Genomic DNA, 57671 nt, shown 5'->3' on the forward strand with positions numbered 1-57671 from the left:
GAGACGTTGAAAGACTTAGTGGATAATCTTCATTGTGATCTTATATTAACGACAGGTGGAACCGGTCCGACGAAGCGAGATGTAACGCCAGATGCAACGATTGCGGTAGCAGATAAGGAAATGCCGGGGTTTGGTGAGCAGATGCGGCAAGTGAGCCTCTACTTTGTGCCGACAGCTATTTTGTCACGGCAGGTTGGTGTTATTCGCAAAGAGAGCTTGATTGTGAATCTTCCTGGGCGTCCGCGTGCAATCGAAGAGACGCTTGCGGGTGTTAAAGATCAGGATGGGAATATCGTTGTGAATGGGATATTTTCGGCAATTCCTTATTGTTTAGATCTCATTGGCGCCGGGTACATTGAAGTAAATGAAGCGGTGACGACCGCTTTTAGGCCGAAGAAAAAATAATTACCCAATAAAAAAGAGTGACGTGAATGTCACTCTTTTTTTGAATACTGAGATTCGTTGTGAGTTTTAGGACTTTGAAATTACTTTAATTGTTCCATAACTTCTGCAGCGAAGTCAGACTCAACAATCTCAACACCTTCACCAAGTTCTAAACGAACAAAGCTATCCACTTTTGCTGATTCAGATTTGAGAAGTTTTTCAACTGTCATATCAGGATCTTTTACGAAGCTTTGACCAACAAGTGTTACTTCTTCAAGATATTTACGGATACGGCCTTCGATCATTTTTTCTTGAATATCTGCAGGGCGGCCTGATTCAGCTGCTTGTGCCGTGAAGATTTCACGTTCTTTTTCAAGAAGATCGGCCGGAACACCTGATGCATCAACGCATACGGGTTTTGCCGCTGCAATATGCATTGCTAAGTCACGTGGAAGTTCTGCATTTCCGCCTTCAACGTCAACGAGCGCCGCGATACGAATACCATGAGCATATGCGCCAACAGTACCTTTTGCATGAATGCTTGCTGCACGACGAACCGAGATGTTCTCACCGATTTTTGCAATAAGATTTTTACGTGCTTCATCAAGAGAGACGCCATCGATTTGTGCATCTGCTAAATCGTCAACTGAATTGATTTTTTTCTCAAATGCAATATCAGCAACTTTGTTAGAGAAAGCAATAAAATCTTCGTTTTTAGTCACGAAGTCTGTTTCACAGTTCACTTCAACGATAACACCAAATTTATCATCGTTACGAACCAAAAGAACACCTTCTGCTGCTGCACGATCTGCTTTTTTGTCAGCTTTCGCTTGACCATTTTTACGCATCAACTCAATCGCCGCTTCGATATCGCCGTTTGTTTCTGTCAATGCTTTTTTACATTCCATCATTCCTGAACCTGTGCGTTCACGGAGTTCTTTTACCATAGCTGCTGTAATTGTCGCCATTATAAATTACCTTAATAAATGAAAAGTTAATCGGGAAAGGATGAATCAAGAAGAGCGCTCAGTAAATGTGAGCGCTCGACTTTTTTATTCAGCGTCCGCTGCTGCTTCAACTTCTACTTCAACAGTTTCAACAACTTCTACAAATTGGTCTTTTTCTTGAAGATCTTGAGAGATCAATTGTGCATTTGAACCACGGCCTTCAATAACCGCGTCTGCTGCTGCTGTTGCATAGAGTTGGATAGCGCGAATTGCGTCATCGTTACCAGGAATAACATAATCAATGTTATCAGGTGAGCTGTTAGTATCAACAACACCGATTACAGGGATACCCATTTTTTTCGCTTCTGCAACTGCATTGCTCTCATAGCCAACATCGATAATGAAGATTGCATCAGGAATATTTGGCATCTCTTTAATACCACCAAGGCTTTTTTCGAGCTTCACTAATTCACGCTCTAATAAAATTCCTTCTTTTTTGGTAAGACGCTCAAGCGAACCGTCTGCTTTCATATCTTCGATTTCACGAAGGCGACGAATTGAGTTACGAACTGTTTTAAAGTTTGTAAGCATACCACCTAACCAGCGATGGTTAACATATGGCATACCAGCACGTTTTGCTTGTTCAGTGATGATGTCAGATGCTGCGCGTTTTGTTCCAACGAAAAGAACACGGCCATTTTGCGATGCAACTTTAGAGATAAAGTTCATTGCATCGTTAAACATTGGAAGTGTTTCTTCTAAGTTGATGATATGAATTTTGGAACGTGAACCAAAGATATAGGGTTTCATTTTTGGGTTCCAGAAACGAGTTTGGTGACCAAAATGAACGCCTGCTTCTAGCATATCGCGCATATTTACTTTTGACATAAATTTTTCCTTTATATATTTAGGGTTAAGCCTCCAGATTGTCCGAGAACGTAACTTCTTTTTATCGAAAAAGAAGCACCCCCGTTTCGGTTTTATCATCTGTGAGTAGTTTAAAGTTAAAAAGTGGTAGAAAATCTACCTATTTCTGAATTATCTTTAATGCTTTTGGCCGATTTTAAAGTCGATTAAATGTAAAAAAGATAAGCCCAACATTATAGCGAAAACAAAGTATTTTTGCTAGTTTATTAAAATAATAAAGACAGAGTAAGAACGCGCGATATGGTATAATTTTTACGATATGAATTTATAGATTTAGGACAGAACAATGACTTATAAGAATGATCGTTTTATTCGTGCCCTTTTGAAAGAAAAAGTCGATCGCACGCCTGTATGGATGATGCGTCAAGCAGGCCGATATCTACCAGAGTATCGCCGTGTACGAGCACAAGCTGGCGATTTTATGTCACTTTGTCGCAATGCTGATTTAGCATGTGAAGTTACGTTGCAGCCGATTGAGCGCTTTGGCTTTGATGCTGCGATTCTTTTTTCAGATATCTTAACAATTCCTGATGCAATGGGTTTAGATTTAAGTTTTGTGACAGGAAAAGGGCCTGTTTTTGGTAAGCCGATTGAAAATGCTGCACAAATTGCTGCACTTCCTAAAATTGATGTGGAAGATGAGCTTGGTTATGTGATGAGTGCGGTATCGACTATTCGTAAAGCTTTGAAAAATGAAGTGCCATTAATCGGATTTACCGGCAGTCCTTGGACGTTGGCAACCTACATGATTGAAGGTGGAAGTAGTAAGGATTTTGGTAAAGTACGTGGATTTATGTATGAGCATCCAACAGCTATGCATGATCTGCTTAATAAACTTGCAGAGGTTGTCACTGATTATCTCAATGCCCAGATTAAAAATGGAGCAGCGGCGGTTCAGATCTTTGATACTTGGGGCGGCATTTTATCGAAAGAGCATTACCAAGAGTTCTCACTTCGCTATATGGAGAAGATCCTTGCAGGTTTGATTACTGAGCATGATGGTCAAAAAATTCCTTCGATCGTCTTTACCAAAAATGGTGGAATGTGGCTGAAAGAACAAGCTGCCATTGGCGCAAATGGTTTAGGCTTAGATTGGATGACTGATATTGCAGAAGCAAAAGCGTTAGTCGGTAAGCAAGTAGTATTGCAAGGCAATATGGATCCAGGGGTGCTCTACTCAACGCCGGCAGTTGTCCGTGAACATGTGCAAAAAGTGCTGGCAGGATTTGGTCATGTCGCTGCTGATGAAGGTCATATCTTTAATCTAGGTCATGGGATTCATCCAGGTATTGATCCTGAAAATGTCAAAGCAATGGTGGAAGCTGTTCATGAGTTTAGCCCTGCGTATCATGTATAGGGGATAGATTATGAACCAGCAACGCCCTGAGATTTTATCTTGTGGAGCGGTGGTTGTTCGTTGGGAGCGCGGGACATTTCGTTATCTTTTACTGAAAGCTTTTAACTTTTGGGATTTTCCAAAAGGACAGATTGAGAAAGGAGAAACACCGCTTGCTACCACATTAAGAGAAGTTCAAGAAGAGACGACGATACGGGATTTAACATTTCCTTGGGGGCAGAGTTACTTTGAAACTGAACCTTACTTTCGAGGAAGGAAGGTAGCAAGGTACTATCTCGCTGAAACTAAGCGCCGTAGTATTTGTTTACCGATTAATCCTGAACTTGGTCGACCTGAGCATTCAGAGTGGGCTTGGGTGACGCGTAGTGAAGCGCTGAAACTTGTTACACCAAGAGTACAAGAAGTGATTCTTTGGTCCGATACATTTCTAGCTTTTGATCGGCGAGTGAATCGTTAAGCGATAGGATTTTTTAATTTTCGGTATTCTAAAAGGATCGTATCGTGCATTCACGATGTCTTCTTTATCTTCTCACACATCGTTTTTCTGTGGAATGGAGTCATATGCAGCGGTTACAATCAGTTTTATTTGTTTCGGCAGATTCTGCTTTCAATCAGCGGGTAGAGGAATCGTTTCCTCACATGAATTATAAGATTTGTCAAAATTATCATGAAGCTGAATATTTCATTGTAGAGGGTCATCTACCTGACCTTCTTATAATTGACTTAGTATTGCCCGATATTACCGGACCGGAAGCGTTGGGGAATTTACAACAAACTTTGTTACCAAAAGAGGTGCCGGGGATCATTGCTACGTCCAATGATCGCCTTGTGCTTTATTCCGAAAATCGTCCACCTGCTTTGATAGGGATTATAAGTAAAACCGGTGATGAGTCTTTTATCTATGAGCGTGTTAAAAAGCTATGGGAAGATTATCAAACATGGTTATTTGACGGTGAGGATATTTTTTAGGAAAAAAAGGTTTATTATTGGCATTAATAGAGGTCTATCAGTTAAATGCGGTTGATTATGAAAAAGATATTATGGGGACTACTCTTTCTTTTTTTGCCGATAATAGTATCGGCTCATCCTCACGCTTGGATTTATACAGGTTCAACATTTCTAATCTCGAATGATGGGAAGTTGATGGGTATTAAGCAGCGTTGGCATTACGATAATCTTTTAACGGATGTCGTATTACAAGATTTAAATTATCCTAAATCACAACAGAATTTTCATCTAGATCAGTGGGCCAAAGAGACTCTAAGAAAATTAGCCCCCTATGATTATTTTTTAAAATTAAGTGTGAATGGTCAAAGAGTCCCTTTAAGTGAAGTGGCACAATATCGAGGCGAGTTAATCGATGAGACTTTAGTGCTCAGTTTCACAATGTTACTTAGCTCACCGATTGATATTAAGAATCAAAATATTACCTTAGCAGCTTACGATCCTTCTTTTTATATCGAGATATTACAGTCTGCAGATTTTCCACCACAAATAGAGGGGCTTGTTGATAATTGTCGTCTCTATATTGAATATCCAGAGCCAACGGCAGATGATTTCCTTCAAGCAGCGATGATCGATTATGGGGTGCAAGTAGACCCTCAATTTGGGGAATTATTTGCGGAGATCGTTCATCTTGAATGTTCTTATTAATGTTGGTGAGTCGTTAATAGCTGTTATCAATTCTAAAGTACCTTTTGGTTAAGGGATTTTATGAGATATAAATTCATAGCAGGGGATTCACAGGTTGCTGTATACCTTGTAACAGGAGCATGATCCCCATTGTAAAAATCAAGACACCGCCTAATAGCATGAAGGTATTGGTAATGATTTGATAACGGTAATATTTTTTTTGTGCTTTTGTTAAGCGTTTTAAGGCAAAGTTACGGGAAGAAACGGTTAAAATTGCGATAAAACTGACGGTAATACCCGTGCCGATAGACATGACTAATACAGCAATAATCCCAACCCAACGTAGTCCCATGGAATATGCACCGAGTAAGATTAAAATAGCACCGGTACAGGGGCGCAGACCTACGGCCAATATCACGGTAAGAAGTAGTTTTAAAGTGATGGGTTGCTCGAAATAGGAAGCCTGGAGGGGATTGGTTGTGCAACATTGATGTGGGTTATCTTTAGAATCTTCCTCCACGAGTTGGGCATTATTGAAGATTTTATGATGAATATGTATGCGATAATATTGGTAGAGTTTCTGACTACTTTTAATGATCAGCCACAAGCCAATGATTATGACAAATATAAAACTTATACGATTAAGATAGAGCGCTGCTTCTTGAGTTTTTCTCAAGGATAAATGGATCAGTTGCATCGAAATTTCAATAAGTAGAATAGCTACTAATCCTTGGATTAACGCCGTGATCAGGGATAGCACTATTCCTCGTCGCAATTGCGTTGGGCTACTCCCTAGATAAGTGATGATCACAGCCTTTCCATGCCCAGGGCCAGCAGCATGAAAAAGGCCATATAAAAAGCTAATGCCAATCAATGCCCCGCTCGACTCCCAGCCGTGTTTTGAAATAATTTGTAATGTTTGGGTGAGCTTTTGTTGCAATAATGTCTGTGTTTTTATAATGCTTATGAGTAGTTGTCCCCATGGGATTAAATGATATATTCCCATCCCGATTAGTAAAATGAAGATGAAAATGAGACTGAATTTTAAAAAAGCAATCAGCCTATTGTGAAGATGGCTAGGTGTTGTGTTATTACGTTGCATATCGAGATAACTTTTAGAGTTATGAGGTTGCCTTAATTTTGTCAAGATAAGTCAATAATTCTATTTTATAAAAATTATCCTTTTTCTTCTAGATGAGAAGAGAGTTATTGGGGGGCGATTGAAATCCCCAATAGTAGCGCTGCTGGATCTTCCCCGCTAAGGAGCTTCTCAGTCGCACCATCATAAGCGATTCTCCCTTGATCGATCACTAAGGTTCGAGGCGCAATTTGATGCGCATCTTCAATATTGTGGGAGACCATCAGCAGGGTGATATCGCGCGCACGGCAACGCTCTTCGAGTAAGAGAAGCATCTCATGACGCAAGGCCGGATCGAGGGCAGAGAAGGGTTCATCAAGCAGCAGAATCGGTTGCTCGCGTATAAAGCAGCGTGCAAGGGCGACTCTCTGTCGCTGTCCGCCGGAGAGTTGTCCTGGCAAGCGATCGAGAAACTCTGTGAGCCCCACCTGTTCCGCAATTGCTGCAACAGTTTTCAGCTCCTCCGCTTTTAGGCGCAGTGTCGGTGCAATGCTTAAGCCGATATTTTGCTGAACGCTCAGATGGTTAAAGAGATTGTTCTCCTGAAAGAGCATCGATACAGGTCGTTTTGCCGGCGGAGTGGTGGTAAAGTCTTGACCATTGAGAAGAATCTCTCCTGTTTCTGGATATTGAAAGCCACTAATAAGGTTGAGAAGGGTACTCTTCCCGGCACCACTTGGGCCCATAATGGCGACTCTCTCCCCACGCTCGATGGTGCAATCAAATTGCATTAATCGGGGAGGAGCCTCTCCGCCGGTTTTGTTCTTTGGGCTCTCTTGATGAGCCCTTTTACCCGCTTTTTCCTCCGCTTTCGAGCGCTCTAAGTGGTAGCGAATATTCTTCAGTTCGATCATTCTATTTGTCATTTTTCTTCTCCGATAGCGCGTCCTGAAATCTTCTCTAAAAAGGTGAAGAGCATCAAGCAGAGAAGCAGTAGTAGCATCGCCGTTACAGCGCCATCATTGGTGCGATAAGCGCCTAATTGTTGATAGAGATAGTAGGGAAGGGTGCGAAAATCTTCATTTCCAAAGAGTGCCACGACACCAAAATCACCAATAGAGATCACCGAGGCGAATGCCAATGCTTGGGCGATCGGCTTTTTGAGTGCGCGAAGTTCGATAATTCTTAATCGGCGCCATCCGCTAATTGCTAATGAATGACAGAGCGGATTGTAACGCTCTGCTAGATCGCGCATCGGGTTTTCAAGTACCTTTAGAGCATAGGGAATCGCTAAGAGGGCATTGGTCAGAATCACTAATGCATAGGGGGATTGGGGAATACCGATCGTCTCATTAAAGAGGATAAAAAATCCTGTCGCCAATACAATCCCCGGCATCGCTAAAATTAAGAGGCCACTCAATTCCATCGCTTGTCCCCATTTAACTGCTCGGCGGAGACGCAATTCTCGGCTACTCCAGAGCAGCATCATGGTGAGTGTCACCGCTAATAGGCCCGCACATATGGCGATAAAGAGTGAGGTGAAGGTGGCTTGCCAGAGGGCCGATTGTTGCAATACCTCCCACACACGGCGATTGAGCCCATCAATAATGATCGCAATCAATGGTGGTAGAAGTAGGAGCAGAGCGATCATAATCACTACAAAATCTCGCACTTGGCGAAAGCGATTATCTGCTGGATCAAACCAAGATCGGCGCGTTGTCGTTCCCACGGCAAAGGCGCTATTGAGGCGTTGACTCACTAACATCAAGCCGATACAGAAAAAGAGCTGAATCAGCGCTAAAATAGCGGCTCTTCCGGGCTCAAAGTCGTAACTTAATGCTTGGTAGATCGCAAGCTCTATCGTCGTTGCGCGCGGTCCGCCCCCTAATGCAAGGACGGTGGCAAAGCTTGAAAAGCAGAGCATAAAGATGAGCGCTGCAGTTGGAAGAAGTTGCCGGCGAAGATAGGGCCACTCCATAATGCGAAATTGTTGCCACTCATTGAGCCCCAATTGCGCGGCGATCTGCCGCTGTTCTACCGAGATACCCTCTAACGCTTGTAGCAACATGCGCGTTGTTAAGGGGAGATTGAAGAAGACATGTGCAAGTAGAATCCCCTGTAAACCATAAGGGGAGAAGTGATACTCCAGCCCGAAAAAGTGGAGAAGTGTTGCAAGCCAGCCACTTTTGCCATAGATCGAGAGAATACCAAAAACCGCCACCAAAACCGGAAGGACTAAGGTCATTGCTGAGAGGCGAAGCAGCAATGTGCGCCCGACAAATCGGCGACGATAGAGCGCTCGAGCTAGCAAAATCGCCGGACCGACCGAGAGCAGTGTCGACAGTAGCGCCTGATAGAAGGTAAAGCCGATAATATGCCACAGATAGCGATCCCCAAAAATCTTCGCAAGAGAGATTGAAGGGGAGAAGCACCAGAGCGCCCCAAAGGCAAGAAGCGCCACAGTCACGAGGATCGTTGAGGCGATCAAGCCGGGGATCAATTGCCGATTAATCATAGAGAGGAATCATAAAAGTTATCACGAATAGTCATCACGGATAGTCATTACAATTTCTATCGACTTACGGCAAATTGCCACAGTTTGATCCAATTTTGGCGCTCTTTCGCCACCTCTTCTGCACCAAAGAGTAGCGCTTTTGCCGGCAATGGTAATGCTTTATAGACCGGAGGAAGCGGGATATCGATCACAGGATACATCCAGTTGGTGGTCGGTAAAGTCTCCTGAAATTCTGGCGTTAACATAAATTGGAGAAATTGATCGGCAAGTTCGGGATGGGGGCTTGCTTTCAATTTTGCCGCCACCTCAATCTGTAGATAGTGTCCTTCATCAAAGAGTGCGGCTGCGTAGTTATCATCATTATCATAGAGCATCTGATAGCCCGGCGATGCGGTATAGCTTAAGACAAAATCGCTCTCACCTTTCAGGAAGAGCCCGTATGATTCGCTCCAACCTTTGGTTACCGTGACGGTCTTTTTCGCCATCTTTTGCCATGCAGATTCAGTCTCCTGACCGTAGATCTTCTCCATCCAGAGAAGAAGGCCTAATCCCGGCGTACTTGTGCGCGGATCTTGGTAGATGATGCTCCACTTGTTTTCAGGATCTAGGAGCTCATCCATATTTGTTGGGGGATTATCGATCTTTCGTTTATCGTAGATAAAGGCAAAGTAGCCATAATCGTAGGGGATAAAGGTTTTGTTCTCCCATTCGATCGGTAATTTCAACATTGATTGATCAATATTCGCCGGCGTAAAGAGATCAGTCTCTTCTGCGGCGGCAATCAGGTTATTATCGAGTCCGAGGATCAGATCCGCCTTACTCTTTTTCCCCTCCATGCGCAGACGATTGAGAAGCGAAACGCCATCGCCGAGAGAGACTAGTTTTAATTCACAATCGCACGTTTTTTCAAAGCGCTCTTTAATCAGCGGCCCCGGACCCCATTCGGCGACGAAGGAATCGTAGGTATAGACGGTCAATGTCGGTTTTTCAGCAAAAGCCAGCGTCGTTAAGCTCGACAATAATAGCGATGCCACCAACAAAGTTCGGTGAAGTGGTTTACGAAAAGAGTGGGAAAGGCGCTTAAGGGGGGAAGAAAGGGTTCGATTTATCATAACGGCTCCTGTGTAAGTGTGTCACAGGATTTGAGGAAGAGCCCGCAGGCATCTCGATTCTCAAATCCCTCCGCCGGTATTGTCCGGATCAGGTTCGACGGGTGAAATCTCAGCTCTCCTTGAGCGATCAAACTCGACCGGCTCTCAAGTAACAGCACCCCGTTGAGATAGAGCTATTGTAGAAGCTTTGATAACTTCTGTAAACAGAGCAAGATTTTAAGTAAAAAGCCCATGTCGGGACCTTTTCGAGGTCCGGTATCAATAATGCCCATATTACCGGCGCGTAACTTCTGGAAGAATGCGATAGTAAGATCCGGCACCGCATCAGCCCACTTTATTTCAGTATGATTAATCGTTAAGGTAGCGATACTTGCCGGCATGCACCTTTTGGATGTACGCAGTAGTAATCTCCGGCAACTCAACAGCCTCTTTTGTCTCAATGAATCATTTTGATGATTCTTAAGAGAGTTTGTTGAGCGGCGGGAGCCAACCATTTTGTTCTTTTAACCGGTGCATGCCCGCAGTTTGGCGCTTTCAGCGCCGAGGAGAAAGAGATCTATGCAAAATAGATCAGTCGGTAATTGAGGATTGCCCATTGCCGGCATGAGATCTGTGAAAGCGTGCAGAGGTGATTTCCGGCAACTCATTAACCTTTGTTGTTTCAACAAATAAGAAGGTTTATATAGAAGGGCGGGAACTTACCAACTCAATTTTTTTACTGGTGCATGCCCGCAGTTTGGCATCGATAATGCCTATTTACCGGCGCGTAACTTTTGGAAGAGTGCGATAGTAAGATCCGGCAATTCATCAGCTTTTTTGTTTCGATTAACCATTTGAAGCATTTTTACGATTATATGCACATTGTAGGTTATCGATTCCGATCTTAAACTTCCCTATAAAGAAATAATTTACTCTCTTTGGTTTTCATTTCTCGGCTTAGCGCTAGGGGGGCGAGCGCTTTTTCGAGATCGAAGGTGGCTTTGACCGGCATCTCTAGGGAGAGAGAGGTTAAGTTTGAGAGAATGGGATTTCCCGCTAAAATCTCTAAAAGTGGAGTATAGAGATCATGGAAAAAAGGGGGGTCGAGGAAGAGATGTTGCCGGGGATATTGGGGTAACTGCTCGAGAAGCGCTTGATGAAGGGGGCTTCCCGGCGTTAAGGCTTCTAAGGCACTTCCTTTGATTAGCTGATAGCGCTCTTCAGGCACTTTAAGTGTGCGGAGATTCTGCGTTAAAGTACGAAAGACATTGGCATCCTTTTCGATAAATATCGCTCGCTTAGTACCACGAGAGAGTGCCTCAATCCCTAAAGCACCGGTGCCGGCAAAGGCATCAATCACAATTGCACCGGGTGTAGCCATCTGTAACCAGTTAAAGAGCGTTTCGCGAACGCGTGAAGCGGTCGGGCGTAATCCATCGGTATCGATCACTTCAATCTTACGGGAGCGATATTCGCCCCCAATAATCTGTACCGAATGTCTCATTATTTCATCACCTCTGCCTCAGTCACCTTGGCAACTTCCCTCTCTTCCGCGCTTTGCATCTTAGCTGTTTCCACCATATTTTCTGTTTCTGCCGTTACGGCTTTCTCTCTCTTTGTCTCTTTGGGTTTGATCGGCGCCGTTAAAGCTTTGATCTCCGCTTCTGTCGGGATCTTTGAGACATTGAGCGAAGGGACAATATGGCCACGAATCCAGCTCTCTGTCTCTTTGGCAAGTTCTGAAGTCGTCCGTGATTCTGCTTCGATCGGTGCGCCAATCACAATGGTGATAATCCCCGGCTCTTTGAGAAAACGGCCTTTCGGTGCGGCAATCCCGGAGTTAATCGCCATCGGGAGAATCGGTGCTTCAAGCTGCTTTGCCACAATAAAGCCCCCCTTCTTAAAGGGAACCACCTCACCAAAGGGAACGCGTGTTCCTTCTGGGAAGATAATGACCGATCGCCCTTCTGCAAAGCGCTCTTTTGCTTGTTTAGAGATCTGTTTCAGGGCATTTTTACCATCTTTACGATTGATCGCAATCGGCTTTGCTTTTGCCAAACCCCAGCCGAAGAAGGGAATATAGAGCAGCTCCTTTTTTAGTACAAAGGAGTGAGGCGGTAGAATAATGGTGTAGATTAAAGTCTCTAATGCCGATTGATGATTGGAGACAATAAAGTGCGGTGCTTTCTCTAGATATTTGAGATTCTCCGCGCCGATGATTCGGTAATCGATGCCGGCACCGATGCGCATCCAGCCCACTAAAATTTTCGACCAAGCGATCGTCACGTTTCGATACCAAGAGCCGGTCAAAAGAACGGTACTTATCAGCATCACTGGCGTAATCACGAGATAGATAAAGAGAAAGCCGATAAAGGTTATCAGTGAGCGAATCCAAGTTGTCATAAAAGCTTTGTCCTAGATACTTTATATAAAAAGGAAAATGAATTAGAAAAAACTTATTTTAAGGTGTTAAGAGTAAGGTAATTATAAGTCATAGTGCGATAAATAGATGATCTTTTTTGAGATAAACAGATGCATACCTTCAAATACTAATCTTAAACAATTCTTCTTTTTAGCTTATCTATTTCTTCTTTATGTTACAGACTCTTTTTATTGTAATTTCTTTATATTGCGTATATTGTTAATGATATAGCCACATTAAGAGAGTATTGCAATGACAGCATGGGAATTAGCTGCAAAATATCAAGAACAGCAGACAGATCCTGTTAAAGTTTTAGAGACAGTGATAGAGCTGGAAAGATCAGCAAAAGCGGTCTTTATTTCAAGAGATTACGAACGAGCATATAGGGAAGCAGAAGCTTCAAAAGCACGTTGGAAAGCTAAGCAGCCACTTTCGATATTGGATGGAGTTCCCCTTTCATGGAAGGATCTTTTTGATGTGGCAGGATCTGTAACGACAGCAGGTTCGTATCTTTATGCACAGCATCAAGCCGCAGAGAAAGATGCGCAAGTTGTAGCGATTTTAACCCGGATGGGACTTGTCAATTTTGGTAAGACCAATATGACAGAATTTGCTTATTCTGGTTTGGGATTAAACCCTCATTTTGGAACGCCTCCAAATATTGTAGATAACGAGCGTATACCGGGAGGATCTTCTTCGGGGGCAGCACTGAGTGTGGCTATGGGGATTACTCCAATCTCTATGGGGACAGATACCGCAGGCTCGATACGTATTCCAGCAGCTTTTAATGGTATTGTTGGTTTTAGGGCGAGTCAAAATCGTTATCCTATGTTGGGGGTACATCCATTAGCAGCTTCAATGGATGCTATTGGCCCATTAGGCAACTCTGTAAAAGACTTTTATCTTTTGGATCAACTAATTCAAGGTATTCCATTCCCAACTATACCGCCGGCTCTAAACCAAGCAACTATTCGATTAGTTTATGATCCTGAAATTTTAGAAGACCCCACTCTTTCACCTGAGATGACCATAAACTTTAGTGAGATGATCGAGCGATTAACTCACTTAGGATTTGTGATTGAAAGACGCTCTATTTCTACATTTAAAACTGTCCTTCAGCAGGTTGATGAAGGGCGATGGATTGGTGCAGCTGAGGCATATACGCTTTACCAGTCGTTATTAGAAAGCCCCGATATCACATCTATTGATCCATTGGTCTCTCAACGATTATTACAATCAAAAAAGACATTAGCATCTACTCAAATTGCTCTTTATCAGCTTGCAAAGAGATTAAGAAGAGAGATTATCGATGAATTATCCGGTGCCTATTTCTTATCCCCTACGGTATCGATTACAGCCCCTACTTTTAAGCAGGTGGAAAAAAGTGATCATGATTACTTTGATTGGAATAGAAGAATACTTCGTCTAACAATGCCGGGAAGCTTTTTGGATATGCCGGGAATTACGCTGCCTATGGGGGGTGATCAGCATAATATGCCTTGTGGACTTCTTATCTCTACTTACAGTGGTAATGATGAGGCTTTATTAAAATTAGGAATGTTGTTACAAGAGCTGATATAGCTTATGAAAAATCTATGATAAACAGATAACGAGCGCAATTATAAGAAACATAATAAATAAGAAAATATAGGAGAATTAGAATGAGCAAAGAAATTTTTGTTTCAATCGGAGTAGATGTCGATGCGGTTGCCGGATGGCTAGGTTCATATGGTGGTGAGGATTCTCCCGATGATATTTCTCGAGGATTGTTTGCTGGAGAGGTGGGAAGCCTTCGCTTGTTGAAGTTGTTTGAGAGAGAAAATATTAAGACAACTTGGTTTATTCCAGGCCATTCAGCAGAAACATTCCCAGATCAGATGAAAGCTGTTGTCGATGCGGGACATGAAATAGGCTTGCACGGATATAGCCATGAGAATCCGATAGCAATGACGCCAGAGCAAGAAGAAGCGGTATTAGATCATTCGCTTGAAATAATTACAGAATTAGCAGGAAAGAGACCTACTGGTTATGTTGCTCCTTGGTGGGAATTTAGTAATGTTACCAATGAGTTACTACTTAAAAAGGGAATTAAATATGACCATAGTTTAATGCATAATGATTTTTCGCCTTACTATGTCAGAGTAGGTGATAGTTGGACAAAAATAGATTACAGTCAACCTGCTGAAAGTTGGATGAAGCCATTGGTTCGAGGAGAAGAGACAGATCTTATTGAGATCCCTGCCAACTGGTATTTAGATGATCTTCCACCTATGATGTTTATTAAAAAATCTCCGAATAGTCATGGTTTTGTTAATCCCAGGGATATTGAAGAGTTATGGCGAGACCAATTTGATTGGGCCTATCGTGAAATGGACTATGCGGTATTCCCGATTACTATTCATCCTGATGTTTCAGGAAGACCACAAGTTCTCTTAATGCTCGAGCGATTAATTGCTTATTTTAAACAGCATAAGGGGGTAAAGTTTGTCACGATGCATGAAATTGCCATTGATTTTGAACGGCGTTTTCCTAGAAAGAGTTAATGGTCGGATAGGAAGAGTTAAATTATAACAATGTTTGTATTAAGGCCTATTTTTTTGATAGGCCTTTATTATTTATTACAATTTTAGGTTACTGTTATGTGTGGATTATGTGGATTAGTAGCAGAGCAATTAGATTGGAGTGATGCTGTTGCGAGCAATAAGCCAAAACGGCAAGCGCGTTATATTAAAATTAGCTATTTAAATACAATCTTAAAGCCTTGCAATATTCAGATTGCTGACTTTCAAGGTGTGAATTATATGATTAGTAATAGAACGGGAAGTACGGTAATTGCAAATGGAATGCACGCTCTATGGGTGGAGGTAGAGAAGATCAATTCTAAAATGATTGATGTCTTAGATCCTTATTATCTTAAGCAGTTAGAGGAGTGTATTAAATGATTCCCATTCATATCGTGACAGGTTTTTTAGGTAGTGGTAAGACCTCATTTTTACGAGAATTACTTCTTGCCGAAAAGGGGCATGAAACATTAGTCATTGTTAATGAGTTAGGGGAGATAGGTATTGATGATGCATTATTAGATCCTGTTGGCGAAAATACTTATCTTCTCAATAATGGATGTATTTGTTGCACAGTCCTAGTTAATATTAAAGAGACTTTATTAACGATCATTCGCCAACGAAATCACAAGGAGATCCCTTATTTTAGTAAAGTTGTTATAGAGACAACGGGTTTAGCAAATCCAGCAACTTTATTAAATACTTTGGTACAGGATATTCATTTGAAAGGGCAATTTGCGATTTCTGGAATCACAACATTAGTGGATTTGGAGAATATCCAACTACAAAGTGATTTACACTTTGAATGGCACGCTCAAGTAGCCGCAGCTAATAGGCTGGTGTTAAGTAAAGTTGATTCAGCAAGGGCAATTGCCGTAAATAAGGCTAAAACTATACTAAGCAAGGTGAATCGTGATGCCCCGATTATTGTGTCTTACTGTGGCACTATTACGCTTAATGATCTATTTGAGATAAGCGCACTTAAAACTATTAACCCCCAACTATTTTTCTTTAACTCTCCAGAGATGCAGCAGCATCAAAAAGTTAAGACATTTGTATTAGAGTTTGATGGGGTGATAAATTGGATTGCGTTTGGCTTATGGTTAAATTTATTACTTAAAAAATATGGTGAGCAGATATTAAGGGTTAAAGGAGTTTTAAAGATTGAGGAAGAAGAGCTGCCTTTATTAATTCAAGGTGTCCAATATTGTATCTATCCTCCAGAGCATCTAACGAGTTGGCCTTGGGAAGATGAAAAGAGCAGAATCGTATTTATTGTGCGGGGGATTGACTCTGAACTAATTAAACGCTCATTTGCTCTTTTTATGCGGGTTTGTTAGCGCCCCTTCTTTAAGGAGAAGCGCCTCCACAAAGGTCGCTAAATTATCAAATGTCAAAAGCGATGGATCATTAAGTTTCTGTTCGGTTTTTGCGCCATTACCGGTTCGTACTAAAATCGGAGTCACGTGATATTCACTTGTTTTGGTTGCTCGTTTTGCCGCTTCCACATCGGAGCTTTTATCGCCCACAAAATAGATCACACTCTCTTTGGTGAGCTGCAGTGTTTTAATAATCGAGAGCAACATGCCCGGATTAGGCTTTCGATCGGGATGATGGGGATCATCGGCGGTGCAAAAAGCGATCATATCGATCTCTCCTTCATGCTCGGCGAGAAGGGAACTCATCTTCTCATGCATCTCATCGAGTGCTTGATGATCATAGAGCCCAAGCGCAATGCCTCGTTGATTTGTAGCAATACTGACTTTAATATCCGCTAGAGAGAGTTTTGCAATGGCCTCAATGCTTCCATCAATCGGCATCCATTCCTCCGCAGATTTAATATACTCTGCGGAGTCATGATTAATTACACCATCTCGATCTAAAATCACAAGATCTGGCCATGGAAGTACCGGCAATTGCAAATGGCTCACGACAAATAATCCTTATAATTGTAATTTTGAGATATCAGCAACCGTTTCAAAATCGTTACGGATAAGGGTCAAAAGTGCTAAACGATTTTGGCGAACAGGTAGATTGTCAGTCATTACCATCGTATTTTCGAAGAATGTTGCAAGTGGTGCTGCTAAATTACTGAGTGCGGTTAACACTGCATTGTAATCTTTACGAGCGACTAAATTCTCTAATTGATCGTTAAGCTTCATTGTTGCCATATAGAGTGTTGTTTCAGAATCATTTTCTAAAAGATCTGATGTAACAGTTGTAGATCCCATCTCTGATTTATTGTTATCTAAAATGTTATGAATACGTTTATTCGTTTCGATCAATGTACCTGCTTCGGGAAGTTTCTTAAACTCCGCGACAGCTAATAGGCGATGATAGATATCTAAAGGATTGGTGAGTTGAAGCTCAGAAATGGAGGCGAAGACATCACTCGAAACACCTAAATCAGCAGAGTATGCACGAAGGCGCTCAAAGATATAGGTGAAAATGGTCGCAATAGATTTATTCGCATCAATGGTCGTGGGCATTGTGCTCGCGCTGATCTCGATGAGTTTGAGGAGATCGAGATTGAGCTGGCCTTCAATCAAAATACGCAATACTGCAAGGGCATTTCGGCGAAGGCCGTACGGGTCGCGTGAACCTGTTGGAATCTCACCAATCGAGAAGATACCAACGATTGTATCTAAACGTTCTGCCAAACCAAGGGCTTGAGCTTCTTTGGTTGTTGGTAACTTATCACCAGCAAACCGGGGCCAATAGACTTGTTCAAGGCTATCTGCAACGACTGAGTTTTCCCCTTGGTTGAGCGCATAGTAACGTGCCATTGTTCCTTGGAGTTCAGGAAATTCTTGTACCATGTCACTGATGAGATCCGCTTTATTCAAACGCGCTGCACGGGCAACAAGTAAGCGATCCGCGCCAATTTCTTCAGCGATTGCTTCGGCAAGAGTGCATACTCGACTGATTTTATCAGCCTGTGATCCGAGTTTTGTTTGAAAAACTACGTTTTCTAGATGAGAAAGATAGCTCTCAAGGGGTTTATCACGATCTTCATTCCAGAAAAATTCCGCATCAGCAAAGCGAGGACGAATAACACGCTCATTGCCATCAACCACCGCTTGCGGATCTTTACTATCGATATTGCTCACAAAACAGAACTTGTCCACTAGTTTGCCATTGCTATCAACAATCGGGAAGTACCGCTGATGGTCTTCCATTGCAATGATTAAGGCTTCTTGTGGAACATCTAAAAAGTGTGATTCAAAACTACCAATCATGGCTTTAGGCCACTCAACAAGTGCAGTGACTTCATCGAGTAGACCTTCGTTGATAATGGGGTTACCAATTGGCGCTGTTGTTGCACGAATATCTTCTTCAATCAATGTCTTACGCTTTTCAAAATTAGGAACGATATGTCCTTCTTTCTCCATGATCGTTTCATAATCTTTCGCATTTTCAATGACAATCGGCGAGTTTGTATGGAAACGGTGCCCACGGCTTTGATTGCCTGCTTTAATCCCAAAAATTTCGGTATCAAGGATTGTATTACCATAAACAACCACAACCCAACGAACAGGGCGAACAAACTCAAAATCGTGATTTGCCCAACGCATACGTTTAGGAATTGGTAAGCCTTTTAAAGCTTTTTCAATCATCCCAGGAAGTAGATGTTCAAGTGTTTCCCCTTTTACCTCTTCGGTGAAAACATACCAAGCCCCTTTCTCTGTTTTAAGGAGTTTCAGATCTTCAACATTCACGCCGCATGAGCGAGCAAAGCCTAAAAGTGCCGGTGTGGGCACACCATCTTTCATTGCAGCTTGTTCAGCAGGACCACGGCGTTCATTAATATAGTTTTCTTGCTCGGATTGTAGCTCTGAAATCACAAGCGCTAAACGACGAGGGGTAGCATACGCTTTAATATCTGAAAAAGTGAGTTTCTTTGCTTTTAGCTCGGCTTCAATGCCATTTTTAAAAGCATTCGATAAATTATTCAGTGCGCGTGGCGGAAGCTCTTCCGTCCCAATTTCAATTAGTAGCGTCTCTTTAATCATTGTGATTCCATCTAAAAAGTGTATGAAATAATTAAATATCGTGATTTAACTGTCTATTCTACCGCATTTTGCAATGATCTCATAAAATTGATTACCGCTAAGAGTCGTATTTATTTTGAGGCTGAATTTCATTTAAAACGCGTTGCGCAGAAATACTTTTGATAGGAGCCCCTAATTTGGGCGTATAGATAATTGTATTTTTATCCTTTTTTAAAGGGAGCCAACGAGGGCTAGGGTTACGCCTATTCTTACGTAACAAGGAGATTAGTTGTGCATTAGAAAATGTTGCAAGATGCATAATAGAGGTATCAACAGTAATAATCAGGGTACATTTTTGTAATAGTGAAGGTAGCTCAAAGAAGCTTTTTTGTGCGGAAAATACTACCGTTGATAAAAGCTGATATCTTTGAATAAAGTCAGTGACCAATTCTCGATCTTCAGGAAGCGCATTCAATATAAATAGAGCATTATGATAAGTAGGATGTTTTTGTAATGCCGCGATGAGCTCGCCTGCGTTTTCTAAAGACCAACATCGTTCCTCGCCTTTAGCGAAAATATTAATAAAAACAATGGGTTCACCAGTGGGCCAATTATTTTTTTCAAGAAAATGAATGCTTTCTAACTGCCATTCTTGAGGGATATTGATAAAAGGATAGCGATCCTCTTTCGAAAAATGAAGATCCGCAATTTGTTCAAACCAATAAGCAAATTTTTCACTAATATGAGCCGATCGATTTTTAAGATCTTTGATGCGTATATCAAGTAGTTTTAATTCTTTTTTCACTTTAAAACTAAATAAATTAGTAGGAATATCGATTCCAACAGCAATACGGTCTTGGGCAATTTCTCTCGCTAATTTCGAGTAGTTTTGAGATCTTAAATCTCCAAGAGAGATGACATACGGATAATGCTCTTTTTTACACTCATCAATTGATTTCTCAAGTAACTCGTATGAGTATGCATAATAAATTTTATTAAATAATCCCGTTGTTTCAAGCCATTCATATAAAATATAGTTTTTAAGATGTCTCACTTTTTCAGGATTATTCGTAATTCTCACATCTTGAATGAAGAGATCAATTTTAAGTTGAGGGTATTGCGCTTTCAATTTTTTGAAACAGTTTTGCATATAGGTAAAATCACCGATAGCAAGGTGTACAATAAATAGAACTTTGTCTGTTAATGTAATTTGATGATTCATATTCTAAAGGTATTTATTAATTGCAAGAGTAATTTCTTCAGAAAATTTTTCGAGAGGTATTTCTGAAAACGTATTGTAATTAAATATCAATTGCTGAGCATTTGGATTGTTAGGTGCCCAATTAAGATGATTAATTGGGGGATTTTTATCATAGTCATTGTTCAATATGTAGGGGGCATCTGTGAGTTTATTCAGTAGCTTTGTTCCGTATTGAGTAACTTGACGTCTGTATTGGGTTTTATATTGATCGGACGATTCATTTTTAGCGGGGTATAAGTAAAGAGCAATTGTTTTTTGTGAGAAAGCTGAAGCAATATGAACGATAGATGTATCTACTGTGAAAATAAGATCTGCCTTTTCAATTAAAGGAACAACTTCTAAAATATTTTGCGATTTAAAAATTGAGATACTGTCAGGTAAATGAAGTTTAGTTAGTTGGTTTGGGTCCCCAATAAGAATTACTTGATAGTTGTTTTCAAGCATTTTAATGCTGAGCATTATCTGCTCATTTGTTAGCCAGCGAGATTTGTTTCCACCTAAAGGATTAAGTATGACAATTTTTTTATTACGATTTTTCACACTTTGAAGAAATAGATCTGTTTTTTGTTGCATTTCAGGTGGTGTAAAAATTTCATAATGCAGATCAGAGTCAGGTAATCCTAGGTGTTTTAATATTAAAGGTAAACGGGAAGTTACATGCGCTGTTTCTTGGTAATAAGGTATGGAAACATTGTATGAAGGAATATTACTTTTGTTAAACCCTATCAGAATGGGTGTTCTGATGAATGAACAGAAGAAAATATTTTTTTTATAAACGCCTTGGCAAAATTTTAGGTCTATTGCTAAATCGAATTCTTCGTGACGAATTTTCTTAATAGAACTAAATAGATCTCGTAGGCTTTTATCTTTGTATTCAAAGATGCCTTTGATATATGGATTGTATTTGATGATATCTAACGAGGATTTTTCGGATGAAATATATATCTCGTATCCTTGCTGAGCAAGAACACGAATAAGCCCCGTAGTCGCTATTAAATCGCCATGTTTATCATTTCTAACGATAAGAATCTTTTTTATTCCTTTGAGATCAAGACTAGTAACTGATCTATGAGGGAGGATTTTCTTTATGAGAGAAAATTTAAAATAAGAGAAGTTCAATTTAAGCTTTTTGTTTAAAAAGCGAATTTCCCAAAAATATTGTTTGATTTTTTTTGAAAGAGACATCAGTTTTTAATTCTTCTATATATTGAAAAACAGAGCAATAATCGAAAAAAAAAGTTAAGATACATGCTTTTAATAAAACGATTTAACGTATTAACTTAAATAATTTTAGTTTTATCACAATCGACTTCCAATTATACACCTTTTAAATCATTAATTTTATGAAAGACAACATTAAATATAGAAACGATATTGATGGGTTACGGGCGATAGCCGTTATTTCTGTCTTGATATTTCATTTCAATAGCCAGTGGCTACCAGGTGGTTTTCTAGGTGTTGATGTTTTTTTTGTTATTTCTGGATTTTTAATTACATCCATCATTAAGAAACAATTAGATGCAGGGAGCTTTTCTTTTAAAGATTTCTATAATCGCCGAATTAAAAGAATCTTACCATTATTATTTTTGGTATTGTTTGTAACATTGATACCAGCTATTTTTATTTTGCTTCCCGATCAATTAGAAAGTTTTTTACGTTCTTTACGTTATGCAATGCAGTTTAGAGCAAACAGGGCTTTTACAGGAGGTGGTTACTTTGATTCTTTCGCAGAAGAAAAGCCTTTATTGAATTTATGGTCTCTGGCTATCGAGGAGCAGTTCTACTTTATTTGGCCGCTTGTTTTGTTTATTTGTTATTTTGCAACCAAAAAAACTATTAGGCAGCAGTACATACTATTTTATATTGCGATTTTAGGAATTATCATCAGTACAATCGTTGCTCAAAATTCTCTTAAACATAATCCAGAAGATAGCTATTTTTTATTAAGAAATAGAGCTGCGGAGTTATTGGTAGGGTGTTCAATCGCGTTGCTTCCATATCACATTCCTGAAAAATGGCGGAAATTTCTTGGTTACATTGGTGTTTCTGTTCTCCTAATCTGTTTTATATATTATTCTGAAGAAATTCCGATACCGGGTATTTGGGTACTTATCCCAACGGTTTCCGCAGCATTGTTTATTTTAGACAGTAGTACGACGGGCTATAAGAAAATCTTTACAGTTCCCTTGGTTCGTCTAATCGGTTTATGGTCATTTTCACTCTATTTATGGCATTGGCCTATTTTAGCCCTTGCTCGTTATATCTATCAGGATCCACAATTACCAGGGAGTTGGTTGTTTGTAATCGCAGTTATGGTGCTAATACTATCCATATTAAGTTATTATTTGGTGGAAAATCCCATTAGAAGGGTTAAGCTATCGTTTTTGCAAAGTATTCTTTTAATTTTTGTTATTCCTTATGCAGTTATTTCGGGAATAGCTTTTTATGCACAAAAAAATATTGATTCAACATTTCTTTATATTAATCGAGAAAAAACACGTTTTTTTCTGAATCACCATAATGAAGGCTGTCATGGCATTATTTCTAATGATTGTGCAGTGGGTGATCTCAATGCAGAGAAACATTACTTATTAATTGGCGATTCGCATGCAATGCATCTTTCCGGTTTAATGGATGAAGTTGGAAAGAATGAACATATTAAAATTGATGTTGTAGCCTCCCCTGCATGTCCATTTTTATTTATCGATACAGCAATTCGCAAAAAACATCCAGAATGTGATCGAGCAAATCAGTATTTTATTGATAATTTTAAAAATTATGATGCCGTGATTTTAAGTCAGCTCTATTATCCTCTCGCTTATGGCTCACCTGTCGTTAAAGACTACTTGCGCTATTTGAAAGAATTTTTACAAGATGTAAGTAAAACAACTCCAGTTATCGTGATGGCCGATGTCCCTGAGATGGAGTACAACATGTTGCGTTACGATCGTATTAAAAAATTGGGGCTACCATTATCACCTAAAATACATAGCGATAGAGTAGGACATAATATTAAGATTAATCATGAGTTGGAAGCGTTGATTACATCGATTCCAAATGTTTCATTTGTTGATATAACGCCTTATGTAGAAACTCTTTTACAACAAGGAGAACAATTATATTATGATGGTGATCATCTTAATCCATACGGAAGTCGAAAAATCGGAGAGCTTTTTATTAAACACCAATCCCTTAAAGTAGAAGATCATTAAAGGAATTTTTCATGTTGATATCTGTTATCATCCCTGTTTACCAAGTTGAGCAAGAGATTGAAAGGTGCTTAAAATCGGTTTTTATTCAATCTTATCCTCGGATTGAATTAATTCTAATTAATGATGCAACTCCAGATAATAGTTTTGAGATAGCAAAAGCTTTAGTGATTGATCAAAACCAGAATCAGAATCGTCTCCAATACCAATTTATAGAGCATTCTAAAAATAGAGGGCTTTCTGCAGCACGAAATACAGGTATCAAAGCAGCAAGAGGTGATTATCTATTTTTTTTGGATAGTGATGATTCATTGTCAGATCCAGAAGCCATTTCTTATTTAGTCGAATGTAGTCAAGATAAGGGGATTACCAAGGAGCTAGTTGTCGGTAATTTCCAAAAAATAAAAGGAAAACACGTCGATTTTATCTTGGCATCGACACAAAAAGAGTATACCGATAACGATGAAGTGTTCAAAGATTATGCTCATTCTAAGTTATGGGTTATTGCTTGTGCGAAGCTGATAAATCGTACTTTCTTGTTAAAAAATGATCTTTTTTTCCAAGAAGGAATATACCATGAGGATCTTTTATGGGCATTTCATCTCTATCGGTTAGCTAAATTAGTCTATTCGACCCCTAGAATTGTCTATAATCATTTTGAAAGGGCAGGATCAATTACTTGGAGTATTTCTGAGAAAAATATTCAAGACCAGATTTCTGTTATTTTAGAAATGTATGCGGAATATAGTAAAAATCCTGACTATCATCCCAAAGATACTCGTTATACGATTGAGCTATATCGCAAAGAGATTTTTGATTGGTTAATTGCAATTGATAAAAATAGTATTAGACAAAGCGATGCGGATCACTTTTTTTATGAGCAAATTTTAAGATTAAAAAAAATTAATATTCCTGCAAGAACAGGGAAATCAAAGTTTAATAAACAAAACTTATTCTTTCGTTTACCGGCCTGGCTTATTTTACGGTATCTTAATAAGTGTCGATTGTCATAATATTCCTAAATTTTCTAAGCCCTATAAGCTATATTACATTCTATGCAACCGATAATATTAGTCATGATGTCTACTTTTAACAGACCCTTATTAGCGATGCGGGCTGTTCAGTCTGTTTTAGCACAATCATATTCAAACTTTCATCTTATTATTTTTAATGATGGTTCCAAAGAGGATTATTCAGCTTTAGAGGCGTTAATTCGAGATCGTTGTGAGATAACCTATATTAAGTCTCATAATCTCGGACTTAATCGAGCAAAGAATTTTATGTTAGATACATTAGTAGACCAAGGGGTTAAAAATAACGCTTATTTAACTGTATTAGATGATGATGATTATTTTTCGCCGGATGCGTTTAATATTTTTAAAGAGACTATTGAACAATATCCTCAAGATAACTGGTTTTGTTTTAATGTTAAAATCATTTCGGATATAAAAAATTTTTCGAAACCTTACAATACATTTAAGAGAATTACTTATAAGCAATTTCGAGCAGATTTCCCTGGAGATACACATAGTCTACATAAGTTTGATTCGGTTTGTGATCTGCGTTACCCGCACATTTTTTTTAAAAATGGTTTTGAGCATATCTATTATTTTAAAATTAAATCCAAAATTACGATTATCCCTAAAGTGGTTAAATTTGTTGAATATCAAGGTGATGGTTTATCGGAAAGTAATTTATATTATCGCTCGGAGAGTCTAGACGTCTTGTTTAAGCATATTCTTTTAGATCCAAAGCAAATGGAATATTACAAAATTTTTTATCGACGAATATTGAAGACAATAAACATTAAAGATTTCATTAAGAAGCTCATTACCGAAGAGCGTTATTATAAAATTAAGCGCAGCGTGTTTAAGAAAAAGAGATAAATCTATGATTCTTAACTAATCGCTTTTATTATTTTTTAGTCAGTAAATATTTTAGAATAATATCGACTATTTTGGTTGAGGCAGTTCCATCCCCATAGGGGTTTTGGGCAGCACTCATTGAGTGATAAATTTCTTTATTGTCAATAAGAGATTTTGTTGCCTCGATGATTGTATTTGTTACAGTCCCTACTAATTTGGCTGTTCCTGCTTTAATGGCTTCAGGGCGTTCAGTATCACTCCTCATTACAAGTACAGGCTTATTAAGGGCAGGTGCCTCTTCTTGTATTCCGCCTGAATCTGTCAAGATTAAATATGATTTATCCATGATGTAAGCAAAAGAGAGATAATCTAATGGATTAATTAAATAGATATTGGGAATCCCTAGTAAATGTTCCATCAATATAGTTTTTACATTTGGGTTAGGATGGACGGGTAAAATAAAACAATTGTCTGGATATAAGTGCGCTAAAGCCTTAACAGCCATTGCAATATTGTAAATCCCAGTTTTATGGTTCTCTCGTCTATGAGCCGTTATTAAAATGACTTTATTATACTGTTCGATAAATGAGAACTTTTTATAAATTTCAGTAGCGATAGAGGGGGATTTGATTTTTTGGAGCGCTAAAAATAACGCATCGATAACAGTATTCCCAGTGAGAAATATGTTTTCCTTAGGAATATTTTCATCCAGTAGATTTTGTCGAGCAATTGCTGTGGGAGCCATGTGTAAACTAGTAATGATACTTGTTAATTTTCTATTGGCTTCTTCAGGCCAAGGAGAAAGGATATCATTGGTGCGTAGGCCGGCCTCAACATGGATGATGGGGATTTTTAGATAAAAAGCTGCTAATGCAGCATTGAGAGTTGTCGCCGTATCCCCGTGTACCAGCACTAGATCGGGTTGATATACTTGCAGAATCGGTGAAAGAGTTGTCAATATCCTTGCGCTAATATCAGCAAGTGTCTGATTTTCACGCATGATATTGAGATCAAAGTCGGGGGTGACTTCAAACGTTGTCAGTATTTGATTTAGTATCTCTTTATGTTGGCCTGTGATGCAAACTTTGCTTTCAATAAGATTGCTATATTTTTTAAGTTCCTGAATGATAGGAATCATTTTTATAGCTTCCGGTCGTGTACCAAAAACTGTTAATACTTTATACATTAGGAGCCCTCTTTGTTATAGCGTAAATTTTATTGCTACTAAATTGTATTTTAAAGAGAATTTTTTCTTTGGGTAATAGTGGAAGGGAATTATTATGATCGTTTTCTCGCTTGAATCGAACGAATGAGTAGTTTTGTATTTTTAATTTTAATTTTCTTGAGAACCCTTCAACCCAAGATCCATTAAATAAATGAATCGCGTAATTGGGCTCCTGATCATTTGGGGTGCAAAAGTAGCCCGAAGGATAGATAACAGATCGCTCATCCAAATATGTTGTTGCAGTTGGTAGATATGGGGGATAAAGCTCAAATCTTTCTTGAAAGTATAGTGATATTCGATTGGTATTCGTCTGGAGATTATATCCTGTTTTTTCATTGAAAAATTGAAGATGATCATACTCTTTTAATAGATCAGCGATAATAGCATTTTTTGCTTTAGCACCCATAACGGCAGTAATAGGAGACGGTATGTTATTGTATAACTCATATCCAGTGAAGAAATCATTTTTTAAAAAAAGATCTAATGTTTGTGTAATTCGCACATCGGAGTCTAGGTAAATACCTCCATAATGATATAAAACATAGAGTCTGAGGTAGTCTGATACAAAAGCCCATTTTTTATATTTAAACGCTTCTTGCAGATATTGATTATCAATAGATTTTGCCAGCTCATTACCCCATTCGATAATTTCATACTCGGGTAAAAGAGCTTGCCAGCTGTCGATACATTGTCTTACAAGATCGGGTTTAGGATTGTCACCAACCCATATATAGTGGATTTTTTTAGGTATCATCGTATTGAAATATAATTTTTTGGATTTAACGTGGTGGATTTATTGTCTGTACGAGCGCATTTTTAAAATTGTGGATAACGTACTCAGTTTGAAACTTTTCAACACTTTTTTGTATATTTGCCGCATCAGGTAGACATCGCTCCTCATTGAGGATTTGTTGGAGAATTGATAGACATTTATGTTCATCATCAAGCTCATATAGCCAACCATTTACCCCTTCTTGTATAATTTCATTAGGTCCTACTGGGCAATTGCTTGATAAGCATGGGATTCCTCTCATCATCGCTTCGACTAATACTAAGCCAAATCCTTCATATCGGGAGTTTAAAAGAAGAATACCCGCTTGGTGAATATATTTCCAAGGCTCGTCTTTCCATCCATAAAATGTAATATTCTGATAGATATCCAGTTTTTTTGCATATTCTTTAATAGCGTTGTCTTTTGCTTCGGAGTTAGAGGCTCCAATCATCTTTAAATGCCAATCTCCTTGTAGTTTGCTAAGAGTTTTTAGTAGTCCTTTTACTCTTTTGTCAGGGCTACCAATACGTCCAATATAAATAAACTGTTTATGATCTCTCTTGATAATTTCCGCTTTCTCAACAGGATTATATATGAGGCTGACGTTTGACGGATGCAGCTTTTGTATTAATTCTGTTTGTAAACCTTTACTAATTGCAAAAAAACTATCAAATAAATCAATATTATTTTTTAAAGCAGTAATAACATTAGGATTAATCGCTCTAATTGTGCCATGAGGCCATGCAATAAGCGGAGTTTTGTTGAGAGTTTTACAATATTTTTTTAATACAGGTAGAATGTGTATCAAGGTTTTTGAAAGATCTAAAACAATTAAAACATCCGGTGGTGATTGAGGAAAAGCCTTTTTGAGGAGTTTTTTCGTAGCTCTTCTCAGTTCCAGTTTTCCTAATGGATAGGAGAGAAAATGGGGGAGTTTTTTATGCCATTTCTGATGAGTATTTGCCGGCATAATGTAAGTTTTTTTAAATTTTTCAAGAAATTTAGAATCTTCAGGAGGATGAAATAAAAGCAGCGAAGATTGGATGTCATATTGCTCTAAACCCGTAACAACATTGGTAAGAACGGTTTCTAGCCCGCCTCTCCCAGAGTGTTTATCTGTTAATAAAAAAGCAATATGCATTATTTATCCCTGCTCTGTCGATACCAATAAAGGTATTTGATTCTATCTATTATAAGATTTTATTTTCCAGTGTAGCAATAGAGTATGGTTATAGTTGTTTTATAAACATACTCATGGCATCACATCACAAAATCATCTTGAATTATTTTAATAAGTTCTCTTTTTGACTGAATGCTTCACCAATTTTTTCACTACCATAAAGATTGAGATGGTTATCATCAAAATAAACAGGGATACCATCAATAAGACCATCTTTTGGAATATATTTGTTTATATCGATAAAATAGACGTTATCAATCGTGTCGGCAAGTTGTTGTAAATATTTATTAGCATCATCAGTAGAATACTTGTTATTGGATGGTTTTGCGTATTTTTCTAGCCCAAGAGCTTGTAGTTTCTTGTAGCGCGATAATGATGCAACAGTCAATTTAGGGATATCAGAAATCAAGTAAACGGCAGGGCTAGTTTCAGCAACTTTCATGACTGTATTTTTAAATTTTTCTTGATAGTTATTATCGATCTCTCCAGGCTCTTCAAATTTTGGCGCTAGATATTGCGAAATGACAACAGCATTATATTGGGCGCTATCGTTTAAAATATAATCGTTAAGTTGGAAACAAGTTGCATTTGGACGTCCAGAGAATACTTTTTTAAGCGTTTCTGAAGGTGGGAATCCACATCCTCCCGAAGCAAGCATATGCGCTTTGAAGTTTTGATTGTTCCCAACAACATCCATAAAGTTTGCAAGATGTGCTGCATGCGAGTCTCCGATAACTAGAATTTTAGTATCAGCATTATTTTTTCCCACATAGCAGTGATCGTTGATAGGGCTGTCCATGCATACCTGATCTGATTTTGCCCAGTCGATTACTCCTTGAGGTTCATCAAGTCGTAGCTTTTCAGACAATGGTTGGGAGATCGTTGCTTGATGAATACCTACCACGGCAAGTGCAGGAATACTATAGATTAGTATAAAACTTGAAACAAATTTGAGTTTAAACCGGCGTATTGGATTTTCAACGAAATAGTAAGTGATAATTGAGAGCGTAACAATAATTACAAGGGCACTCAACATCCAGGCCGCTGGTAATTGAGTATCATTGAAAATATAACGCATAAAAGCAAGGATAGGCCAATGCCATAAATAGAGAGAGAATGACCACAGCCCAACAGTTCTTGCGATTGGATTGGTAAAAATTTTCTTATAAGTAGCGTTTGCGTTTGAATCTAAAATAAAAAGAGCCGCTGCAATAGTTGGTAGCATTGCTGCGATACCGGGGAAAGGTATTTCAGCGGAATAAAGGATGAAGCATGTTACTAATACAACAATGCCTATTGGCCCCAAAATTACTTTATAACGTTCTTTGACGGTATATGGATTAAGTGCTAACACACATCCAACAAGCAGCTCAGAGGCGCGTGTGCTGAGTTCAAAGTAAGCTTTTCCTGGTGCTGATTGTAGTCGGAGTTCTGTAAAGATAAGACTAACTGCAATGCCTGCGATAGCAATCCAAAAAGCCCATAATCGAGGTTGTTTTCTTTTACGTACTAACCAAAAAATTGCCAACAGAGTTAGAGGCCAAATGAAGTAAAATTGCTCTTCTATCGCTAATGACCATAAATGTAATAATGGTTTTTCTTCTGAAACAGGATCGAAGTAGTTTTGTCCACTAAAGGCTCGATTAGCTCTAAATTGCATTGAGTATTTAGCTGTTCGCCAAAATGCTTCGTAGTCTCTGGTGGAAAAAAGTAGTGCAGCGACTATAACGGTAACGATTAAAACGGTAAAAAATAGTGGAAGAATTCGCTTAATGCGGCGAGTATAGAAATCTCTAAATGTGAAGCGTTTTTGTTCTATTTGACGGGTAATAATCGATGTAATCAGAAAACCTGAAATCACAAAGAAGATATCGATACCTAAAAAACCTCCAGGTAACCAACTAGAGTTGAAATGAAAAATAATGACGGAAATCACTGCTAGTGCTCGTAATCCATCGATATCGGGTCTATATTTGATGTTATTTGTCATAGTGTATTTTAGGTATGATTTATGTTGATAGAGTCGATTGTAAATAATGTGATTTCTCTCATTTTTGAGGAGACCGATCATTATACAATGTAATCATCTGTTATTTTTGATTAGTTATTATATTTTTGTCAGCTTTGTAAGCAAGCGTGAGGCCTAGCATAATAGGAACCCAAACAATAGGAAACCAGTAATATTCAAAGAGTCCTACATGTGTATTAATGGGCATCATGGCAATAAATCCTGTCATGATCCACATATTCCCAGCTTTTGCCGTAAACACTCGCCAGAGTAGATATCCACACAGTACGAGGTAGGGGACAAAACCGATGATCCCTGTTTCGATAAGAATTTCTAAACCATGCAAATGAACATGGGAAACAAAAGCGAAAATTTTATAGTTATCAGGGTAAGTTTGATAAATTTTATCAAAACCTAATGGTCCAATACCATTAACCCAATAATTAGGGATCTCTTTAAATGCAACGTACCAAATGTTTGGGCGTAATGACGTTAGTTGAGAGAAAAACCCTTCATCGCCGAAATTGGAAAATATAGTAATAAATCTATTCTGTACTACGGATGATTGGCTTGCAATGGTAATCGCGATAAGACCTATTAATAACAACATTCCGATAAATCGCAGTTTATGTTTAATTTTATTTTTTATAAATAAAAATGTTGTAAACAGTAGAATAGATATGAATAGCGAGATCAAACCGGCTCTAGCTCCCCCTAATAAAATAGCGGTAATAAACAGAATAATGGCAATTACAGAGCCAATAATGCGTAGAGGTGTCGTTTTCTTTTCTAGAAGATAGTAAGGCACAAACAATATAATTGGGCTGAACGTGCCTAAAAAGTAGCTAAGATGATACCAAGGATAAAATACTCCTCTAACACGGTTATTCCCAACAGGGCTATGACCTAAGAGATGATAATCAGTTTGCCATTGGACGATAGCGTCTAATGAAATAATTATTAAAGCTAGGAATAGGAGTATTTCTAGGGGCTTAAAGTGAAAGTCGGTATGCTTCATATAGATTGGTAAAATCCCAATCAGGAGAAACAGAAACATCGTCAAGAAGGTAGATTCAGGTTTTATGGTATTTAAAGAATCAAGCGTTGCAATGCCAATGGGGAGCAATAGAGCAAGTGCTGCATAAAGATAGCGATTATTGCTAATCTCCGAAAAAACCCCACGCCAATTTAGCACAGCGCATACCAATCCTAAAGTTGCTCCAATGACAGTAAGATCAATAAATACGCGGCGCGAGTATAGCATTGAAAAGAGTAGCACGAGAAAATAGAGATAAAGATATTTATGGAAGATGTTTTTGATAAAAGACATAGTAAACTATTAAATTTAATTATTTTAGATGGGCGCATTATAGCTTAAAAAGAAGAAAAGTTTTTAATTGTCATGATGGTTGAATTCATTTTACATTGTTATTGTATGCGTCATGGGGACGGGGTAGAATAATGCGCAATTGATTAATTGGAAAAAAAGTATCTTGTTTTTTATTTTTTTATAAAGGGTCTGTAAGCATGGCGAATAATAATGACTTTTCAAATATCTCGAACAGAGTAGAAACTGATGAAATCGACTTGTTCGAATTGTGTACTAACTTATGGAAAGAAAAAGTCTTAATTATTGTTATTACAGTTGTATTTACTATTTTCGCAGTTGTGTATGCGCTATTAGCAACTTCTGTTTATCAGAGTACGGCAACAGTCTTACCGCCAAGAGAGAGTGATTTAATAGTATTGAATCCCCCTTATGATGGGACAAAATTAAAAACTATCGCCCCAAATGATGTGTATAGATATTTTACACAAGAGTTGGAGTCTAATACTTTTAGAGATCAATTTTATGAAGAGGTATTTTTCCCTTCTTTAACAGTTGAAGAGCAAAGCCAAGCGCCAGAAGCATTACGAAAAAAGCTGAATAATATGGTGAAGGTAGATACGAATATTAAAGATTCCCCCAGACGTGAGGTGACAGTGACGTTCCCCGAAGATGCTCAAAAGGCTCAAGCGTGGGCAAATTTATATATCACTATGGCGGGAGAGAATACAAAAGATAAAATCCTCCATGAACGTAATTCGGAATTAAATAATATTATTGAAGGGCTAACAAAATATATCGAACTTCTTCGTGAAAAGGCAGAGAATGAGCGAGTACGAGAAATCACTCGCTTGGAGGAAGCCTATAATATTGCGCAAGCGGTGGGCATTGTTGAGCCACAAAAGCCAGAGGGAAAGATCACCTCGGAAGGGGCAAGCTATGTCGATCGTAATCTACCCTATTTACGGGGGACAAATGCTTTGGGAGCACAAATTTCTGCATTAAAAGCACGAAAGGATAATGATCCCTTTATTGCTCAGCTACCCTCTCTTATAGAGCAATTGAGTTTCTACAAATCGCTCAGCTTTTCTCCAGAATATTTCTCAGTTTATACATTTGATCAACCTGCAAAAATCGCTGACTTCCCTATTAAACCCAATAAAAAATTAATTTTAGTTATTGGTTTCTTGCTTGGGGGGATGGTTGGTATTGTTATTGCTTTACTTAAAGTAGCGATTCGAAATCGGAAAAGATTGTAATTGAAATATGGGGTTCAGAAGTAAAAAAGTCGCTTTTAACAAGCGACTTTTTTTGTGTATTGTGATTTGTTGGTAAGTTTACGTTTTTATAAGACTTGTTCAAAAAAAGAAGGGATCTCTTTTTTTTCATTAGTAAGTTGTATAAATTGACGGGCGACTTTTAGTGCTTCTGCAATCGTTACATCCATATCTAAATATCGATAGGTTCCTAATCGTCCGACAAATGTAATCCCTTTTTCTTGATTTGCTCTTTCAACATATTTTTGTAGCAACTCTTTTTCTTTTACTTGGCGAATTGGATAGTAGGGAATATCTTCAGGTTCGCACTCACGACTATACTCTTTATAAATTACCGTTTTTTCATGATTCTCCCAAGGGGAGAAGTACTTGTGTTCAGTGATACGAGTGAAAGGCTTACTGTTATCACAATAGTTCATGACAGCACATCCCTGATAGTCTCCTTCATGATTTTCTTTTATAAAATCTAAAGTCCTATAAGGTAAACGGCCAAATTCATAGTTAAAATAGCCATCTAATGTTCCTGAATAGAAAACATGATCATACTCGACAGCTTGAGATTTTTTGAACTCGGTATTGAGATGAACAGTAATATTATCGTGATCTAAAATACTCTCTACAAGTAAGGTATAACCATGTTCTGGCATCCCTTGATATTTATGGGAAAAGTAATTGTCATCATAGTTAAAACGAACAGGTAAGCGTTTTAAAATACTTGCCGGAAGTTCTGCTGGACTCATTCCCCATTGTTTGATGGTGTAGTATTTAAAAAATCCTTCATATAACTCTTCACCTAAAAATGCTAAGGCTTGCTCTTCAAAAGTTTCAGGATTAGTAATACTGCTATCCCCTTTTTGAGCAATAAACTCCTTTGCTTCATTAGGGGAAAGTGTTTTATTAAAAAACTGATTAATTGTAAGTAGGTTAATAGGTAAAGAGAAAACGCGATTACCAGTAACAGCTTTAACTCTATTTACGTACGGCATAAAAGTACTGTATTGATTCACGTACTCCCATACCTCTTTATTATCTGTATGAAAAATGTGAGGCCCATAAACATGTAGCATCACATCTGATTCTGCATCACGCTCAGTATGGCAGTTACCTGCAATATGATTGCGAGATTCAAAAATAGTAACTTTATGGCCTGCTTCAGCTAGTTCACGAGCAATAACAGCGCCTGAGAATCCAGCGCCTACAATAGCAAAATTCATAAAAAATCCTTTAATTTTAAGATGGCTTATATTTGTCATTTGCAGAGAAATCCGCTTTTAATGCATGTTTAAATGCATCAAATAACATTGGTAAAGATTTGGCTTTGCCTGTTACAAGAGTATGAGCAGTCACTAACATAAATATTAACCATACTCTAATATATGCAATTGCTTTATTTCCATAAGTTAATTGTACATAAAAGAAGTTACGGTACATAAAATAGCCTTTCCAACCACTTAAAGCGCGACTTTGTACAAATGGAATCTTACGTTTCATTACTGCTTGTCGCACGCAGATAATTTTAAAACCTGCCTGTTGAGCTCGTAAAGCAAAATCTAGATCATCGTAAAATATAAAAAAACGAGGATCAGGAAATCCTATCTTTGCAAAAACATCCCTATGAATCATAGGTCCTTCAAAAGGAATTGTTTTTAGCTCTACAGTTTCCCAATCTTGTTTAATGTCTTGTACAGTATTTTGTTTAGGGTTTAATCGCGTGATGCTATTTATTTCGTAGTCTGTTCCTGAAATTTCAGCACAGCTACCATCCATATTAATCCGCATAGGTTGTAAAATCGCAGCTTCATCTTTATGTTTAATTAAGTTTTCTAAACAATTTGGATCTAGCTCAACATCATCATCTGCTAACCATATCCACTCATGTCCCTTTTCATAAGCTAGACGGCTTCCATACTCAAAACCACCTGCCCCCCCTAAATTAGCTCCTGTATTATGGTAGCTGACTTTAATAATATCTTGATATTTCTTAGAAAAATCGGATACTAGTTGGGCTGTATTATCACTAGAATTATTATCTATTACATAAATTATGGATGGTAATACTGTTTGCTTTATCGCGGAATTTAACATCTCCATGAGTAATTCACTTCGATTAAAAGTAACGAGAACCAAGGCTATATCTTCTTTCATGAATCTACTTTAACTCCATTAATGCTAATAATTTTCTCTACATGTTTGGGAATTCTATCTCCTTCAGGAGGAAGTTGCATATAATCCCCATAGATAGGTCTTAGCCAAGCATCCGCATCTTCTATTGACCAATACTGACGGCCCTCAAATTCATAAAGCTTTCTTTTTTGAAAAAGTGTTTTTGGCGCTAACTCTTTAACCCCCCAGGCTCCATGAAGATTTGCAACATATTGTTTTTTACCTCCAAATTCACCTATTTTTTCAGATAAACTTAAGAGAAGATTAAAAAAAGGTCTAGGTATAAGAACAAAAATATAACTAATTAGATTAAAGAGAGTTAAATAAAAGGAGCTATATTTTTTTCTTGAATAGGTTCTCTCTTTGAGTTGCAATAAAGTACGGGCTATGTTTACTATTTTGAAGTGTGCTTTCTGTGAAAATTTAGAGTTAAAAGTATCTCTAAAACAAAATATATCAATAAATATGCCAGCAGTAGTATTTGAGTAGAAGCCTTCATCAATAATAATTTGAGCATTCTCTAATCTAGCTATAGGCAGAGTTACGCTTTCAGGTTGGTGGGATTTAAAAGAACGATATCGCAGTTGAAGAGGAGAAGGGAAAAAATTTTTTAGTCTCAATAACTTATTAAAGTCTTTTTGGGGCATAATTATATCGATATCATCATCCCATGGGATGAATCCTTGATGTCTTATTGCTCCTATTAATGCCCCCCCAATTAGATAATATTTAAGATTATTCTCTTCACATATCCTATGAAACTCGTCCATTGCTAATATTAAAGCATCTCTAACTACATCATTATTTTTCATTTCTTGCTCTATTTTTCTAAGTTTAGAAGTTCTTCTATTACTGAAGTAATAAATAATGAATCGTTATGTGTTAATTTATAGCTATATTGATTTTGATGAATCATTTTTATAAATTCAGCAAGCTCGTATCGAAGCCCATCACCATCGAATTGATAAAAGAACTTTTTATTTTGATTCATATCTTCAAATCTTAATTCAAAGCTCTCTGTAAGCCACCATGGGGCGGGAACGTATATATAGCCTCTAGTGCCAGAGATAACTAAGTCACCTTCAGACTTCACGCCAAGCCCTACTTTTAAAGAGGCTATCGCATCATCATATATTAAGCTTACTTTTGTGAATAAATCGACTTCACTTTCACCGTAGTGTGAGAATAGATGCTTATCTTTTACGTCATAGCCCAATAGTTTTGCGATTGCTAGTAATGGGTAAGTTGCCAGTTCTGTAATACTCCCTCCTGCTTCATCTTTTTTAAACTCTCTATAGGATGTATTGTCATAGAGCTTAGTAAAGGTCGCATCTACATTTACGATCTTGCCAATTAAGCCACTTTTTGCAATAGCAATGAGCCGTTCAAATCCTGGTGCATAGGCTGTTTTAATAGCTTCTGTAAATATAAGATTCTTTTTACTTGCAATATTAATGAGCTCATTAAGCTCAGCTACTGATAATGTAACAGGCTTTTCACATAGAACATGTTTGCCCGCATTTAGAGCTTGAAGAGCATACTGATAGTGTGTTTTATGTGGGGTTGCGATATAAACAGCATCGATTTTATTTAGAAATTCGTTGTAATTCGTTTCATAAAAGTAGAGTTCATTTTCTTCAGTAAAAAGCTTTAGATTTTCTTCGGAGCGGCCAAATACGCCTTCAATATTAACGCCACTTACAAACCTGGATTCTTTTATAAAACGGGAAGCAATTCTCCCAGCACCAGCAATGCCGAGTTTCAATATTCCAGCTTCTTTGTTGCGTAGATGAGTGCTCGAGATCCCCTTCGTTCTCTCTAAATAGACGACTTCGGCGTACTCTTTTAGGTAATCAAATTTGCCATACCAGTCGGAGCCAATAGCGAAAATATCTATATCATACTTTTGAATGTCATTAATTTTTTGGCCGACATACTCTTCAACAATAATTTCATCAGCCAAGCCACTTGCTTTAACGTTTTCAATTCTTTCTATTAGGGATTGTTTAACATTGAGTTTTCCTCGAGTTTTGTCATAACTATCGGAAGTAACCCCAACGATTAAGTAGTCTCCTAACTGTTTAGCCCTTTCTAAGAGTCTATAGTGCCCTTCGTGAAATAAGTCATAGGTTCCATAAGTAATAATTCGTTTCATGTTTAATTGCTACCTTAAATTAATAAACTATATTTTAAACCAGATACTGACAATTTTATGGTAAAGCTTTGGGGAAATCTTAAATAATAAAAGGGCAATGCCTACTTTTGGATCATCCTTTACTATTGAGATGATATTTTTAAGAGTAAAAAAGCGTGGCTCTATTTCTGTTATAAGCCTTTTAATATCTTCGTTATAGTTTTTGGAGTATCGTGCTAAGTGAGTAGCACAATAAAAAATAAAGGTTTTTAAGTAGGTGTAAACTATATATGCTTCATACTGTTTGTATAGATTATTTCTCTTAATAAACTGAAATTGCTTGTTTTTAATCGCTATGCGGTCATGTAAATAAGAAGGATGAACATCTTTAGATAATGACCCAGGCCTTTGAAGATAATTATATAATTCGTTATCTATAGAGATGATTTTTTTATTAAATAAGAGTCTAAAGGTTATATAAACATCTTCATGTGTCTTGATATTCTCATTAAAGCGAATCTTATTAAATAAGGAGTGTTTAAAAAGCTTATCGCATACAAAATTAAAAACTGTATTTTTTGAGATTAAAAAATCGTTCTTAGTGTTATAAGCCTCTAAGTTGCTTTTTTGATTTTTTAGAATATTGCCATTCATATCTATATAATTCATATTAAAAATACAGATATCAGCTTTATTTGAGGTTATTTTTTGATAAGGCTTTAGTAAAAAATCAGGCTCAACCCAGTCATCACTATCCACAAAAGCGATATAGTCTCCACGTGCTCTATCTAATCCAAAATTTCTAGCAGATGCTAATCCTCCATTTGGTTTAGAAACAAAAATAAAGCGCTCATCACCCTCAACGGTAGATTTACCAATTTTAATAGAGTTATCTGGTGAGCCATCATCTACAACAATGCACTCAAAGTCGGCAAAAGTTTGATTTTGAATGCTGGTGAGACATTTAGCAATATATTGTTCTACTCCATAAACTGGAATTATTATAGATATTTTAGGTTTATTAGACATAGTGAAAGTTTAGTTAGAAGTAAAAATAGAAAGTAATAGTCGCCTGTAGTCATATAAGTTGTAAATTGAATATGCAGCTAAACTACTTAGGTAAACGAGAAGGAAGTATTTATTAAAGCTATTTCTAAAGTACAAGAATTGATAAGAGATATACACGGTAAATAACAATATATAGAAGCTAGCCATTCGATTAAAAAGAGTGTAATAGGAAAAAAATAATCCTAAATATAGTGATATTAATATCAAAACTATATAAATAGGATAGTTTGAAATCCTTCTGGAAAGGATTAGGTATATAAAGGCAATATAAATGGGAAGTCTAGTAATTACAAAATCCCCAATGATGCCATTAAGATTTCTTTTTTGAATGTAAGCAGCTCCCCACTCGCCGGTTAAGCTTAAATATTGTCCATGGTAGAAAGGCAGGTTTCTTAATAGAGTTTCGAGATTTGATAGTACAACAGTTACTACATTTGTTCCTAATAAGGCAATAATGCTTAATATTATTATTGGTTTGCAAAAATATTTAATAACGGGGAAAAGTAAAGGAATTATTACAATAAAACTTATGGCAATAGCAAAAGGATGAATAAAGAAAGCGAAAATTGATCCAATTATAAAAAAAGTTATTTGTCTACGCGTATATAGCTCAAAAGTAATATAAATTAACAGGGAAGTGGCTAGTTCACTACGAAGACCACTGGTTAGACCTATAAAATTTATTGATAATAAAAAGGTTATTAAGATAAAAAATAAAGTTGATAGTTGGATTTTTTTGGTATTGTTAGCAATAAGCTCTTGGAAGACTATAAAATATAAAAAATACCCAGCGAACACTATACTCGCAGGAATAAAATGTATTGAAAAACTTAGGGATTGAGTTATCCAAGCATAAATATCAAACAAGTAATAGCCCATTTTGCTATTGGGGATTACTTCGCTGAAATTTAAGCTACTTATGCTTTTGATTCTTTCAAAATGACGGTACAGGTCGTATTCAAAAGGAGGGGATACAAGAAAAGCAAGTAACGCAAATATACTTGCAACCAAAATAAAGAATGGTTTAGAAAATATTTGTTTATACATCTTTATTTTAATATTGAGTTTAGGAAGTTATGAAATCTTTTTGTTGCTTGCCCATCATCATAAAAGCCTATATCTTTCGTGAAGATTGAAAGCTTCTTTTCATATTGTTCTATATCGAACATTTGAATGTTCTTGATGAGTTGTGGTGTGTTTTTTGCTATAGAAAATGGAAGCTCTTCTAATTTGAAATAAAAACCACGTTCGTCGGAGTAGTGATGTATGTCAGATGCATAGATAAATGTTGGCTTTTGTGCTAATGCAGCATCGAACATACAGCTAGAGTAATCAGTAATTAACATATCGCTCCCTAATATCAGTTCTTGTAGATCAGGATAAGTAGTTGCATCTATTACCTCGGAATTAAACAGTTCTTTTAAACTAATGTTTTTTAAATTTGGATGCATTCTTGTAATGAAGACCCACTTGTCTGATGTGGAGGTTGTAAGAGTATTTAGTAAATTGGACACATCTATATTATAAGCAGTTAGGGAAAGATCTTTTCTAAAGGTAGGTGCATACAATATGATTTTAGCATCGGAAGCTAATGCAAAATGATCTCTAATTTTTACTTTATATATGTCGGTATTATTGAATAATAAGTCATTTTTCGGATATCCAATATTTTTTACTTCCCCCTTATACCAAAAGGAATTTTTATACAGAGTGCTAAAAAAACTAGAGTTTGAAATAATAAAGTCTGCAAGTTGTGAATCACGTTTTGCTTTAGTGATATATCTGCTACTTAAGCTTTCTGTAGGAGCATCTGCTTCAATTTTTTTGAGGGGCAGAGTACCATGCCACATTTGGATATATATTTGATTTTTTCTTTTTAAGACATCAGTTAATATTCGACAGTTATCGATCCAAATACGTGATGTTGCCATGTGATATATATACTGTAGAGATTTATATTTTACTGGTTTTACTACTTCTGGTAGAGAATGCTTTTTGTAGTATTGTTCATTTAAAACCCATAGTATTAAATAGTCTGTGTTGGCATTGATAAGCTCATCCACTATATATTTACCATTATCCCCAAAGTCAGAGCCATAGAAGCTATTAATTATAATTTTGTGCTTTTTTACAGGAAATACTCTACACAGGGTAAATAGGAAATAGTAAATATATTTTCTGAAAAGAAAGTAACTGTTTTTGATAAAGGATAATAGTAAGGGATAATTCTTTAGTGTTTTTTGAAGTCTATTTTTCATGGAAGTTCACTGTTTTTTTGATTAAATCTTTAAACCATAGAAAGCGTAATAAAAATGTAATAGATTCGGTTATTAAAATCGAGCAAGCGATTGTAATAGGGGTAATTTGGCCGCTTACTAATAAGATAAGCAGAAAAAAGATCTGAAAACTCCCGCTAATAATCACGCTTTTATTGGCTAAATCGACTCTCTTTAATCCCGCAAAGGCTGGGTATCCAAAACAGATGGAGAAAAAGGCCACATAGCCCGAAATAATGAAGATGCGTAATATTGTTTTTGAGGCGATAAATTCAGCCCCGAAAATAATTCTTAACACATCTTCCGCAAAGATAAATCCAATTAACGCGGGGATGAACATTATCCCCGCTATTATAATAACGAAGCGAAGCAGTAACTTTATATTGCCGGTATTAGCCATATAAGGATAGAGAGCTTGGCTAAAAGGATTAATTAGTCGTTTAAAGGCGCCATAAAGACGCTCGCTAGCCCCATATAAGCCAACCTGTGCTGGTGCAACATTGTTGGAAAGAACAATTACGCTCAGGGAAGAGGAGGCAGATAACGCTAGCCGAGATAAAAAGAATTGGCTACTATGCCCTAAAGTCAATTTAATAAGGCGAAGAGAGGGGCGAATTAACCTAAAGCCCTCTCTATAAATTAAAATATTCGCAAACAGTACAGCTAAAAAAGTACTAGCAGCATGGCATAAAAGTGCAATATCGTATTGGTGGCTCTCTTTTACAAAAAGAAAGATAAAGATAACGTAAGAGAAGCGAGCGACAATGGTGGAGTAGGTCATTAGCTTCATCTTCTCTATGCCCTGAAAGAGCCAGGTTGATTGAAAAGCCTGAAAAAATACAGTGCTAAAAATAGCCGCTAAAGCTAAAGAGGTATATTGGGCAAAAAACAAAAGGTAGATGCTAAGTAATATAAAGACAATGGCTATTAGCCCCATCTTTAATAAGTAGATAGAGGAGATAATTTTAGAGATGTAACGAAGGTTACTCTGTTTTCGGGAGATGAGATAGGTTGCCGATAGATTAAAACCAAAATCAGTAACAATATTGGCGAGCGTTGTTAAGCTTAATGCCGCTACCATTAAGCCAAAACCATCCGCCCCTAAAATTCGTGATAGATAGGGGAGAACAATAAATGGCGCAATATAAGTTACTAATTGCACAATTAGTAGTGCAGAAGTATTTTTAAATAAACGATGCTGAATGAGATGTTTAAGCATGTGTTACCTAGCCCCAAATCCTGTCAACATCGTTCTAATGGTCTTCAATACAATAAGAATATCGAGCCAGAGGGAGAAGTTTTTAATATAGTAGAAATCATGTTCGAGCTTGATGCGTGTTTCATCGGCATCGGCTGCATAGCCTTGTGTCACTTGTGCCCAGCCGGTAATACCGGGACGAACCACGTGGCGGTAGGCATAGAAAGGGATCTCTTGCTCAAATTGCTCAACAAAGGTGCGCTGTTCTGGACGCGGGCCAATGAGGCTCATATCCCCTTTAAGAATATTAAAGAATTGAGGCAGCTCATCGATACGTGTTTTCCGAATAAACTTCCCAACACGGGTAACACGCATATCGTTTGCCTGTGCAAATTGTGCGCCGGACTTTTCTGAGTCTTGACACATCGAGCGAAGTTTATAGACGGTAAAGTCTCTATTCCCTAATCCTACGCGCTTTTGGGTAAAGAAGATGCCACCTGGGCTTTCAAGCTTGATGATAATGGCTGTCATCGCAATAATTGGGAGCCAGAAAGGGGCGGTAATGAGGACTAAGAGAATCTCAATCACTCTTTTAACAAGTTCATAAATCGGAGAAGGGTAGAGTGTACCGTATATATTTTCTGAAATGTAATCGAGCCTAACTCTGCCAGTAACCTGTTCGATAAATTGGCGCGAGTTATAAACAGGAATACGCGCTAATGTACATTCTGCTAAAAAGCGTTGCCATTCTGCTGGCATAGGTGAGTGTAAATCTGCGATAACTGCATCATAACGGCGACCTTCTAAATTGGGTTCATCCAGTAATGTTGTAAGGATATTATTCTGTTTTGTTAAATCCGGTGCATGTCCAAAGGGGATAATGGCGAGCTTAGGTGTATAGTAACGGCGTGCCAGGTAGTAGCCACCAATCGCCCAGAGATTAGCTAAAAAGTAAGAAGAGGCCAAAATACTACGTGCATATTCAGCACGGAGAAAGAAGAGAATCGCAATCACAATGAGCCAACTGCCGGCAATCATCGGGAAGATATAGGCCATATTACGCGCGCCAGGGAATTGGTGCATCTTTCTCAGGATAAAAAATGCGGCCAAAAAGGCGATGCTATTGGCATAGAGTGTATTGGTATTGGAATTGACTTGAAGAGATAAACTATCCACCAAGCCACCATAGCGGAGCCACTGCGGTAGAATCACAATTAAGAGATAGCCGATGACGATCTGAAACCAGAAGTTAAAGATAATGACTTCATACCAGCGTGAATGGCGACGATGATAGTTATGTGACACGACTTACCTCAGTGTTATTCTTAAGGATGCTACGAAAAATTATTGGCTATGATACTTTAAATTATGTTTTTTTGCGACCAGAGTTCTTAAGTATGGGTATTTTCCCCTTGATGGAGAAATATGGATCTAAAACAAACTTGCTGAAATATTAATACAGAGCCCCAAAATCGTCATATTAAAGAGAAATGAAATGATCGATTGCAGGAGTACCGCACGCCGCATGGGAGTAGAGGATATTTCAATATCTGCCGTTTGGGAGGCAACGGCAATGGTAAATGCAAAATACATAAAGTCGGAGTAGGTGGGGAGCTCAAGTTTTTCAGGAAAGAGGAGCCAAGGTTTTTCAGGCACCGGATTCCCATAAAAAAGGTGCGCGTAATGCATGGTATAACCCATAGGGATCAGTAGCCATGAGGAGATGAGCGTTGATGCTGTTAATAGATATTGTAAAATTTTATCCCGTCCTGTCAGGTCATCATGCCCACCGAGTCCAAAGAAAAGCGTCAATAAACTTGCACAGCAACCAAGAAGTAGAAAGAAGAAAACCATTTTTGCGCTCTCATCTTCTTCTTGGGTAATCTTGCGAATATCTTCACCACGGTGAAAATGGATCTTTTGAAGTAAAAATAGTAGATAGATCCACGAAAAGATATTCCATCCTCCGATAAAGCTCGTAAATACCGTATATTTCGTCATGAAAAGTAAAAAAGCAATGATGGCGAGAAATAGAGAAAACACAAAACGAAAACGAGTATGAAATGCGTGGTGAATAACGTGGAAAGTCCAATGCATAATAATCTCTTATAAAAATAAAGCTGACGTTAAAAGTCATTAAAATAGACTTAGATAACTAATAATGTAGACATTATACTCAATAAATTAATATCCAATAAGGTTATTTCATAACATTTTTATATAAAACGCAGTGAGAAACATGGCTGGTGAAGCCTCAGTCAAATGTGTGAGCTGTATTATTTTTTAACAACGACTTGGTGTTATTTGATAATAGTTGTTCGCCTATTCATTCTCATATATAACTAAAGATTCAATTTATAAATGTATATTAAGTATTAAAAAAATAAAAAAGGAGTTTGGAGTGTTGAGTTTAATAGGGTTTGCAACAATTATAACAATCGTAACTTTGTTGATTCGAGGAAAGGTTATTCCTATTGTCGCTTTAACGTTGATCCCGATAATAGGTGCTTTAGTCGCTGGTTTTGGAATGGAAGAGATTGGGGGATTTTTTAAATCGGGTCTGGGCTCTGTCATGAACGTTGTGGTGATGTTTATCTTTGCCATTATCTTTTTTGGAATTTTGCAAGATGCCGGGCTGTTTGATCCTTTAATCAATAAGATGATTCAGCTAACCCGAGGTAATATCATCACCATCTGTATTGGCAGTGTTGTAATCGCCGCAATTGCCCAGCTTGATGGTTCAGGAGCTTCGACATTTTTAATTACGATCCCAGCATTGTTGCCTCTTTATAAACGAATGCGAATTAGTCCTTATTTGCTTGTTCTACTCATTGGCGGGAGTGCGAGCATTATGAATATGATCCCTTGGGGCGGCCCGTTGGGGAGAACCGCAAGTGTCCTAGAAATGGATGTGACAGAACTATGGCGCCCATTAATCCCTGTTCAAGCAGTGGGAATGATACTGATGATAGGATTAGCGACTATTTTAGGAATCAGAGAGAAGCGTCGTATTGCCACATTGCCAGCCTTATCAAGCCATGAGGATCATGATGAGGTTATTGAAAATATTCAAAACTTTAATCTTGGCTTATATCTATTTAATTTGATACTCACGATCGCTATTATAGCGGTACTTGTTATGGGCATTATTCCCGCCGGATTTGCGTTTATGATTGGTGTAGCAATTGCATTGCCTGTTAATTTTCGCAGTATAAAACTACAAAATGAATGTATTAAACGCCATGCTCCCAATGCGTTATCGATGGCCTCTATTATTCTTGCAGCGGGTGTCTTTTTAGGTGTCTTAAATGGAACTGGAATGCTGATATCAATCGCGGAAGATTTAATTAAAATTATGCCTGAATTTATGGGACGCTATATTCATCTCATTATTGGATTTTTAGGGCTTCCGTTTGATCTATTGTTGAGTACGGATGCTTACTATTTTGCCTTGTTGCCAGTTGTTGAACAAATTGGGACCACTTATGGAATCGCGCCGACTTCAACCGCATATGCAATGATTGTGGGGAATATTGTCGGAACGTTTGTAAGTCCTTTCTCTCCAGCACTCTGGTTGGCGTTAGGCTTAGCGAATATTGAAATGGGTAAATATATCCGTTATGCATTTTTTTGGATGTGGTTAATCGGTATTCTCTTACTAGTTGCTGCGATAGTGATGGGCATTGTACAGGCTTAATTCAGTAATATTGATCGCTCTTAAGGGTCAGATAAGACCTTAAGAGCTTTGAAATATTTAGGAAAAAAGTTCTTAGAATGTTAGCTTTGATAAAAGCAATTTTTCATTTTTTAAGTTATCTTGTTATAAGTTAGACATCACGCCTGCCATGCCTCTGAATTAATTTATTTTAATTTATGCACAAATGAGCAGGTTTTTTTGTTTTTGGGATTATTTAAAAATCATCTGAATAAGCCGTTTTTCTCCAAACCTAAAAAATCAGTGCTAGAGTTGGTTGATCAGTGGGAATGGCGAGGTTTCATTATTGAGGACAGAAAGCACTAGTCGTTATCTAAATCATATGTATTGCTCATCACTTTCACTTGTGGAATAGCGTATTTGGATACTCCAATATTTTCTATATACAGTGAACCCTCATTTAGGATGGGCGATACGATTACATTATTTGTTAGAGAAATATCCTAACGTATCAAGAAAAGTAATGAGAATACCTGAGGATTGGTATTCAGATCCCTTTTGGGAATCAGCTTTTATTGAAGAAAACTAAGCTTTTTGAGAGGGGCCGATGAGGAAATAGATCAATTATTTTTTCCATTCTGCTCTTTAAGCGCCCATGCGACATGTTCTCTCACTGCTTCATCTTCAAAGCTCTCTTTTGCTTTCAGTGCCGAGATATTCTCTTCTGAATAGGGGCTATTGCCGATACCGATGGCGATATTACGGAGCCATCTTGCGTAGCCGAGCCGGCGGATGGGGGAGCCTTCTGTTTTGCGGAGGAATTCTGCTTTTGTCCAACTAAAAAGCTCTAGGAGTGTGGAAGAATCGAGCTTGTGGCGGGGGAAGAAGTCTCGAGTTGTGAGATCGATCGCAAAGCGATTCCACGGGCAGACGATTTGGCAATCATCACAGCCAAAAATACGGTTTCCCATCGCGGTGCGATACGCTTCTGGAATGGGGCCAAAATGTTCGATGGTGAGATAAGAGATGCATTTGCGAGCATCGATCTTAAAGGGGGAGACAATCGCATCTGTGGGGCAGGCTTTGAGACAACGAGTACATTGGCCACAATGATTGGTGATCGGCTCGCTGGGGATATCGATCCGTTTTGAGAGTAACAATTCGCCGAGAAAAAAGAAGGAGCCTCTCTTTGGGTGAATGATCATGGTATTTTTTCCAAAGAAGCCGAGGCCCGATTTTTGGCTGAAGGCGCGTTCTAATACCGGTGCGCTATCTACAAAGGCACGAAATTCAAGGCCGGGGATCTCTTCTTGTAACCACTTTCCCAATTTGGTGAGCATATTGCGGAGCACTTTATGGTAATCCCGCCCGAGGGCATATTCTGCAACATAGGCGTGGTTGGGATCTTCTAGGCGCGCTTTGGCATCAATCTCTGGGTTAAAGTAGTGAAGTTGCGCGGTGAGCATCGATACAGTGCCGGGGACGAGGAGATCTGGGTGGTAGCGTTTCTCCCCATGTTTATACATATAATCTAAATCGCCATGAAATCCCTCTCCGAGCCATTCGATAAAGTAATCCCGATTTTTACCAGAGTCGATATCGGCGCTAGAGAGTGCATTGATACCAAGCTCCGCAGCTTTTGTTTGTAAGCGAGTAATAAATTGGGGCGATGGGTAACTCAGATCATTCATAAGAGATAACGATAGTGTCCAAATGAATTAGATAATACCTGAGTGCTCCCGCTCATGATATTTTTTCTCTAACGCTTCTCTCACATAAGGATGAACAATTGCACTCACGTCGCCACCAAGCATTGATGCTTCGCGGACCATCGTCGATGAGACAAATGAGTATTTTTCACTTGGTGTTAAAAAAATGGTTTCAATTTTTCCATTTAGGTGGCGATTTAAGCTTGCCATTTGAAATTCATATTCAAAATCAGATACTGCGCGCAAGCCACGCACAAGTACTTTACTATCGATGGAATCCATAAAACGGACCAGTAGATCATTAAAGCCAACGACCTCAATATTTTTATGTTCTTTAAAGATCGTGGTTGCCATATCAAGCCGTTCTTCAAAAGTGAAGAGTGGTTTTTTCTTAGGGCCACTAATCTTTGCAACAGCAACGATTAATTTAGGGAAGATACGAGCCGCTCGAATAATAATATCCGAGTGCCCATTCGTAATGGGGTCAAATGTTCCAGGATAGACAGCGGTTGATTCACTCATAACAATCCTTTTAGTATCTACGAGTCTCTATATTGATAGATCCATCTAATCTCTAGATAGTAACTGATTTTTATTTTCTTTTCGAGTTCAAAGACTTCGCTATCAGTAAATAGTTATTTGTCTCGTAAATCAATTGCTGGATTAGATTCAATTCCTTTTAAAATATGTGATAAATCAAAATCATCAGGGCCATCTTGGCAATCAAAAAGTGAGTATTCGGGACCTCGATGATTGTTTCTTATACCTCACCAATTGGCTAATCCATTACTAAAATTACGTCCTTTTTGCGATATCGAGAATGCAAAAGATATTATTATGTATGAAAAAAATGAGTTTTAAATTATTTTAAATGTAAATATATTTTTATCAGTTTCTCTTTATAAAGAGAAAATTCTATAAGGCAAATCTAATTCACTTTGGAAGACTAATAGGGATCTTGACCTGTGATTTTATCGTTGCTGCTAATCTATTAAGTGTTTGAGAGAAGCGTTGATTGGTAGCTGTATAATTATCAATTAAGAATAATATAGATTGAAAGAGTGTTCTTTTTTGTTAAAGTAACTCAATGAAATTTAAAATCTTATTGCGTTTCTTTTTTTATCTGTTGCTGGGGACATATATTGTGTCGCCACTTTGGGGTACGCAGATAGGTTTTTCATTCGCTCACTCGATACATGAACAGCCTCTAATAAAGATAGAGCAGACCAAATCTAAGGTGCTGATTTCGCCAGATTTTGAGCTAAAAGCGAAGAATGCATTAACATCTACTCATCAACATAATGATGGAGTAAGCCATTGCTGCGACTCCTCAAATCACTGTTCTCATGGCTGTTGTGGGTTGTTAACCGCTCTTTTTGAGATTCCGTTTATTCGTCAAACGCAATCGAGATCGGTTGTGAGTTATTTTCATGTCTCATATATTCCAATATTGGATAATCCCCCGCCGCAATATTCATAATTTTTAAATCAACACTCGTAGTTTTACGAGAGGCTTAATCAATTTTTAAGGAACAAAAATAACATGGAATATAGTTTGAATACTCGCCATTTTCATAGTTTGTGTTTCTATCAATTATGAATATAAAAGGATTAATTTAATGAATAATGATAAACAAAATCACGCAATATTTCGTCAAAGACGTCAGATTCTTTTAGGGGGGATCTCTTCACTCGCGACTTTAACACTTCCGCTTGCTTTTGGTATGGATGATCACTCTGGTGCTAAACATAGTGGAATGGGAATGAGTGGTCATTCCATGGGGCAGGGAGCAATGTCACATGATATGCATAATATGAATGGCATGTTGCAAGAAGGCTATCAATTAGGACCGTTTCGTTTAACTAAAAAAGCGATCGCCGTAATGGAAGCAGCGTCAAAAAATTTAATGAATGTAGAAGCGATGCCAAAAGGTGTTGAATTATCCTCCATTCCTAAACTTCAGAATGAATCTAATAAAGCTGGTGAATTTAGAGGTACGCTTCACATTACGAATGGTGAGGTGGAGCTAGTGCCAGGGAAAAAAACTGATTTTTGGGGATATAATGGCATGTTGCCTGGGCCGCAAATAGAAGTTTTTGAGGGCGATCACGTTGTGATTGATGTGGTTAATGAATTAGATGAAGAGACGACAGTTCATTGGCATGGTCTTTTGACACCTTCAGATCAGGATGGAAATCCACAAGATGCGATAAAACCAAAAGGGCGTAAAACGTATACCTTTACAATTCCAGAAGGAACCGCCGGAACTTACTGGTATCATCCTCACGGGCATGGTACTGTTGCAAAACAGGTATTTAAGGGGTTGGCTGGAAGTTTTATTGTTAGAGCTAAGGATGATCCCTTTGCAGCCCTTCCAGAAAAACATCTTTTCGTATCGGATTTAAAATTACATTCTGATGGGAAAATAGCGGAAAATAGCTTTTTGGATTGGATGAATGGGCGAGAAGGGCAATTTACACTTGTTAATGGGCAATATAAACCCGAAGTGACAGTTAATGGCCCCACAAGATTGCGAATTATTAATGCTTCTTCTGCTCGATATCTCAATCTGGATTTCCATTTTTCACCAACCTATTTAGTCGCAAGTGATGGTGGTTTTATCGAAAAGCCAATCAAGCTTGATGAATATTTGCTATCACCAGCAGAACGTATAGAGATTGTTATTATCCCTAATCGAGATGCGCGTGTTGAGTTGACAAATTTAAGTTACGATCGACATAAAATGGGTGATAGTTCCATCGCGCCTTCCTATGCGATTGCAACACTAAAAATGACCAAACAACCGAACTATCAGCTTCCCCATAGTATTCGAACGCTCAATATTCCCGCTGGGCGGATGAATAAATATCGCTTAGAGTATACCGAAGCGATGTCACCCCAAGCGTTACAATTTTTAATTAATGGAAAATCACATGACATGGCGCGCGTTGATCTTGAAATTGCCCAAGGAGTGCCTCAGGAGTGGGAAATATTTAATAATACCCATATGGACCACAATTTTCATATTCACGGAACACAGTTTTTTGTGATCGAAAGAGAGATCAATGGCATTAAGGAATCAATTCCATTTAAGGCACGGAAAGATACAATGAATCTTCGGCCATATGAGCGGATAAAAATTATTTTTCAGCAAGATTTGCCAGGTATAAGAATGTTCCATTGCCATATTCTAGAACATGAAACATTAGGGATGATGGGGCAGTTAAATGTTCGATCAATGTAGGAATTTTAATAAGGCTTATAATCTTTAAGCAGTGATAAAAGGGGCTATTTTAATAGCCCTTTGTTAATTTATAGCGAGCTTCATCAAGCGTTGATTAATTCATGGTAAAATAAGGCCCATTGACGTTTGCAACTTGATGTCTCCTTTTTAAATTTAGACATCTCCTTTTGATTGATAATAATAAAAGCGAGTGATATGAGTATAGAAAAAAAACAGCCTAGAAATGTACTACTTCATAATTCGGAGCTCTATCCACAACATGCTTTTATACATCATGAGATCGCAAGGCGAATGGTGGAGTATTTAGAAGATGATTTAATGCCGGAAAGTATTTTGGTAGATGGTGCTTTTGACCATTATCTTACAGAGCTTCTTCATAAGCGATTTCCAGAGGCAATAGTGCATGAAAATCAAGGCCCGCTAGTTGGTATTCAGCGATATGATCTCATTATAAGTAATCTTTATCTGCAAGATCTATGGGAGCTTGAGTCCCAAATTCGTGCTTATCAAGTTCATCTTAATGCCAAAGGAAAATTGTTTTTTACCACAATTGGAACAGGGAGTTTTCCAGAGTTAAAAGATTCTGCAGGTCCGTTAGTTAATGAATTTCCCGATATTGAGGATATTGGTGATTTTCTCCACGCATTGGGCTTTAAAAATGCCGTACTTTTTATTGAAAAGATTACTCTCACTTATGAAAAATTATCAACATTACTCAATGATGCACGAGTGGTTGCGGGAAGGCCATTTGATCCTTTTAAAGGATTACGTACCCCGTCATGGCTCGAAGATTGGTTTCAGCGTACTGAAAAACTTAAAAATAATGAAGGGCTTTTTGAAATCGGGTTTGATGTGATCTATGCCGAAGGATCACTCTCGGATATTAAAAATCTGTCGGGTGAAAATAATGAAGTTTATGTTGATATTACGCAGTTGAGTACCCAAAAGAGATCATAAACGTTATGAAAACTCACATCGTTTTATAACGAGAAAACTGAGAAAGTTCCTCGTCAAGTAGGTCGAGTTAATGTAAAATAGCACTAATTTAGTTCTATTTTGCTTTTTATCATGTAGTTGTTTGTTTTATAAGCGATTAGCTATGATGAAAATCATCATTGTTGAAGGAGATAAAATGTTTACAGTCACTGATGCAGCAAAAATTCAATTAGCCAAGAATCTTCAAGAAAGTCATGCAGAAGCGATTCGTGTTGCGCTTCAAAAATCGGGTTGTTCGGGCTATAAGTATTACATTGATTTTTGTGACAAAGTTGATGAAAGTGTTGAGATTTTGGAAAAAGATCCCATTATGATAGTTGCCGATCCCGAGATACTGCCGTATCTCGAGAGTGTCACGCTAGATTATATCCAAGATGGCATTAATCGGATGTTTAAGTTTCAAAATCCTGCGGCAAAAGCAGAATGTGGCTGCGGTGAGAGTTTTATGTTGTAGATCTAATGAGCGATATTGTGAGCAGTATCGTGAACGATTTGCGCAAATTTTAGTTATTTAATGAATAAAGAGGAAAGATCATGAGCGGAATAGCCGGTGTAGTGAAATTCAATGAGACAGCTGTGGATGAGACATTATTACAAAAAATGTCTGAGCCTATCGTTAAGCGCGGTCCGGATGGTACATCGATATTTCGTCATAAAATGATCGGTCTTATTCATACCCGTTTAGCTGCTGTAAGTAATGGTGTTGAGCCATTCCATGATGAAGCACTTGGTTTAGTCGTTGCGACAAATGGCACGGTGTATAACCAAGATGAACTTCGTGAAGAGCTTCGTGAGGTGGGGTATCAATTTTATACAGAGTCTCAGGCAGAGGTTCTTACCAAGGCGTATCATTGCTGGGGGAATAATTTTGTTGAGAAGCTCGATGGCGCTTATGCGATAGCTCTTTGGAATGATCAAAAAGAAGAGCTCGTTCTTGTGCGCGATCGCTTCGGGAAAAAACCCCTTTATTATAGCTTTGGTAAATCGGGACAAGCATTCTATTTTGGATCGACTACACAGAGCATTTTACAGAGTAAGGATGTGGATACAGAGATCGATCCTAAAGCGCTTCACTTTATGTATTCGCTTCATGCTGTTGTCCCTGCACCGTTGACGATTTTAAAAGGCGTACGCAAAGTTGAACCTGGTCATTATATGATTGTTCGTAGTAACGGGATTGCCGAAGAGTGCGGTTATTGGGATCTTACTGCAAAACGTGATTATCCTGAAAATGATTATGAAACATGGAAAGAGATTACTGAAAGTCTCCTAAAATCTGCGATTAAAAAAGAGCTAGGTTTCGCTAATGAAAAAGTCGGAGTACTTCTTTCAGGCGGATTAGACTCAACGCTTATTACTGCGCTTGCGATTGAACAAGGCTTTAATGATATTAAAACCTTTTCTGTCGGTTTTGAAGATCAGCCAGAAGAGAAGGGTTCTGAGTTCTTCTATTCAGACCAATTTGTGGCGAAATATAAAACAGATCATCATAAATTTGAAATTCCTAATAGTGAAGTATTACGCCGACTACCAGAAGCTGTTAAAAACATGAGCGAGCCGCTCTTTGGGCAAGATGCGATTGGTTTCTATCTTTTGTCAGAAAAAGTTAAAACGGTGAGTTCAGTTGTTCAAAGCGGTCAAGGGGCCGATGAGTTATTCGCAGGTTACTTTTGGTATCCGAAAATGGTGGAGAGCGAAGAGTTAGATCCTTATCAGCGTTTTGCTCAATTTTATATCGATCGCGACCATGATGAATGGCTTCAAGCATTTACGAAGCAATATCATACCAGTGATATTGCGGGGGATTATATTCGAGATCATTTAACACGTTCGGGGGCAGAAACCTTTTTAGATAAAGTGCTTCGCTTCGATGTGACACGCTTAGCGGTCGATGATCCGATTAAACGTGTGGATAACATGACCATGGCGCATGGTCTAGAAGCAAGAATGCCATTTTTAGATCAACGTTTGGTCGAAATGACGATGGCGATGCCCCCAGAGTTTAAGTTAATGCACCATGGAAAAGGTATTTTAAAAGATATCGCTCGTGGGCGGGTGCCGGATGACATCATTGATCGACAAAAAGCCTACTTTCCCATGCCCGCGCTAAAATATGTTCGAGGCGATTTCTTAGAGATGATGCGCGATATGGTTACAAGTGATAAAGCGAAAGCGCGTGGGATATTTAATCCAAGTTATATTCAAGATCTTGTGGATAATCCAGAGGCGCCTTCAAGCTTTACCAATATTCAAGGGTCTAAATTATGGCATGCAGCCCTTTTAGAGATGTGGTTGGAGTCGGTAAATCTTTAAGGAAAAATGTAGTTTTTAGCTCGATCATGAAAAGGGAATAGATGCGAATTCTGTTCCCTTTTTTAACTGTTCTCTCATCCCGATATAGATGCTGTTCAATTTATGAGGGTAATATTACAAATTGTATTTATAACAAAATCGTTAGTGTGCGCTAAGTCCCTGAATTTTTGTTTGTAGTGCTTGCATAATTTCAAGTGCGGTATGAGCGTCGCTTTTATTGATCATAATATAGCTGTTGTGCACTGTTTGGATGGGTTTAATATCAATTCCTGCCTTGGCGAGCGCACTCGAAACAATTGCGGTTAATCCTGTACTCGCATCAGAAAATGGGACATCTAGCGTTATTTTACAATATTCCCCCTCATATTGTAGGCAGTTATTATCGGCATCTTCTTTACGCATTAGAAGGGTGATACCTTCGTTTTCACGAAAAAAAGCAATCGGTTCATAACCAAGCACTTTTAAGAGTGATTGTGTCGGTACACCTACATATACATAGGTCTCAGATGAGAGTGCTGGATCAATACTTTGCAGTACATCTTGTAGAGATATTCTATTAGACATAAGATAATTATCCTTTATGATTTGTCTCCAAACTTAACGGCGTTAATATACCACTTTAGAATTATTAAAGTATATCGATCTCCGCAATCCTATTGAGTTTGTTGTTAAGCACTTGTTATTTTCTATTTTAGGTTGCATTGATTGAAACATTGTTTAGGGTAGGACGTGATAAAGTAAGTTAAACACTGAAAGTGAGAACCAAGATGAGTTTTGATGTTGATGATTTTTTAAAGAATGCCCCGCAAACTTCGGGAATCTATGTCATGCGTGATATTCATGGTGATGTAATTTATGTTGGTAAGGCAAAAAATCTTAAAAATCGTTTAACAAGTTATTTTAAAACTAAACACCATCCCCCAAAAACTCAAGCGCTTGTTGCGAATATTGACTCAATTGAAACAACGCTCACCGCAACAGAAAAAGAAGCGTTGCTGCTCGAGAGCAATCTAATTAAAGAGTACCGTCCCCGCTACAATGTTCGGCTGATTGATGATAAAAGTTATCCTTATATTTATGTATCGGATCATCCTTTTCCGCGTTTTAGCTTTTATCGTGGAGCTCGCAAAAAACGGGGAAAAATGTTTGGCCCATTCCCATCGTCAGGTGCAGTTAAAGAAACGCTTAATCTTATGAAAAAAGTCTTTCGTGTTCGTGAGTGTGAAGATAGTTTTTTTGCACATCGAACGCGACCTTGCTTGCAATATCAGATTCAGCGTTGCTCGGGGCCATGTGTTGATAAAATTACGCGCTCGGATTATCTCGAAACAGTTCAAGAAGCCATGCTCTTTTTAAGTGGACAATCACAACAATTGGTAGATCATCTGATTACGAAGATGAATCTCTTTAGTCAAAATATGCAGTTTGAAAAGGCAGCGGAGATTCGGGATCAAATCCAATATATTCGGGAGATTCAAAGTGCGAGTATTATGGAGGAGAGCCGTGATTCGCTCGATATTCTTGCACTTTATGAGGAAGCGGAAATTACCAATATTGAGGTGATGACTATCCGAGATGGGCGGGTTTTAGGAACACGTGCTTATTTCCCTAAGGTGCCGAAAGATACAAAATTTGATGAGATTATGAGCGCGTTTATTACACAATATTATGGTGAACATCGATTACCACCTCGTAATATTATCCTCAATACTGAATTAGGCGAAGAGGAGCAGAGTTGGCTTTCGTTAGGATTAGCGGAAATTGTCGATTACCAAGTTCACCTGCAATATCCTCATAATATTCGTGGACGTAAACGAAAATGGTTAGAAATGGTCGAAAATAATGCTCAGCACTCCACAAAAATTAAGCTCGCAAGTCGAGCACAAGTGGAAGATCGGCTCTTTGCATTGAATCAATTATTAGGGTTAGAAAAACCCATTATGCGCATCGAATGTTTCGATAACTCTCATAGCTTTGGGGAGCGTACAGTTGCTGCAAATGTGGTCTATACACCGGAAGGATTTACGAAAAAACATTATCGCCGTTTCAATATCGAGGGAATCACGCCGGGAGATGATTATGAAGCAATGCGCCAAGCCTTAACACGCCGATTTAAAGGAAAGAACCCAGAAGAATTTCCTGATCTACTTTTGATTGATGGCGGAAAAGGGCAATTACAGATTGCGATCGACGTTTTGGATTCGCTTAATATTACCCAAATTTTTCTGCTCGCAATTTCTGAAGGGGAAGGAAAAGTTCGTGGAAAAGATATTATTTGGCTACGTGATAAAGCTCCTTTGCCTATTGATTCTAGTTCGCCAGCATTTCATCTATTAACGCAGATTCGTGATGAAACTCATCGATTTGCAATTGAAGGTCATAGAGCGCGTCGAGATAAGGCGCGCCGTCGGTCGTTATTAGAAGATATTCCAGGGATTGGTGAGTCACGCAGAGTGGCACTTTTAACCCACTTTGGCGGTTTAGAATCGCTTAAAAATGCAAGTATCGAGGATATTGCTAAAGTGCCGGGGATTAGCTATAAACTTGCAGAAATTGTCTATCAAGGATTGCGAGGTAACCTTCCTGAATCGGTGAAGGATTAACATTTACGGTCATTGATTCGGCAATCGATTTTCCAATCATAATGTATTGTATTGCGGTATTTATAAAATAATCACAAATCGAGTTATGAAATTTTCATAAGTAGGATAAAATGCCGGCAGTAATTTTGAATATCAAATATAACAAGAGGGGATTGCTAATAATCTCCCAATAAATAGAAGAGGTTATTATGAAATTTTTCGAACGTTTTCGCTTTCGAAAAGATGAACTATCGATGTTGTTTGCATTGACACTCCCCATCCTCATTACTCAATGGTTCTTGGTAGGAATGGGTGTTGTTGATATTGCGATTACGGGGCATTTTGATAGTAATGTGCAAGCATCTGTCGGTCTTGGTGTAATGATTTGGAACCCACTCCTTCTTTGCAGTACTGGTGTGTTGATGAGTGTGGCGATCTTTAGTGCCCATGAATTTGGTCGGGGTAATAGTGATCAGGTTGCCAATATTTGGCATAATGGATTGATTATTTCGACGGTATTGATTGTTCTTGTGGTCTTTATCATGAATTTCTTCTCCGAGCATCTTTTACGAATGTTGCGGGTCGAGGAGAGTCTAATTCCAGGTTCTGTCTCGTATCTTCGAGCGTTAAGTATTGGAGCCCCAGCAATTTTAATCTTTAATAGTTTACGTGCGGTTTGTGAAGGTGTGGCGCGTCCTATTGTCATTACTATTGTTTGTGGTGTCGGCTTCATCTCGAATGCGATTTTGAACTATGTATTAGTCAATGGTTTTGAACCATTAGCAATACCGAGTTATGGCATTATCGGCTCAGGTTTAGGAACAGGATTTACCTTTTGGATTATGCTTTTCCTTATTCTCTTTTTTACCTTTATTGATCCGCGTTTGCGTAATCTTCGCCTTGTTCGTAAGTTTGAAAAACCGGATGCACGTTTAGGTGAAATGGTGCGTGTTGGCTTGCCAAGTGGCGCAACGCTCTTTGCGGAAGTTGCGATCTTCTCTTCTGCTGGATTAATATTGGGGCAGTTTGGAACCGTTGTTGTTGCAAGTCATCAGATATCGCTTGCGATTACTTCAATGACTTTTATGATCCCATTGAGTACTGCAATGGCATTAACGGCGATGGTTGGGCAGCGAATGGGCCGTAGGGATTATGAGAGTGTCTTACGCATTAATAATATGGGGCGTTTTGTTGTGTTCTGTTTAATGCTTGTTACGAGTTTATTACTCTATTTTTCTCGTTACCATATTCCGCAACTCTTCAACAGTAATCCTGAGATTATTCATATGTCCGCGGGGTTAA

52 protein-coding genes and 1 riboswitch (2 of these 53 running past the window's edge) are annotated in these 57671 nt (G+C 38.2%); of the genes, 20 read left to right on the top strand and 32 right to left on the bottom strand.

Going from position 1 to position 57671, the window contains the following annotated elements; all coding sequences use genetic code 11:
• Positions 1 to 405, top strand: the 3' portion of a protein-coding gene (mog, locus tag ACPF7B_RS08970; RefSeq protein WP_490506523.1) for a molybdopterin adenylyltransferase. Its footprint begins 165 nt before the window's first position; 405 of the gene's 570 nt are visible here — the last part of the coding sequence; its start codon lies beyond the left edge, outside the window; its stop codon occupies positions 403 to 405.
• Positions 406 to 485: 80 nt separating this feature from the next.
• On the opposite strand, the gene tsf is transcribed toward mog, so the two are convergent.
• On the bottom strand, positions 486 to 1352 hold the full coding sequence (tsf, locus tag ACPF7B_RS08975; RefSeq protein WP_490505467.1) for a translation elongation factor Ts: 867 nt from the start codon (positions 1350 to 1352) through the stop codon (positions 486 to 488).
• Between the two features lie 84 nt (positions 1353 to 1436).
• Positions 1437 to 2219 (bottom strand): 30S ribosomal protein S2, encoded by a 783-nt coding sequence (gene rpsB / locus ACPF7B_RS08980; protein WP_490505468.1) that lies wholly within the window; start codon positions 2217 to 2219, stop codon positions 1437 to 1439.
• 325 nt (positions 2220 to 2544) lie between these two features.
• On the opposite strand from rpsB, the gene hemE reads away from it, so the two are divergent.
• The 4 genes from hemE to ACPF7B_RS09000 are packed head-to-tail and all read left to right on the top strand — an operon-like array spanning position 2545 to position 5268.
• Positions 2545 to 3615, top strand: coding sequence for a uroporphyrinogen decarboxylase (hemE, locus tag ACPF7B_RS08985; protein ID WP_490505469.1), 1071 nt, complete (start codon positions 2545 to 2547; stop codon positions 3613 to 3615).
• A gap of 10 nt (positions 3616 to 3625) precedes the next feature.
• A complete protein-coding gene (locus ACPF7B_RS08990) occupies positions 3626 to 4072 on the top strand; it encodes an NUDIX domain-containing protein (protein WP_490505470.1) in 447 nt (148 codons plus the stop codon).
• Positions 4073 to 4116: 44 nt separating this feature from the next.
• Positions 4117 to 4584, top strand: a complete 468-nt coding sequence (locus tag ACPF7B_RS08995) for a hypothetical protein (protein WP_490505471.1) — start codon at positions 4117 to 4119, stop codon at positions 4582 to 4584.
• 57 nt (positions 4585 to 4641) lie between these two features.
• Positions 4642 to 5268, top strand: coding sequence for a DUF1007 family protein (locus ACPF7B_RS09000; protein WP_490505472.1), 627 nt, complete (start codon positions 4642 to 4644; stop codon positions 5266 to 5268).
• A gap of 73 nt (positions 5269 to 5341) precedes the next feature.
• On the opposite strand, the gene ACPF7B_RS09005 is transcribed toward ACPF7B_RS09000, so the two are convergent.
• The 8 genes from ACPF7B_RS09005 to ACPF7B_RS09040 form a co-directional block, all read right to left on the bottom strand.
• The gene (locus ACPF7B_RS09005) at positions 5342 to 6349 is read right to left on the bottom strand and encodes a nickel/cobalt transporter (RefSeq protein ID WP_490505473.1); all 1008 of its coding nucleotides are present in this window, start codon (positions 6347 to 6349) and stop codon (positions 5342 to 5344) included.
• A 104-nt stretch (positions 6350 to 6453) separates the two neighbouring features.
• Positions 6454 to 7116: a thiamine ABC transporter ATP-binding protein ThiQ gene (gene thiQ / locus ACPF7B_RS09010; protein WP_490506524.1), complete on the bottom strand. Its 663-nt coding sequence runs from the start codon at positions 7114 to 7116 to the stop codon at positions 6454 to 6456.
• A gap of 131 nt (positions 7117 to 7247) precedes the next feature.
• Positions 7248 to 8840 (bottom strand): thiamine/thiamine pyrophosphate ABC transporter permease ThiP, encoded by a 1593-nt coding sequence (thiP, locus tag ACPF7B_RS09015; RefSeq protein ID WP_490505474.1) that lies wholly within the window; start codon positions 8838 to 8840, stop codon positions 7248 to 7250.
• 56 nt (positions 8841 to 8896) lie between these two features.
• Entirely contained in the window at positions 8897 to 9952 is a 1056-nt protein-coding gene (thiB, locus tag ACPF7B_RS09020) for a thiamine ABC transporter substrate binding subunit (protein WP_490505475.1), read from the bottom strand.
• A gap of 47 nt (positions 9953 to 9999) precedes the next feature.
• Positions 10000 to 10124, bottom strand: a riboswitch (TPP riboswitch).
• A gap of 1 nt (position 10125) precedes the next feature.
• On the bottom strand, positions 10126 to 10332 hold the full coding sequence (locus tag ACPF7B_RS09025) for a hypothetical protein (protein ID WP_490505476.1): 207 nt from the start codon (positions 10330 to 10332) through the stop codon (positions 10126 to 10128).
• A 123-nt stretch (positions 10333 to 10455) separates the two neighbouring features.
• Positions 10456 to 10599, bottom strand: a complete 144-nt coding sequence (locus ACPF7B_RS09030; RefSeq protein WP_490505477.1) for a hypothetical protein — start codon at positions 10597 to 10599, stop codon at positions 10456 to 10458.
• Between the two features lie 236 nt (positions 10600 to 10835).
• The gene (rsmD, locus tag ACPF7B_RS09035; RefSeq protein WP_490505478.1) at positions 10836 to 11435 is read right to left on the bottom strand and encodes a 16S rRNA (guanine(966)-N(2))-methyltransferase RsmD; all 600 of its coding nucleotides are present in this window, start codon (positions 11433 to 11435) and stop codon (positions 10836 to 10838) included.
• A complete protein-coding gene (locus tag ACPF7B_RS09040; protein WP_490505479.1) occupies positions 11435 to 12334 on the bottom strand; it encodes a lysophospholipid acyltransferase family protein in 900 nt (299 codons plus the stop codon). The genes rsmD and ACPF7B_RS09040 overlap by 1 nt, the downstream gene beginning before the upstream one ends.
• 271 nt (positions 12335 to 12605) lie before the next feature.
• Here ACPF7B_RS09040 and ACPF7B_RS09045 point away from each other — a divergent pair, with 271 nt between their 5' ends.
• The 4 genes from ACPF7B_RS09045 to ACPF7B_RS09060 all read left to right on the top strand — a co-directional run bounded on the left by ACPF7B_RS09045 (position 12606) and on the right by ACPF7B_RS09060 (position 16254).
• Positions 12606 to 13934 (top strand): amidase family protein, encoded by a 1329-nt coding sequence (locus ACPF7B_RS09045; protein WP_490505480.1) that lies wholly within the window; start codon positions 12606 to 12608, stop codon positions 13932 to 13934.
• 80 nt (positions 13935 to 14014) lie between these two features.
• Positions 14015 to 14896 (top strand): polysaccharide deacetylase family protein, encoded by an 882-nt coding sequence (locus ACPF7B_RS09050; protein ID WP_490505481.1) that lies wholly within the window; start codon positions 14015 to 14017, stop codon positions 14894 to 14896.
• A gap of 96 nt (positions 14897 to 14992) precedes the next feature.
• Positions 14993 to 15295, top strand: a complete 303-nt coding sequence (locus ACPF7B_RS09055; RefSeq protein WP_490505482.1) for a hypothetical protein — start codon at positions 14993 to 14995, stop codon at positions 15293 to 15295.
• Positions 15292 to 16254 carry a CobW family GTP-binding protein gene (locus ACPF7B_RS09060; protein WP_490505483.1) on the top strand — a complete coding sequence of 321 codons (963 nt, stop codon included), beginning with the start codon at positions 15292 to 15294 and terminating at the stop codon, positions 16252 to 16254. The genes ACPF7B_RS09055 and ACPF7B_RS09060 overlap by 4 nt, the downstream gene beginning before the upstream one ends.
• Here ACPF7B_RS09060 and ACPF7B_RS09065 read toward each other — a convergent pair.
• The 4 genes from ACPF7B_RS09065 to ACPF7B_RS09080 all read right to left on the bottom strand — a co-directional run bounded on the left by ACPF7B_RS09065 (position 16225) and on the right by ACPF7B_RS09080 (position 21352).
• On the bottom strand, positions 16225 to 16845 hold the full coding sequence (locus ACPF7B_RS09065) for an HAD-IIIA family hydrolase (protein ID WP_490505484.1): 621 nt from the start codon (positions 16843 to 16845) through the stop codon (positions 16225 to 16227). The two genes, ACPF7B_RS09060 and ACPF7B_RS09065, sit on opposite strands and share 30 nt — an antisense overlap.
• Before the next feature lie 12 nt (positions 16846 to 16857).
• Positions 16858 to 18927 carry a glycine--tRNA ligase subunit beta gene (glyS, locus tag ACPF7B_RS09070; protein WP_490505485.1) on the bottom strand — a complete coding sequence of 690 codons (2070 nt, stop codon included), beginning with the start codon at positions 18925 to 18927 and terminating at the stop codon, positions 16858 to 16860.
• 97 nt (positions 18928 to 19024) lie between these two features.
• Entirely contained in the window at positions 19025 to 20128 is a 1104-nt protein-coding gene (locus tag ACPF7B_RS09075; protein ID WP_490505486.1) for a glycosyltransferase family 9 protein, read from the bottom strand.
• A 3-nt stretch (positions 20129 to 20131) separates the two neighbouring features.
• Complete coding sequence (locus ACPF7B_RS09080; protein WP_490505487.1) at positions 20132 to 21352, bottom strand: glycosyltransferase family 9 protein; 1221 nt, start codon at positions 21350 to 21352, stop codon at positions 20132 to 20134.
• Positions 21353 to 21510: 158 nt separating this feature from the next.
• Between ACPF7B_RS09080 and ACPF7B_RS09085 the strand changes: the two genes are divergently transcribed.
• From ACPF7B_RS09085 to ACPF7B_RS09095, 3 genes are all read left to right on the top strand, one after another.
• Positions 21511 to 23379: an acyltransferase family protein gene (locus ACPF7B_RS09085; RefSeq protein WP_490505488.1), complete on the top strand. Its 1869-nt coding sequence runs from the start codon at positions 21511 to 21513 to the stop codon at positions 23377 to 23379.
• Between the two features lie 11 nt (positions 23380 to 23390).
• Positions 23391 to 24389 carry a glycosyltransferase family 2 protein gene (locus ACPF7B_RS09090; RefSeq protein ID WP_490505489.1) on the top strand — a complete coding sequence of 333 codons (999 nt, stop codon included), beginning with the start codon at positions 23391 to 23393 and terminating at the stop codon, positions 24387 to 24389.
• A 66-nt stretch (positions 24390 to 24455) separates the two neighbouring features.
• Positions 24456 to 25262 (top strand): glycosyltransferase family 2 protein, encoded by an 807-nt coding sequence (locus ACPF7B_RS09095; protein WP_490506525.1) that lies wholly within the window; start codon positions 24456 to 24458, stop codon positions 25260 to 25262.
• Between the two features lie 28 nt (positions 25263 to 25290).
• On the opposite strand, the gene wecB is transcribed toward ACPF7B_RS09095, so the two are convergent.
• The 5 genes from wecB to ACPF7B_RS09120 form a co-directional block, all read right to left on the bottom strand.
• Positions 25291 to 26427 carry a non-hydrolyzing UDP-N-acetylglucosamine 2-epimerase gene (wecB, locus tag ACPF7B_RS09100; RefSeq protein WP_490505490.1) on the bottom strand — a complete coding sequence of 379 codons (1137 nt, stop codon included), beginning with the start codon at positions 26425 to 26427 and terminating at the stop codon, positions 25291 to 25293.
• Entirely contained in the window at positions 26420 to 27220 is an 801-nt protein-coding gene (locus ACPF7B_RS09105; protein ID WP_490505491.1) for a glycosyltransferase family 32 protein, read from the bottom strand. Before ACPF7B_RS09105 ends, wecB begins: the two co-directional genes overlap by 8 nt.
• 25 nt (positions 27221 to 27245) lie before the next feature.
• Positions 27246 to 28379 carry a glycosyltransferase gene (locus tag ACPF7B_RS09110; RefSeq protein WP_490505492.1) on the bottom strand — a complete coding sequence of 378 codons (1134 nt, stop codon included), beginning with the start codon at positions 28377 to 28379 and terminating at the stop codon, positions 27246 to 27248.
• Between the two features lie 142 nt (positions 28380 to 28521).
• Positions 28522 to 30408: an acyltransferase family protein gene (locus tag ACPF7B_RS09115; protein WP_490505493.1), complete on the bottom strand. Its 1887-nt coding sequence runs from the start codon at positions 30406 to 30408 to the stop codon at positions 28522 to 28524.
• A gap of 100 nt (positions 30409 to 30508) precedes the next feature.
• A complete protein-coding gene (locus ACPF7B_RS09120) occupies positions 30509 to 31756 on the bottom strand; it encodes an O-antigen ligase family protein (RefSeq protein WP_490505494.1) in 1248 nt (415 codons plus the stop codon).
• Between the two features lie 197 nt (positions 31757 to 31953).
• Between ACPF7B_RS09120 and ACPF7B_RS09125 the strand changes: the two genes are divergently transcribed.
• Positions 31954 to 33012 (top strand): LPS O-antigen chain length determinant protein WzzB, encoded by a 1059-nt coding sequence (locus ACPF7B_RS09125; protein ID WP_490505495.1) that lies wholly within the window; start codon positions 31954 to 31956, stop codon positions 33010 to 33012.
• Positions 33013 to 33098: 86 nt separating this feature from the next.
• On the opposite strand, the gene glf is transcribed toward ACPF7B_RS09125, so the two are convergent.
• The 10 genes from glf to ACPF7B_RS09175 form a co-directional block, all read right to left on the bottom strand.
• On the bottom strand, positions 33099 to 34244 hold the full coding sequence (glf, locus tag ACPF7B_RS09130; protein ID WP_490505496.1) for a UDP-galactopyranose mutase: 1146 nt from the start codon (positions 34242 to 34244) through the stop codon (positions 33099 to 33101).
• Between the two features lie 16 nt (positions 34245 to 34260).
• Positions 34261 to 35175, bottom strand: a complete 915-nt coding sequence (locus tag ACPF7B_RS09135) for a glycosyltransferase family 2 protein (protein WP_490505497.1) — start codon at positions 35173 to 35175, stop codon at positions 34261 to 34263.
• The gene (locus tag ACPF7B_RS09140) at positions 35172 to 36005 is read right to left on the bottom strand and encodes a LicD family protein (protein ID WP_490505498.1); all 834 of its coding nucleotides are present in this window, start codon (positions 36003 to 36005) and stop codon (positions 35172 to 35174) included. Before ACPF7B_RS09140 ends, ACPF7B_RS09135 begins: the two co-directional genes overlap by 4 nt.
• Positions 36006 to 36013: 8 nt before the next feature.
• A complete protein-coding gene (locus ACPF7B_RS09145; RefSeq protein ID WP_490505499.1) occupies positions 36014 to 37348 on the bottom strand; it encodes a Gfo/Idh/MocA family oxidoreductase in 1335 nt (444 codons plus the stop codon).
• A 27-nt stretch (positions 37349 to 37375) separates the two neighbouring features.
• A complete protein-coding gene (locus ACPF7B_RS09150; RefSeq protein WP_490505500.1) occupies positions 37376 to 38356 on the bottom strand; it encodes a glycosyltransferase family 2 protein in 981 nt (326 codons plus the stop codon).
• Between the two features lie 9 nt (positions 38357 to 38365).
• Entirely contained in the window at positions 38366 to 39442 is a 1077-nt protein-coding gene (locus tag ACPF7B_RS09155; protein WP_490505501.1) for an EpsG family protein, read from the bottom strand.
• A gap of 2 nt (positions 39443 to 39444) precedes the next feature.
• A complete protein-coding gene (locus ACPF7B_RS09160; RefSeq protein ID WP_490505502.1) occupies positions 39445 to 40653 on the bottom strand; it encodes a CDP-glycerol glycerophosphotransferase family protein in 1209 nt (402 codons plus the stop codon).
• Positions 40643 to 41890 (bottom strand): oligosaccharide flippase family protein, encoded by a 1248-nt coding sequence (locus tag ACPF7B_RS09165; RefSeq protein ID WP_490505503.1) that lies wholly within the window; start codon positions 41888 to 41890, stop codon positions 40643 to 40645. The genes ACPF7B_RS09160 and ACPF7B_RS09165 overlap by 11 nt, the downstream gene beginning before the upstream one ends.
• A gap of 3 nt (positions 41891 to 41893) precedes the next feature.
• Positions 41894 to 43174 carry a sugar transferase gene (locus ACPF7B_RS09170; RefSeq protein WP_490505504.1) on the bottom strand — a complete coding sequence of 427 codons (1281 nt, stop codon included), beginning with the start codon at positions 43172 to 43174 and terminating at the stop codon, positions 41894 to 41896.
• A gap of 126 nt (positions 43175 to 43300) precedes the next feature.
• Positions 43301 to 43966 (bottom strand): DUF1345 domain-containing protein, encoded by a 666-nt coding sequence (locus ACPF7B_RS09175; protein ID WP_490505505.1) that lies wholly within the window; start codon positions 43964 to 43966, stop codon positions 43301 to 43303.
• Positions 43967 to 44252: 286 nt separating this feature from the next.
• Between ACPF7B_RS09175 and ACPF7B_RS09180 the strand changes: the two genes are divergently transcribed.
• On the top strand, positions 44253 to 45566 hold the full coding sequence (locus ACPF7B_RS09180) for a CitMHS family transporter (RefSeq protein WP_490506526.1): 1314 nt from the start codon (positions 44253 to 44255) through the stop codon (positions 45564 to 45566).
• A 578-nt stretch (positions 45567 to 46144) separates the two neighbouring features.
• Here the strand turns inward: ACPF7B_RS09180 and queG are convergent.
• Together queG and coaD are read right to left on the bottom strand one after the other, a co-directional pair.
• The gene (gene queG / locus ACPF7B_RS09185; RefSeq protein WP_490505506.1) at positions 46145 to 47215 is read right to left on the bottom strand and encodes a tRNA epoxyqueuosine(34) reductase QueG; all 1071 of its coding nucleotides are present in this window, start codon (positions 47213 to 47215) and stop codon (positions 46145 to 46147) included.
• Between the two features lie 27 nt (positions 47216 to 47242).
• Positions 47243 to 47755, bottom strand: coding sequence for a pantetheine-phosphate adenylyltransferase (gene coaD, locus ACPF7B_RS09190; RefSeq protein ID WP_490505507.1), 513 nt, complete (start codon positions 47753 to 47755; stop codon positions 47243 to 47245).
• Between the two features lie 1097 nt (positions 47756 to 48852).
• On the opposite strand from coaD, the gene ACPF7B_RS09195 reads away from it, so the two are divergent.
• From ACPF7B_RS09195 to ACPF7B_RS09210, 4 genes are all read left to right on the top strand, one after another.
• The gene (locus tag ACPF7B_RS09195; RefSeq protein ID WP_490505508.1) at positions 48853 to 50478 is read left to right on the top strand and encodes a multicopper oxidase family protein; all 1626 of its coding nucleotides are present in this window, start codon (positions 48853 to 48855) and stop codon (positions 50476 to 50478) included.
• A 195-nt stretch (positions 50479 to 50673) separates the two neighbouring features.
• On the top strand, positions 50674 to 51435 hold the full coding sequence (locus ACPF7B_RS09200) for a methyltransferase domain-containing protein (RefSeq protein WP_490505509.1): 762 nt from the start codon (positions 50674 to 50676) through the stop codon (positions 51433 to 51435).
• Positions 51436 to 51610: 175 nt separating this feature from the next.
• Entirely contained in the window at positions 51611 to 51928 is a 318-nt protein-coding gene (locus tag ACPF7B_RS09205) for a HesB/IscA family protein (protein ID WP_490505510.1), read from the top strand.
• Between the two features lie 80 nt (positions 51929 to 52008).
• Complete coding sequence (locus tag ACPF7B_RS09210; protein ID WP_490505511.1) at positions 52009 to 53787, top strand: N-acetylglutaminylglutamine amidotransferase; 1779 nt, start codon at positions 52009 to 52011, stop codon at positions 53785 to 53787.
• Between the two features lie 141 nt (positions 53788 to 53928).
• On the opposite strand, the gene ACPF7B_RS09215 is transcribed toward ACPF7B_RS09210, so the two are convergent.
• Complete coding sequence (locus ACPF7B_RS09215; RefSeq protein WP_490505512.1) at positions 53929 to 54351, bottom strand: ACT domain-containing protein; 423 nt, start codon at positions 54349 to 54351, stop codon at positions 53929 to 53931.
• Between the two features lie 203 nt (positions 54352 to 54554).
• On the opposite strand from ACPF7B_RS09215, the gene uvrC reads away from it, so the two are divergent.
• Both uvrC and ACPF7B_RS09225 read left to right on the top strand, forming a co-directional pair.
• Positions 54555 to 56390 (top strand): excinuclease ABC subunit UvrC, encoded by a 1836-nt coding sequence (gene uvrC, locus ACPF7B_RS09220; RefSeq protein WP_490505513.1) that lies wholly within the window; start codon positions 54555 to 54557, stop codon positions 56388 to 56390.
• Positions 56391 to 56578: 188 nt separating this feature from the next.
• Positions 56579 to 57671 carry the 5' portion of an MATE family efflux transporter gene (locus tag ACPF7B_RS09225; RefSeq protein ID WP_490505514.1) on the top strand. It continues 284 nt past the right edge of the window, so the window shows 1093 of its 1377 coding nt (coding positions 1–1093); its start codon is at positions 56579 to 56581; the stop codon falls past the right edge of the window.

This window comes from Ignatzschineria sp. 22MB058224 (assembly GCF_058188435.1).

Excerpts from the sequence above, each read along its gene's own strand:
- tsf (WP_490505467.1), bottom strand. The coding sequence starts at position 1,352 with ATGGCGACAATTACAGCAGCTATGGTAAAAGAACTCCGTGAACGCACA.
- rpsB (WP_490505468.1), bottom strand. The coding sequence starts at position 2,219 with ATGTCAAAAGTAAATATGCGCGATATGCTAGAAGCAGGCGTTCATTTT.
- hemE (WP_490505469.1), top strand. The coding sequence starts at position 2,545 with ATGACTTATAAGAATGATCGTTTTATTCGTGCCCTTTTGAAAGAAAAA.
- ACPF7B_RS08990 (WP_490505470.1), top strand. The coding sequence starts at position 3,626 with ATGAACCAGCAACGCCCTGAGATTTTATCTTGTGGAGCGGTGGTTGTT.
- ACPF7B_RS09000 (WP_490505472.1), top strand. The coding sequence starts at position 4,642 with ATGAAAAAGATATTATGGGGACTACTCTTTCTTTTTTTGCCGATAATA.
- ACPF7B_RS09005 (WP_490505473.1), bottom strand. The coding sequence starts at position 6,349 with ATGCAACGTAATAACACAACACCTAGCCATCTTCACAATAGGCTGATT.
- thiQ (WP_490506524.1), bottom strand. The coding sequence starts at position 7,116 with ATGCAATTTGATTGCACCATCGAGCGTGGGGAGAGAGTCGCCATTATG.
- thiP (WP_490505474.1), bottom strand. The coding sequence starts at position 8,840 with ATGATTAATCGGCAATTGATCCCCGGCTTGATCGCCTCAACGATCCTC.
- thiB (WP_490505475.1), bottom strand. The coding sequence starts at position 9,952 with ATGATAAATCGAACCCTTTCTTCCCCCCTTAAGCGCCTTTCCCACTCT.
- ACPF7B_RS09025 (WP_490505476.1), bottom strand. The coding sequence starts at position 10,332 with ATGCCGGCAAGTATCGCTACCTTAACGATTAATCATACTGAAATAAAG.
- ACPF7B_RS09030 (WP_490505477.1), bottom strand. The coding sequence starts at position 10,599 with ATGAGTTGCCGGAAATCACCTCTGCACGCTTTCACAGATCTCATGCCG.
- rsmD (WP_490505478.1), bottom strand. The coding sequence starts at position 11,435 with ATGAGACATTCGGTACAGATTATTGGGGGCGAATATCGCTCCCGTAAG.
- ACPF7B_RS09040 (WP_490505479.1), bottom strand. The coding sequence starts at position 12,334 with ATGACAACTTGGATTCGCTCACTGATAACCTTTATCGGCTTTCTCTTT.
- ACPF7B_RS09045 (WP_490505480.1), top strand. The coding sequence starts at position 12,606 with ATGACAGCATGGGAATTAGCTGCAAAATATCAAGAACAGCAGACAGAT.
- ACPF7B_RS09050 (WP_490505481.1), top strand. The coding sequence starts at position 14,015 with ATGAGCAAAGAAATTTTTGTTTCAATCGGAGTAGATGTCGATGCGGTT.
- ACPF7B_RS09055 (WP_490505482.1), top strand. The coding sequence starts at position 14,993 with ATGTGTGGATTATGTGGATTAGTAGCAGAGCAATTAGATTGGAGTGAT.
- ACPF7B_RS09060 (WP_490505483.1), top strand. The coding sequence starts at position 15,292 with ATGATTCCCATTCATATCGTGACAGGTTTTTTAGGTAGTGGTAAGACC.
- glyS (WP_490505485.1), bottom strand. The coding sequence starts at position 18,927 with ATGATTAAAGAGACGCTACTAATTGAAATTGGGACGGAAGAGCTTCCG.
- ACPF7B_RS09075 (WP_490505486.1), bottom strand. The coding sequence starts at position 20,128 with ATGAATCATCAAATTACATTAACAGACAAAGTTCTATTTATTGTACAC.
- ACPF7B_RS09080 (WP_490505487.1), bottom strand. The coding sequence starts at position 21,352 with ATGTCTCTTTCAAAAAAAATCAAACAATATTTTTGGGAAATTCGCTTT.
- ACPF7B_RS09085 (WP_490505488.1), top strand. The coding sequence starts at position 21,511 with ATGAAAGACAACATTAAATATAGAAACGATATTGATGGGTTACGGGCG.
- ACPF7B_RS09090 (WP_490505489.1), top strand. The coding sequence starts at position 23,391 with ATGTTGATATCTGTTATCATCCCTGTTTACCAAGTTGAGCAAGAGATT.
- ACPF7B_RS09095 (WP_490506525.1), top strand. The coding sequence starts at position 24,456 with ATGTCTACTTTTAACAGACCCTTATTAGCGATGCGGGCTGTTCAGTCT.
- wecB (WP_490505490.1), bottom strand. The coding sequence starts at position 26,427 with ATGTATAAAGTATTAACAGTTTTTGGTACACGACCGGAAGCTATAAAA.
- ACPF7B_RS09105 (WP_490505491.1), bottom strand. The coding sequence starts at position 27,220 with ATGATACCTAAAAAAATCCACTATATATGGGTTGGTGACAATCCTAAA.
- ACPF7B_RS09110 (WP_490505492.1), bottom strand. The coding sequence starts at position 28,379 with ATGCATATTGCTTTTTTATTAACAGATAAACACTCTGGGAGAGGCGGG.
- ACPF7B_RS09115 (WP_490505493.1), bottom strand. The coding sequence starts at position 30,408 with ATGACAAATAACATCAAATATAGACCCGATATCGATGGATTACGAGCA.
- ACPF7B_RS09120 (WP_490505494.1), bottom strand. The coding sequence starts at position 31,756 with ATGTCTTTTATCAAAAACATCTTCCATAAATATCTTTATCTCTATTTT.
- ACPF7B_RS09125 (WP_490505495.1), top strand. The coding sequence starts at position 31,954 with ATGGCGAATAATAATGACTTTTCAAATATCTCGAACAGAGTAGAAACT.
- glf (WP_490505496.1), bottom strand. The coding sequence starts at position 34,244 with ATGAATTTTGCTATTGTAGGCGCTGGATTCTCAGGCGCTGTTATTGCT.
- ACPF7B_RS09135 (WP_490505497.1), bottom strand. The coding sequence starts at position 35,175 with ATGAAAGAAGATATAGCCTTGGTTCTCGTTACTTTTAATCGAAGTGAA.
- ACPF7B_RS09140 (WP_490505498.1), bottom strand. The coding sequence starts at position 36,005 with ATGAAAAATAATGATGTAGTTAGAGATGCTTTAATATTAGCAATGGAC.
- ACPF7B_RS09145 (WP_490505499.1), bottom strand. The coding sequence starts at position 37,348 with ATGAAACGAATTATTACTTATGGAACCTATGACTTATTTCACGAAGGG.
- ACPF7B_RS09150 (WP_490505500.1), bottom strand. The coding sequence starts at position 38,356 with ATGTCTAATAAACCTAAAATATCTATAATAATTCCAGTTTATGGAGTA.
- ACPF7B_RS09155 (WP_490505501.1), bottom strand. The coding sequence starts at position 39,442 with ATGTATAAACAAATATTTTCTAAACCATTCTTTATTTTGGTTGCAAGT.
- ACPF7B_RS09160 (WP_490505502.1), bottom strand. The coding sequence starts at position 40,653 with ATGAAAAATAGACTTCAAAAAACACTAAAGAATTATCCCTTACTATTA.
- ACPF7B_RS09165 (WP_490505503.1), bottom strand. The coding sequence starts at position 41,890 with ATGCTTAAACATCTCATTCAGCATCGTTTATTTAAAAATACTTCTGCA.
- ACPF7B_RS09175 (WP_490505505.1), bottom strand. The coding sequence starts at position 43,966 with ATGCATTGGACTTTCCACGTTATTCACCACGCATTTCATACTCGTTTT.
- queG (WP_490505506.1), bottom strand. The coding sequence starts at position 47,215 with ATGAATGATCTGAGTTACCCATCGCCCCAATTTATTACTCGCTTACAA.
- coaD (WP_490505507.1), bottom strand. The coding sequence starts at position 47,755 with ATGAGTGAATCAACCGCTGTCTATCCTGGAACATTTGACCCCATTACG.
- ACPF7B_RS09195 (WP_490505508.1), top strand. The coding sequence starts at position 48,853 with ATGAATAATGATAAACAAAATCACGCAATATTTCGTCAAAGACGTCAG.
- ACPF7B_RS09200 (WP_490505509.1), top strand. The coding sequence starts at position 50,674 with ATGAGTATAGAAAAAAAACAGCCTAGAAATGTACTACTTCATAATTCG.
- ACPF7B_RS09205 (WP_490505510.1), top strand. The coding sequence starts at position 51,611 with ATGTTTACAGTCACTGATGCAGCAAAAATTCAATTAGCCAAGAATCTT.
- ACPF7B_RS09210 (WP_490505511.1), top strand. The coding sequence starts at position 52,009 with ATGAGCGGAATAGCCGGTGTAGTGAAATTCAATGAGACAGCTGTGGAT.
- ACPF7B_RS09215 (WP_490505512.1), bottom strand. The coding sequence starts at position 54,351 with ATGTCTAATAGAATATCTCTACAAGATGTACTGCAAAGTATTGATCCA.
- uvrC (WP_490505513.1), top strand. The coding sequence starts at position 54,555 with ATGAGTTTTGATGTTGATGATTTTTTAAAGAATGCCCCGCAAACTTCG.